Source organism: Xenorhabdus stockiae (assembly GCF_002632825.1).
In the GTDB taxonomy this organism is placed as follows: domain Bacteria; phylum Pseudomonadota; class Gammaproteobacteria; order Enterobacterales; family Enterobacteriaceae; genus Xenorhabdus; species Xenorhabdus stockiae.
Genome location: NZ_NJAJ01000007.1, coordinates 1 through 57671, shown reverse-complemented (window position 1 = coordinate 57671; position 57671 = coordinate 1). Strand labels below are relative to the sequence as shown.

The window sequence follows — 57671 nt, the reverse complement described above, 5'->3', positions numbered from 1 at the left end:
GGTCGTCATGGAATACAGGAATTTTCATCCGCTCACGAAGTTTTTGTTCAATATAGAAGCACTCAGGAGCTTTGATATCCTCAAGGTTGATACCACCAAAAGTCGGCTCCAATGCCGCAATGATGTCAATTAATTTATCCGGATTAGACTCATCTATTTCAATATCAAAAACATCAACGCCAGAGAATTTTTTGAATAGAACTCCCTTTCCTTCCATTACGGGTTTGCCAGCCAGTGCCCCGATATTTCCCAGCCCCAATACCGCACTACCATTGGAGATAACTGCCACCAGATTACCACGGGCAGTATATTTATATGCCATCAGTGGATCTTCTGCTATTTCAAGACAAGGAGCGGCAACACCCGGTGAATATGCCAAAGCTAAATCACGTTGTGTCGTCAACGGTTTAGTCGGAGTAATCGTGATTTTCCCCGGCTGCGGAAATTCATGAAAATCAAGGGCACTTTGTTTTAATTTTTCGTCCATCGTCTGATCCTTTGTGAGTCATGTCTAAGTAAAAATCCGCTCAGTATAATAGTTACGGAAGGTTAAATCATGGTGCTAACCGCATTTTTGTCAATGATCATTGAAACTTCAGATCATATCCCCTGTTGTTTTCAGAATTCAATGCAGCCAGCAAAGCAATCAACAAAGAAGCAACCTTAAATATAGAGAGTATAAAACGATCTGTTAATGGCTTCACATTAACCAATATTATATAGAAAGACTCTAATTATACTCATGTAGAGGTAGCTCCATTTTCTATCCATTAATAACTCACTGAATTAATAAAAGAGACATTTAAGAAACAACTTTAAAATGAGTTTACAAAAACAAAAATTAATCTATAAAATAATCATAAAAATTTGATTGAGAAAATTATTAGCAATTAAGGAAAATCATTTTCTTATGTCTGTGAAATTTATTTCATGTGAATTGATAATCTTATTTGCGATATTTCATTTTTTATATCAGGATATATTTTTGGAATCTCTATTATTGATGATTCAATATACTCTATAAAAATCACACAGCTATTTAACATAAAACAGAATTCTGTTTTTTATGTTTTATCAAAACATAAGATCGGCATTTCTATTATGGGAGAAGGAATATGCATAATCATACAGTCATGATAGTCGATGATCACCCTATCATTCGTCATGGTTTAAAAGGGCTGATTGAATCAGAAAGAGAACTCATTGTGACTGCGGAGACAGATAACGGCGAAGATGCCATTAATATCGCTTGTCAAATAAAGCCAGATATCATTTTAATCGATTTGAAGATTCATGGGCTTTCAGGGATTGATACGATTAAGTCACTACGCCGAAAAGGGCTTGATTCCTATGTTCTGGTTCTCTCAGACTCGGATAACAGAGGTGATATTTATGATGCTGTGGATGCAGGTGCAAATGGTTATTTGTTAAAAGATATTGAACTTAGCCCTCTATTGGTTAACATTAAAAAAGCAGTAAATGGACAAGCGGTATACAGTGAGAAAGTTTACCAATATTTATCTAACCGTCATCTTTATGTTGATCCTTTATCCAAATTAACCAAACGCGAATTAGATGTTTTAAAAGAAATCTCAGAAGGAATGACGAATAAAGAAATTGCTGACTTTCTTTTTATCTCAGAAGAAACCGTCAAAGTCCATACACGTAACCTGTTGAAAAAACTTAAAGCCCGTTCCCGCCTCGAAGCCACCATTACCTATCTGAAACATAGAAAAGCAGATTTAATATAATATTCGACGCTCAATTCCTACAATGAATAACACAATTTCCCTGATTTTAATTTACAGGGAAATTGTGAATTAAAACCCCTTAAAGTTAATGATAATTAATTCAACTAAATTTATAATAATTTAACTTATAATAAATAATATTATTATTTTGCAATGAAACTAAGTTTTAAAAGTTAATTTATTCACCAGATATATAGATGGTTGTATTTTGTAAATTTTAACTATCTATTGATATTAAATAAAGCAAACCAACTTGTGTATAGTTGACCTCTGATCAAACCTTGCGGACATTGCTAGCCGGATGAAAACGTAAACCCCGCTCAACCGAAGCAATAAGCAAGGTTTGTGTTATCTGGATAAAATGGCAAATTTCCCGCATTATACTCTTCGCCTTTCAGGATTCAGCCAACTGGCTGCAACTTGAAAGTAACAGCTATACCCCATCGGTTGCGCGTTGTATTGCGGTGACAAGGGAATGAATTTCCCCAGCCAGCAAGAGGCAGCTTGAAAAACAACGGGTATATATGTCAGATTAAATCAGGATTAAGGATCTCATAATGTCAGATACCACCTTTCAAAAAACTTTCACTCTGTACGGTATCAAAAATTGCGATACTGTGAAAAAAGCACGTCGTTGGTTGGAAGATCAAGAGATCCCATATCGATTCCATGACTATCGCGCTGACGGCTTATCACCTGATCTACTTCAGCTATTTATTGAACAGTTAGGCTGGGAATCTTTACTAAATACTCGCGGAACAACCTGGCGCAAACTAACCGATGAGCAAAAATCAGCCATCAATAATGCCGAAGCAGCCAAGGCTCTGATGCTGGAACAACCCGCTATCATTAAACGACCACTATTAGCGTCTCAAGAAGAAAACACATCGCAAAAAACAGGCAGTTACTTACTGGGCTTCAAAGCTGAACAGTACCAACAGTTTTTTTCACGTGATTCTATCCAATAGTTTCTAAAAGAAAGCTGACAAAACTACAGCTTGAAAACTGTAGGGAATTTCTCTTACAAATATACCCGGTAAATTTCAGGCTGCGTCAGCGCTGCAAAGAAACGCAGCCACAAAATGCAGCCTGAAAGATGACAGGCAGAAAGATCTTCCAACTTAATAGGGGCGTATATAATGACTTGTCCAGTGATTGAATTAACCCAGCAATTAATTAAAAGGCCTTCCGTCAGCCCCGATGATCAGGGCTGTCAGGAGATTATGATCCAACGCCTGCAAAACGCTGGCTTTACCATTGAACGGATGCCTTTTGGTGATACCCTGAATTTCTGGGCCTACCATGGAACAGGAGCTACGTTTGCTCTGGCAGGCCATACCGATGTTGTCCCTGCGGGTGATATTTCAGAATGGCAAAGCCCCCCATTTGAACCAACCATTCGTGATGGTATGTTATATGGTCGCGGTGCTGCGGATATGAAAGGATCTCTGGCTGCCATGGTGGTTGCAGCAGAACGCTTTGTTGCAGAAAACCCTAATCATCAGGGTCGCCTTGCTTTCTTAATTACTTCCGATGAGGAAGCCCACGCAATAAACGGTACTGTTAAGGTCGTTGAAGCTTTAATGGCTCGCCATGAGCGACTGGATTACTGTCTGGTGGGTGAGCCCTCCAGCCAAAAACGCCTTGGCGATATGATCAAGAATGGTCGTCGGGGCTCTCTGACTGCAACTGTGACCATTCATGGTATTCAGGGGCATGTTGCTTATCCTCAATTTGCTGATAACCCAATTCATAATTCTCTCCCCTTCCTACAGGAACTCGTCAATACTAAATGGGATAATGGCAATGAGTTTTTCCCTGCAACGAGTATGCAAATAGTCAATATTAATGCGGGTACGGGAAGTAATAACGTCATACCGGGTAAATTAAAGGTTCAGTTTAACTTCCGTTTCAGTACCGAACTGACAGATACCGAGATCCGCCAGCGAGTTGAAAGCATGTTGAAGAAATATAATCTGAAACATGATATTGAGTGGTGGTTATCCGGTCAGCCCTTCCTGACCTGCAAAGGGGAGCTGGTTGATGCGACAGTTGAAGCTATCAGCCATTATTGTGGATACAAGCCGGAACTATCAACCAGCGGCGGTACATCTGACGGACGATTTATTGCCAGAACCGGAGCTCAGGTTGTAGAGTTGGGGCCTATTAACGCAACCATTCATAAAACCAATGAGTGTGTCAGTGTCGCTGATCTACAGGAATTAAGCCTTATTTATCAGCGTATCATGGAGCAATTATCAAATGATGTCGCCTGAAATATTGACGGGTCTCTCGACAGAACACCTGGTGGCACTGTCAGGAGGCCACCATTTACAATTTGATGCAACTAAAGCCTTCCTTGCGATGCAACGGGATGCGGCCAATGCTGGCTTTAAGTTACAACCAGCCAGCTCGTTTCGTGATTTTACCCGCCAACAGACTATCTGGAATGAGAAATGTCGTGGGCAACGCCCGGTACTGGATGCCGACAGTCAGCCTCTTGATATCAGCAAAATGACCGAAGGAGAAATCTGTGAAGCCATTCTCCGATGGTCTGCCCTGCCGGGAGCAAGCCGCCACCATTGGGGAACAGAATTGGATATCTATGATCCTTTTCTGTTGCCTCAGGATAAAAAGCTACTGTTGGAGCCATGGGAATATGAAGCGGGTGGTTATTTTGAGCCACTAACTGACTGGTTAACCGAAAATATGTCCCGCTATGACTTCTATCGTCCATTTACCCGTAACTGTGCATTGGGTGTAGCCTATGAACCGTGGCATATCAGCTATTGGCCTCTTTCTCATGAAGCAGAATGTCTATTCAATGAGCATACTCTGTTAAATGCATGGCAGGGTCGTGATATTGCCGGTATCGATTGGCTGACTGCTAACCTCTCCTATGTTTTTAAAAAATATGTTAAAACAGAAAAAGAGGTTTAAGGATACTCATGCACTGGTTAACAGATTATTGGTGGATAGTCCTGCTGTTACTCGCTGGGGTTATTATTAACGCGATAAAAGAACTTAGCCGCCTCAACCCCAAAAAGTTTTTGGATAATAAACCGGAACTTCCTCCTCATCGGGATCTTAATGCTTCATGGGATGATGAGGACGACTGGCCTCAGGCGAATGGTAAAAAGAGTGATCATCAAGAGGATGATCAGAAGAAATAACCCAATCGTTCCATTGTCTGGCAAGTATTTCATCAATATTTGCCAGAGCATGGGCCGTTTCTTTCCGCCAGCATTTCAATAATGCCTTACGCCCATTCAGTGATAACTCATGCGCACATTGCTCAATCTCAATTTTCTGTTGCAAATGTTTTCTCAATGCCGGCAAAGCCAGATCACTTACCAACAACAAACGTTGCAACGCAAAGTAAGAAGACGACAAGGAACGATGAGCAAATGCAAAACCAGCCAACTCCCGCCAATCACTTTCATTAAGCTGATTATCATCATTATGCTCAACAGGCAGCGCAAACCCAGTCAACGACTTTAGCCAACTTGCATCACGGGATAACTGCTGCTGTGCAGCTCGGGCCAACCATTCCCCCTGTTCACTCAAGGGCAGGATCGCCATGGCAGCATAACAACCACTACTCGCTTCAAGGTGTGTTCCCATCCTCACTAACTGAAAACCACATTTTTGCCAAAGTGACCAGAGTTCAGCGGTATAACCAAAACTAACGGAAATGAAGTCCAGCTTTTGGATTCGGGCGGCCTGACACTGCTGAGCAATCAGACGTTGTGCAATCCCCATACGTCGGTATTGTGCCTGAACAGCAATGCGGCTGACTCTCTGTGAACGCATCACTGCTGCCTGCGGAAATCCTGCATGAGCAGCCAGAGACTGGGCTACCAGATTACCTCTCGGGCGACGACGACCAGCCCATATTTCATGTGCCAGTACCGGAGATAACCCGCCTTCATTCACCATCCATAGAGCACCAACCAATCGTGGATTAGCATGATCGGAACTAGACATGGCAGCAAGGAATGTCATTCCATTGCCATCCAGTAACCGGCGTAAATCGAGGGGAGATGTACGATAATGGGCGCTTGCCAGTAATCCGTAAAACTGCCGCAATAGTTGAGGTTGTTGTAACCACGCAGCCTGATTAATAGACTGAAAAAACAAACTATTTTCAATATTAGGGTCAGGTAATGACGATGAAAACAAATTGCTGTCATCAAATAGTAGAGCGTTATCCAGCCACTTTTCCAGCGGATCATTTTCAGACCAGCGCATTGGCGTTTTCAACTCCCTGATCTGACAATCAGGCAAAGCAGCACAGAATTTCAATAAAAATCCCCGTCCGGTACCTTCGTAACCCTGTACCGTTGTGGCCATTAGTACACGCGGAAAATATCGAATCAACTCAGATAACTGCGGTGTCGGAATTGCTGCCGCTTCATCAATCAAAAGCCAGTCAGCATTGCTCTGCTGTGTGTCTGTATTTCCCTGTTCCCGACACGCATTCTCCCGGATAAATTTCAGTAAATTATCAACTGACCAGAATGGTATTTGCTGCGAGCCAGAAACTGTATCGCTATTCTGAAGACCACCTTCAAAACTATTATTGAAAGATTCAGCATAGTGCCGAATGACTTCAGTTGTTATTTTTGCCGGAGCACATAACCAGCAGCTTCCCTGCCACTGACGAGCCAGCATTCCTGCCAGTGCAGACTTGCCTCGCCCGCGTGGCGCAGTAACTACCCAAATCCCTTGTGAAACCTGTAACATTTGCTCAAGAATGAGTTGCTGGCCTGCTGTCGGATTCCCATCCGGTTTCTTCCACGACAATGTCTGAGGCAATAACGATGCCTGAAAAGGCTTGTTTTGACGCCATAATAAACAATCAGAAGAATTAAGGAGCTGTTGTTGGATATGCTGAATAAAATAGCGGGTTGGGATCACACCAGCAGATTCATTCCAGCGAGAACTGTCTTCATCCGGTAAATCAACCCATTGTGACCAGGCAGGAACACGCATCACCAACCAGCTTCCTGCTTTCAGAGTCCCTGCCAGTATTGCTAATGCTTCGGCATTAAAGCCACGGGTGGCATCAAAGACCCCGTGCAAAAATTCACGCCCCAGTAAACCGATTGCTTTTATTGGCTCAACAGAACCGGAAGTACCAGATGCTACTGTTATCCAGTCCCCCTGTAGCTGGTTTTTCAGAGAGGCAACAATCTGTTCACTCCACTGAGTTTCTCCGCTGAGCACCAGTAAACGACGCTGTCCTTGTCGTTGCATCTGCTCCTGCAACGTTTTCCATTCAAAATTCATTCCTGTCATGATTTTCCAATCACAATGGATAATATGCCTGCCGCAATTAATGGGCCAACCGGAACACCTTTAAATAAAGCAACACCGAGCACCGTGCCGACCAATAACCCGGCTACGGTCGATGGCTGATTTGACATCAGGGATACTCCCCTGCTTCCCAGCCATGACACAAGAACGCCGACAGCAATAGCAAGCAATGATTTCCAGTTTAGGAATGAACTGAATATATCCTGTGCAGATATTTTGCCACTTGCGATAGGAGCCATAACACCGATGGTGAGTATTAAGATCCCCAGTGTTAAACCATATTTTTCGACCCAGGGAAAAAATTGATTCAAGGGAGTTATTCGGACAACAAGCAAAAACAACATTGCCAATGTTACAGTCATGTTATGACTGATAATACCGAGCCCTGCCAGTACTAATAAAATGAGTAAGGTAGGATCAATGTGACTCATCATTTTTCTGTTCCATATATACATCCTGATATAGAGCAGAATGATAACTTAATTATTAGACATGTAAGTAGAAATATTAATATCAGTGGAAATATAGTCAATGAATCACTATATTTTATAAAAAATAGTTGCGAATACGTAATTAATCTTTCAAATTATCTTTCTGACAGATATTGATGCTTTTATAAGGTGAATGCGGAAAGGTCACGAGGCACTTCCTCGGCAACAGGAAGCGTTCATACAGGAAATATGAAAAAATCAGCACTTTTAATCACAATCAGTATGTTATTAACAGGTTGTACTACTCAATGGATACCAGCAAGGAGCAATCCAACACCTTTTCATGAAGCAGATTTGGAGTGTCAATCAAACGCTCTACAGCAATTCCCGGTGAAAAATGAAGTAGCCCAGACTTCTCACCTCAAAACCGTCAGAAATTCCTGTGGTAAAGATTGCACATATATGCAAAGCGTTCCTATGACTGAAAGTTATATCATTGACGTTAACGAAAGTTCCAGAAATCAGGTCTATAGTTTTTGTATGCAGCAAAAAGGCTGGAAGCAAAAAACAAATTACTGGCTGTAACTTACCATAGCTGGGTATCCCCCTAAAATTATCTTTTTATGAAATCAAAGGTGCTCTAGTGTACAGAGCACCTTTGTTTTTTATATCCGCATGTTTGATACAAAATCAGCCATCATTCAAGCAAGGTAATCGTTTGCGTTATTAATCCAAAATAACACCAATCCGCTGAGCTACCTCTTCGTACGCTTCAATTAAGCCACCAAGACTCTGGCGAAAACGATCTTTATCCATTTTATCCATTGTCTGCTTGTCCCACAGCCGGCTGCCATCTGGTGAAAATTCGTCACCTAGCACAACTTTCCCTTTAAACAGGCCGAATTCCAGCTTAAAGTCCACCAAAATTAAACCGGCATCATCAAATAACTTACCCAAGACTTCATTAGCTTTATAGCTCAGGCGCTTCATCTCAGCTAAATGCTCTTTGCTGACCCATCCGAACGTTTCGCAATAAGATTCATTCACCATCGGATCATGCTTAGCATCATCTTTCAGAAACAGATCAAACAAAGGAGGATTCAGCACCATTCCTTCTTCCACGCCAAGACGCTTCACCAGCGAACCAGCCGCGCGATTGCGGATAACACATTCAACCGGCACCATATCAAGCTTCTTAACCAGAGATTCATTATCTGACAGCAACTGTTCCAGTTGGGTTGGAATACCCGCCTCTTCCAGCTTACTCATAATGAAGTGGTTAAATTTATTGTTTACCATTCCCTTACGATCAAACTGTTCAATGCGTTCACCATCCAATGCTGATGTATCATTACGGAATTCCAGCACAAGCAAGTCAGGATTATCAGTGGCATACACTGTTTTTGCTTTTCCACGATACAACTCAGCTTTTTTCTGCATATTACACTCCAGAGATATGACATCTTTAAACGGACTATTAAACAAAAAATTTACTTAACTATATACACAATGGATTTCAAGATGCGTCGCGGCGGCAAGATAGTGAACCCCCGGGAGCATAGATAACTATGTGACCGGGGTGAACAAACGCAGCCAACAAAGAGGCAACTTGAAAGACAAAGTGTATAAAGGGGCCGAAGCCCCTTTATATATTATTTATTTGTAGCTTTGCTAAATGCTGCTTGTAGCACCTCTACCATTTGATCATTTTCAGACTGAGTCAGCGGCTTACCTTTTTCGCTGATAAATTGCAGGCTGCTCCGGTTATCCAAATCGCCTACCTGTAACTTATAGTTGCCTTCGCTAATAGTTGGTGCTTCCACACCTAATGCTTTCCAGCCGGAAGAAGATAAACCTTTATAAGTAACCTCTATCGCACCAGTCGAACGGGTACGATCATTCACCTGCATACCTATGCTTTCCAACGCGTAAGGCAGCCTGTTCCAGATCACGTTATATGGTGCACGGACGATAATTTGTGGCAAACCTGTATTATCACCGCCACTTTGTACCGATAAAGCACCATCATTCTGCGTATTATGCTGCGCTGAAGCTTCTTTTTGGTCGTTCAGATAACCAGTCAGCGCATTTAGCATCAAGGTGTTGTAACGCTGGATTTCCGACGGGGTGTTAACCGCTTTATCACCCTGTTCCAGACCTGCACCTGAAACTGTTAAAACAATTTGGTAGCCCTGCTGAACCACAGAAATGTGGTAACGAACCTTATAAGGAACATTTTCATCTGATCGAGGCCACAAAATCCAGTCAGTTGTCAATGTCTGGGCTGCGTCATCTTTCTGGCTAATCGGATAGCCTTTTTCCGCCAGAAAACTATTTACTTGTGACCACAATTTGCTGTACTCAGGGGTATTTTCAAGCAACAGCTTACTGCTTTGTGCGCTACTTTCAACACGGGAACCCGCTAATAGCGCCACGGTCTGCAACGGTGGACGTATATCAACCGATTTTCCGACATTCCCTTGTGGAACCACAGATGGAATATCATATTCACCATTTTGCAGAGGTAAGTTCATCCCAGCAGGAATATTCAATAACTTCAGAGGGGGGGTATCAAGATAAGATTCATCACCACTCACTTGATGTTTATAGCTCTGATCGCTGGAACAGGCTGCCAGCAAGACGACCAATGACAGGCCAGCAACCTTCATGACCTTCGATTTTTGCAATAATGTTGCCATTAAAATTCCCTAAATTTTACAGTAATTCAGCCATTTTCAAGGCGTTCTCAACTGAAATTTGCCCTTCTTGCGTCAGCGGAACCATTGGCAGACGCAATGTATCGCTGGCAATCAGTCCCAGTTTATGACATGCCCATTTAGCTGGTGCCGGGCTAGGTTCAACAAATAGTTTATGATGCAATTCCTGCAGGCTACTGTTCAGGCTACGCGCTTTCGCAAATTCACCACGAGAAGCCAACTGACAAATTTGTGCCATTTCTGCTGCCGCTACATTCGCTGTTACAGAAATCGTTCCTTTTCCGCCAAGATACATAAAGTCGAGAAAACTTGCATCATCACCACTTAACAGAATAAAACTTTCATCATTAACCAGTTCTTGGATCTGGCTGACACGACTTAAGTTCCCCGTTGCTTCCTTGATTGCGACAATATTTTTCAGTTTCGCCAAACGTGCAACAGTCGGTGGCAGCAAATCACATCCGGTACGCGATGGTACATTATACAGAATTTGTGGTAAGTCGGTATTCTCAGCTATTGCTTTATAGTGCTGATACAAACCTTCCTGCGAAGGCTTATTATAATAAGGTGTCACAGACAGGCAACCAACAACACCTGTATTTTCAAAGCATCGGGTCAGCGATATTGCTTCCGCAGTAGCATTCGCACCTGTTCCGGCAATAATAGGAATACGACCATCAGCTAATTCGAGTGTTGTCAGTACAACATCGACATGTTCATCATGGTTAAGCGTGGCACATTCCCCGGTTGTTCCGACAGAAACAATTGATGCCGTACCACTGGCAACATGGTAATCAATCAATTTTTTCAAACTGCTCTTATCAACCCGGCCAGTTGAATCCATCGGTGTGATTATCGCAACCATACTGCCTGTAAAATCGAAGTGACCACTCTCCATTACCATTTCCTCTAAAATGAGTCTTACACTACAAATAAGAAAATCATGGTACTTTCTTGTCATAAGGAAGGAAACTCTTTGACCCTATGATTTCGATGATTTTTGTTAATATCAAGTGTAGACAATTAAACAGAGATTATAATCGTGCTCCATCTCTTATAAATGCCATTGACCTTCTCTTGATCATTTTTTATGTTTAGTAGCGACATGTACCCGCAGCCATCGACCATAGATAAGGAAAATCGCTTTGCCGAAATCAAAACAACATTTTTTAGTGCTCACAGCTCTTGGTGTAGACCGCCCCGGAATCGTCAACACCATCACCCGCCTTGTTAATACATGCGGCGGTAATATTGAGGACAGCCGTCTGGCAATGTTTGGCGAAGAATTTACCTTTATTATGCTGCTGTCCGGTAGCTGGAACGCGATTACCCTGATTGAATCGACCCTGCCACAAAGAGCCGCTGAACTCGAATTACTTGTTGTAATGAAGCGCACCCGCAGTGGCGCGGCAAAAAAATTTCCTTCTACTATTTCAGTTCGGGTAGATGTGGATGATTCTCCCGGCATTGTCGAGCGTTTTACCAATCTGTTCACAACCCAGAATTTCAATATTGCTGAATTGGTTTCAAAAACGCATCCCACGACTGAAAATATGCCTGCACGGCTGCAAATACAAATCACAGGCCATAATCCATTAGATGATAAAGGTGTTGTATTTAAAGAAACCTTCCAGCATCTATGTACAGAGTTAAATGCTCAAGGCAGTATCAGTGTACAGGAAGTGTTAGGCGACGATTCAGTAAACTGGATAAAAAACAAACAATGATAAAAAAGTGAAATAGATATTTTTGATTAACTGTGTCTATAAAAAATAGAGAGATAAAGCAATGTCTTATTCAATCGGTGTGCTTGCTGGAATGGGACCAAGATCAACGGCACCTTTTATCGATATGCTCGTTAATGCATCCCAGTCTCTTTATGGTGCAAAAAACGATATAGATTTTCCCAAAATGCATATCATCTCTTTACCGACTCCTTTTTATCCGGGGCAAGCTATTGATAATAGGAAAATGGTTCAAGCATTACAAACGGGTATTGCAGATTTAGTTAAAGCAGAAGTAAATCTGATTGTGATTCCCTGCAATATTGCGCACATATATTACAGTGAAATAGAAAAGGTCAGTATCGGTATACCTGTCTTACATATCGCTGATTGTGCACTCCAAAAAATAACACCTGATGACACAAAAATAGCAATCATTGGTACAGAGCCCACAATTGAAGCTGGATTTTATCAGGCCCGCATTCAGGCTGTAGGGAAAGAACCTGTTTCATCAGCAGAATTGCGTAATAACACAACAAAACTGATTACGTTAATTAAAGAGAAAGGGTTTGAGCATGAGGAGGTTGTCGCTATATGGGATACAATATTATCCTGTGCACAGGCATTAAAGGTTCATGTATTACTGATTGCCTGTACTGATATCAGCCCCCTTATAAAAAACAAGAGAAACCAGTCACTGAAGATAGTGGACACAGCCTCCAGTCTGGCGGAAGCTACTATTCATTCATTTTATGAATTAAGGGGCAACCCGAAAGATTAAAAATATACATGTAGTGAACATATAAGAATATTAGTGTATAAAACCAGTTAGATAAAAACGACTAAACGGAGAATACGTGATGAGTCCATTGAAAGCCGGAGATAAGGCACCACAATTCAGCCTACCTGACCAAGATGGTGAAAACATTAACTTATCTGACTTCAAAGGTCAGCGTGTTTTAGTTTATTTCTACCCCAAAGCAATGACCCCAGGCTGTACTGTTCAGGCATGTGGTTTGCGCGATACGATGGATGAACTGGAAAAAATTAATGTTGCCGTGTTAGGCATCAGTACAGATGCTCCCGAGAAATTATCCCGATTTGTTGAGAAAGAAATGCTGAATTTTACTCTGCTTTCCGATGTTAATCATCAAGTTGCCGAACAGTTTGGTGTTTGGGGTAGAAAACAGTTTATGGGCAAAGTCTATGATGGCATTCATCGCATCAGTTTTCTGATTGATCCTGCGGGTAATGTTGAACACGTTTTTGATAAATTCAAAACAAGCGATCATCATCAAGTTGTTCTGAATTATCTGCAACAACATTCATCCTGAAATTTATTGGATGTAGCTGATAGCAAGTCAAGTAACACAGTCCTCCGTCTGCCTGACGGAGGATGCCACAGACTCCTATAGAATGAATTAGCTGTTTTTGTGCCTTCCCTGCACGATCAGTGCAATCGCAGAAACTATGTGAAGTAACGACATACGTATAATGTGGCTTGCCATCACAATACCTACATTAACCTTCATCGCCATAGCAGCAAATAACATTGCTTCCATACTGCCGGGAGCCCACGAAAGGATCAGCAAGTGCATTGGGTAATCCATCACTTGTGCCGTCACTGCTGCAACTAAAACTGTGATGGTCAGTGCGATAAACACAGATTGTATGGAAGACCAAATATTACTAATCAATGCTGAAAATGGAAACGCACTAAAATACAAACCGATCCTCATGCCCATTAACCCCATTGATAATAAACTGAGCAATTCAGGCAGCTTCAGTGTTACATCAGACAGATAGTGAACAACAATAGCAACAACCAATGAAGTCAGCATATAGGGCGCCGGAATATGTAAACGCTCCAACAGAACGCCGAGGATATAACCTCCGGTGGCAATCAGGATCAACCAGCCAATAATGCCGGGTGTATAAGAAAAAGGTGCTGTTTTAATCACTGGAGGAGGATTTAATCCGGTAATAATCCCGGCAATAATAATCAAGACGACCAAACGAATAGCATGGGAAATAACAATTTTTTGTGGTGGTGTTTTGGAATGTTCAGTCAGTACTAGGATCGCGGCTAGTGCACCGGGAACAGCACCCAATACTGACTCTGTGCGTGTCCATCCCATTTTCCGGTGAAACCAAAAATAGCCGACATTAAATTGCAGGATCAAGCAGATTAATAATGCGGGGAGCAACATCAGGATATCCCGCCCTTCTTCCATCGGTAATCCTTTGACCATCAACCCTATAGAGCTTCCTAATACAATTTGAACCACCGTCAGGCTATGTTTTGGTGCTGTAAGTGATACTCTCAGCCGGGATGCAATAATAACAGCCGCCATTGCCCCAAACATATATGCCAGAGGTAGCCCCAGCAGTGACAAAACCCATCCTAAAAGCATGCAAGGTATAACACTTAACAGTGATTTCACCGCCACTCCTTAGTTCAGTCTGTTTATTTGAATTTTTATCGAAATTACTGCAACAATTTCAAATTACGAAGATAACTCTTCTGATTTATCTTCCGGCCAGACATTAATAACAGCTTTAATCAACGTCGCCAATGGAATCGCGAAAAAAACGCCCCAAAAACCCCACAATCCGCCAAAAATAATGACGGAAATAATGATAATAAGCGGATGAAGATTAACTGCCTCTGAAAATAAAATAGGAACAAGCAGATTACCGTCTAACCCTTGAACAACCAGATAAGCAATAAATAGTGTCCAAAAATCTGTGCCCAATCCCCACTGAAATAGCGCTACCACAATGACAGGAATAGTCACTATTACCGTGCCGACATAGGGAATCAAAACAGATAAACCAACCAGAACAGCAAGTAACATGGAATAATGCAACTCAAAGAAAGCAAATACAGCATAAGTACAAATGGTTAAAATAACCATCTCCACAACTTTTCCCCGAATATAATTCGTAATCTGCTGATTCATCTCATGCCATAATTGCCCGGCTAAACCGTGATTACGCGGTAATATACGCTGGAATGCCGCTACCATTTTATTTTTATCTTTCAACAGGAAAAATACCATTAAAGGAACAATAATCAGGTAAATAGAGAGCGTCATCAGTCCAATCAAAGAAGCTACTGAAAATTTAAATACAGATTCTCCCGCTAAAGAAAATTTATTACGCAGATTTTCGGCAAACATATCAATGATACCGACATCAACTAAAACAGGGTAACGAGAGGGAAAAGTCCGGGCGTATTCCTTAAAGCGATTAAGCATATTCGGCAAATCGGAAAACAGATTAAGCCCCTGTTGCCAGACTGTTGGGGCAACAATCAGGATAATCAATGCACTGATCCCCATAAAAATGGCTAATACGATTGTCACTGAAAGAGTACGACTACAACCCAGCTTTTCTAATTTCACCGTCGGCCATTCCAATAAATAAGCCAACACAATTGCAGCAAGAACAGGAGCTAAGATACCATTGAAAAAATAAATTATGCCAAAGCCAGCCAGCAAAATGAATGATAGTGCAGCAACTTGCGGATCAGCAAAACGGCGGCGATACCATTGCATGATCATATCCAACATAAACCAAACTCCTTAATAACAATACTTAATGACTATTTTACTAAAAGTGCTTACGGCTGATCGATTTTAAGTTAACCTTAGCTATCATACACGTATCCTGAAATTGATAGCTAACTGGGCACAGCATTTTATAAAAATCGTTTTATGAGAATCGCTCTATGAAAAAAACATCTACTAAATCCCTGATAGCGATACTGGTCAGTCTGACACTATTTGGCAATAGCCCTGCATACTCGGTACCTACTGACGAGACATTACCAGATATTGGTACAACCGCTGCATCCACACTCAGTACCAATCAGGAAATAGAGATGGGTGATTTCTATATCCGTGAAATACGTGCTGGAACTCCCTTGATTTATGACCCTCTATTAACACAATACATCAATAAATTAGGCCAGAGGCTCGTCAACCATGCTGATGCAGTGAAAACACCTTTTCACTTTTATATCGTCAATAACCCTAACATTAATGCGTATGCCTTTTTTGGTGGCAACGTTGTACTCCACTCTGCTCTGTTTCGTTATAGCCGAAATGAAAGCGAACTGGCTTCAGTTATGGCCCATGAAATATCTCATGTAACACAGCGCCATTTGGCTCGTATGATGGAAGACACACAGCGAAAAGCGCCACTGGCATGGGCCGGCACACTCGGATCTATCTTACTACTAATGGCTAACCCTCAGGCAGGAATGGCAGCCCTGAGTGGTACGCTGGCTGGTTTTTCACAGGGTATGATCAGCTTTACTCGTGAAAATGAGCAAGAGGCAGACCGTATCGGTATGCGGATATTAAGTCGGGCTGGGTATGATCCTTATGGAATGCCTAATTTTATGCAAATTTTGAGTGAGCGAACTTTACACAACTCAGAAATTCCAGAAATTCTATATACCCATCCACTGCCTGATAGCCGCTTAGCCGATGCCCGTAACAGAGCCAATCAATACCCGAAAAAATCTATTCCGGAATCACAGGAATATCTACTGGCCCGGGTACGAATTCTGACTCTAGAATCCACACTAAGCTCAGCCTATATTGAAGATCTGCTCACTAAATACAGTCGTGGAACGCCAAAAGAACAAATTGCGGCCTCTTATGGGCGGGCTCTTCTACTGACTAAACAGAAAAAATATGTCGAAGCCAGAAAAGTGCTCACCCCGTTATTGAATAACCAGCCAGATAATATCTGGTTTATTGATGCAATGACGGATATCGATATTGAACAAACACGATATGAGCAGGCGATTACCCGCTTACAGCAAGCCTTACAGAAACACAAAAATAACCCTGTGCTGCAAATCAATCTTGCTAACGTCTATATCGAAGCCAAACAGTATCCGAAAGCATCACAGCTGCTATTCCAATACACCTTCAGTCATCCGGATAATTTAGCTGGTTGGTCACTAATGGCCGAAGCAGCAAGCAAACAGGGGAAACGCAGTGAAGAACTGTCAGCTTACGCCGAAACAATGGCATTACAGGGTAAATTTGATATGGCAATCAGTTATCTCAGTCAGGCCAGTGCATTAGCAAAACTGAACAGCTATGATCAGGCCCGTTACGATGCTCGTATCGACCAGTTACGCAAGCTGCAACAGCGCTATAGCCAATATAAGAAATGAGGTTCTTTTATATGCAACATGTTATTTTTTATCATAACCCCCGCTGTTCAAAAAGCCGGGAAACGCTTAAGTTAGTTCAGGAACTCGGTATTACACCAGAAGTTATTCATTATCTCGATACTCCCCCAACGGCAGAACAGCTGGCTATTTTACTGAAACAACTGGGGTTCAGTGATGCCCGCCAATTAATGCGAACAAAAGAAGAATTGTATAAAGAGCTAGAGCTTGATAATAGTGAACTCACACAAGAAGCCTTACTTCAGGCAATGGCTGATAATCCTAAGCTCATAGAGCGCCCGATTGTTGTTGCAGGAGATAAAGCACGTTTAGGGCGACCACCAGAGCAGGTTAAAGAGATTTTGGGCAATTAATCATTAAAAAAGTGATAGGGAAGTCTACTTTGTACCTCTATCACTTTTTTCTGATCTGGTGTATTAAAGATCAAGAATATCTTTTACGAATGGGATAGTCAGTTTACGTTGTGCCACAATAGAAGCGCGGTCAAGCTCATCCAACGTTCTGAACAGCGTTTGCATTTCTCTGTCAAGACGCTTTAACACAAAACGCCCCACATCTTCAGGTAATTCAAATCCCCGCAACTTAGCTCGTAATTGCAATGCCTGAATTTTTTCATCATCAGACAAAGGCTGCAATTTATAGATCTGCCCCCAATCAAGCCTGGATGCCAAATCTGGCAATGTTAAATTAATTTGCCGGGGTGGACGATCTCCTGTGATCAACAGACAGGTTTTGCCAATCTCTACAATCCGGTTATAAAGATTAAAAATAGCCATTTCCCATACCTGATCACCTGCGATACATTCAACATTGTCGATACACACCAATGATAAATGTTCCATACCATCAAGAACTTCCGGAACAAAATATGCACGTTTATCGAGTGGCACGTATCCGACAGCCTCTCCTTGCTGGGATAGTTCGGCACAGGCTGCATGGAGCAAATGACTCTTGCCCCCGCCATCGCGGGACCAAAAATAGATATAACTGCCATGTGACTGACTAATAGCCAATTTTATTGCGGCTAATAAAGAAGAATTCTCACCTGCAAAAAAACTGGCGAATGTTTCATCATCTGGCAAATATAAGGGCAATGAAAGCTGCGCCGGTGTATTCAGAAGCACCTCAAACAGAATGGATAACGAACAGCATTAAGTTTACCATAGAAACCAAGTTTACCACAAAAAACGATAACAAATGAAATGAATACTTAGTTCAAGATGGTAGCTGTCATTGACACTCGCTTTTTCATGAAAAAAAGAAAAATAAAGCAAAGAAATAGTAAAAATTTATTTTTAATAAAAATTATCATTGACATATATCCAATATTATTCCTTCCTTTTGTTTCAGAACATTATTTATACTGGACACCCCAAAATACTCTTTGTCGAAACTGTGTTTAAAATCACCATTGATTATGAAATATCTGAAATGAATAATATGATCTATACTGAACTCCATGCGCATTACAAATAACAATCAATATAGAAAATAGCAAAACTTAAAAATATCAGATAACAAACTGAGAATTATCTGTTAATTAATAATAATTATCTTTCTTTATCAGATTGAGAAATGATCAGAGCACTCGCTTCTTTCAAGACCTCAATAATTTCTCCTTTATCTAAATCACCCTCAATAGATATAGAACTACCATCATTTTTAGTGATAGATATTTTTAGATTACGCTCACCACCTAAAAGAGCAATTAATGATTTTCTTAAACCATCAAGATACCTTAAATTATCTTTAATAAACGTGAGCGTTCGCTTAGCTATATTGAGTGTTTTCAAATCCGAGCCTATTGAATTAACTTCTATATTAAATTTTTTAAGCTCTGTATAAAATTCTTTTTCCAATGATTTATCTATATATAGAGTAATATTATTTATGCTTTCCATTTTATCCCTCAATATTTTTCATCTTTGAGTGTTTATACTTACAAGTATAGTAAAAAATTATGGCAAAAAGATAGAAAATCGGTAAGCAGGAATGAGGTGAAATTAGGCAACTATAGGGATATCAAGAAAAATTAGTCAATATTTTTCTAATAAAAAAATAAGAGAAAGAGTTCGTTAAAAAACCCTTTCTCTTAAAGAAAAACCAATACAAATTATTTTATGATTTCACTCGCTTTTTTATCATCGCTGAGTGATTCGACAGAAGAACTAATATACGGTTCATCCGGGCGAATGATACTAATCAATTTGAAAATCAGGCTCATACCAATACCCACTACCGTTGCCAGCGCCATACCTTTCAGCTCTGCTGCACCAATTTGGATTTTCGCACCACTTACGCCGATAATCAGAATGACAGAAGTCAGGATCAGGTTCTGAGCTTTGCTGTAATCTACTTTGGAATCAATCAATACCCGTATACCAGATGCACCAATCACACCATACAGTAATAAAGATACGCCTCCCATCACCGGAACCGGAATTATCTGGATCGCCGCCGCCAGTTTACCGACACAAGAAAGTAAAATCGCCAGAATTGCTGCTCCGCCAATGACCCATGTGCTGTATACGCGAGTCAGAGCCATTACACCAATGTTTTCGCCATAAGTGGTATTAGGTGTTGAGCCAAAGAACCCTGAAATAATCGTTGAAAAACCGTTGGCAAACATCGAACGATGCAATCCCGGATTTTTCAGCAAATCTTTTTGCACTATATTGGCTGTTACGACCAAATGACCAACATGCTCCGCAATGACAACCAGTGCCGCAGGCAAAATCGTCATAATAGCAAACCACTCAAAACGCGGAGTGTAAAAAGTCGGCAATGCAAACCATGGCGCTTCACGCACTGGTGTAAAATCTACGACTCCCATAAAAAAGGATAACGCATAACCCACCAGCACCCCGATCAGGATTGGAATGATCGCCATAAAACCGCGGAACATAACTGAACCCAATATTGTCACAGCCAGTGTAACCATTGAGATGATCAGATTCGTCGTATTAACATCTGTTCCCGCAGCAGGACGTAGCCCGGCCATATCAGCAGCAACCCCTGCCAGTTCCAGACCAATCACTGCAACAATAGCTCCCATTGCAGCAGGAGGAAACATCACATTAAGCCAGCCTCTTCCCGCGATTTTAACAATCAGGGAAACCAGACAGAACAGCAATCCACAGACAATAAATCCGCCCAATGCCAGTTCATACCCTAAAGGCAACAACAATAATACAGGAGATATAAAGGCAAAACTGGAACCTAAATAAGCCGGGATCCTTCCTTTACAAATAAACAGATAAAACAGTGTTCCAATACCATTAAATAATAAAATTGTGGCGGGATTAATTTTAAACAGAATGGGAACCAGAACTGTCGCCCCAAACATCGCAAATAAATGTTGCAAACTTAACGGAATGGTCTGTCTTAACGGTGGTCTTTCATCTACCCCAATAGTCCGACGGGTCACTATTTATGTCCTCTTATGTTTTACTAGGAACCAAAAAAAAGCCGACTTTTCAGCCGGCTAAAAATATTATTTTGTACCAAATATCTTATCGCCTGCATCCCCCAGGCCAGGAACAATATATCCATGCTCATTAAGGCACTCATCAATTGATGCAGTATATAGTTCAACATCAGGATGTGCTTTTTCCAAAGCGGCAACTCCTTCTGGAGCAGCAACAAGAACCAAAACCTTAATAACAGGACATCCTGCTTTTTTCAGCAAATCAATGGTGGCAATCATAGAGCCACCTGTTGCCAGCATCGGATCAACAATCAATGCCATACGCTCATTGATATCAGAAACCAGTTTCTGAAAATAAGGTACAGGTTCAAAGGTTTTTTCATCACGATAAACACCAACAACACTGATGCGGGCACTCGGAATATTTTCCAGAACACCATCCATCATTCCCAGACCTGCACGCAGGATAGGTACTACAGTAATTTTCTTCCCTTTAATCTGGTCTATTTCTACCGGACCACACCATCCCTCGATGGTCACTTTCTCAGTTTCTAAATCAGCAGTTGCTTCATATGTCAGAAGACTTCCCACCTCTGAAGCCAGTTCACGAAAGCGCTTAGTGCTTATATCATGATCACGCATCAGGCCCAGTTTATGTTTAACGAGTGGGTGTTTAACCTCAACGATCTTCATGGGTTTCTCCTACTGTATATAGCCGGCAGATAAAAAAATCGCGGGATTATACCTCCTTTTTGGGATCAGGCAACTATCAATATATTGATTTTTAGCAACAACAAGTCATTTTTTCCTATTTTTTATCCGCAATAAACCTGCATAAAGCTATCGCAAACGTTTGCCTTGGCTGTTAGAATTATTCCGTTCTGTTTTATTCATTCAAATGCAACCGCCTGGGAGCTACGCAGTGACCAACAAAACCTCTCTTAGCTATAAAGATGCTGGTGTCGATATTGATGCTGGTAATGCCTTAGTCAATCGTATCAAAAGTGTAGTGAAACAGACCCGACGCCCGGAAGTAATGGGGGGATTGGGTGGCTTTGGTGCATTATGTTCTCTGCCACAAAAATATCGTGAACCTGTTTTAGTTTCTGGCACAGATGGTGTGGGGACTAAACTGCGTCTGGCCATGGATCTGAAGCGCCACGATACAATCGGCATTGATTTGGTCGCCATGTGCGTCAACGATCTGGTAGTTCAGGGAGCTGAACCTCTGTTCTTCCTTGATTACTATGCAACAGGGAAATTAGATGTTGATACCGCATCGAGCGTTATAACCGGCATCGCGGAAGGCTGTAAACAGGCAGGCTGTGCTCTGGTCGGCGGGGAAACAGCTGAAATGCCGGGCATGTACCACGGTGAAGATTATGATGTTGCGGGCTTTTGTGTCGGTGTGGTTGAGAAATCAGACATCATTGATGGCAGTAAGGTTCAGGCTGGAGATGCACTCATAGCACTGTCATCCAGCGGGCCACACTCTAATGGTTATTCATTGATCCGTAAAATTCTTGAAGTGAGCCAGACCAATCCCGAGACAACTGAGCTGGATGGTAAAACACTGTCTGATCATCTTCTCGCTCCAACCCGTATTTACGTTAAACCACTGCTTGAACTGATCGAACAAATTGAAATCCATGCGATTTGCCATCTGACAGGTGGTGGTTTCTGGGAAAATATTCCCCGCGTTCTGCCTGAAAGTATGCAGGCAAAAATCGATGGCACAAGTTGGCAATGGCCTGCCATTTTTAAATGGCTGCAACAGGCTGGCAATGTCAGCGACCATGAAATGTACCGCACGTTTAATTGCGGCGTCGGCATGATAATTGCGCTACCTCAGTCTCAGGCAACACAGGCAATTGAATGGCTGAATAAAGCGGGTGAAAACGCATGGCAAATCGGCAATATCACTGAATCTGATCATAGCGGGCAGCAAGTTACGATCAATTAATAAAAAGCCAGTTAATAGAAAGTAATTCAATGAAGACTATGAAAAAAATTGCGGTCTTAATTTCTGGTAATGGCAGTAATCTGCAATCTATCATTGATGCCTGCCAGCAAAACCGGATTAATGGCCAGATCTGTGCTGTGTTCAGCAATAAAGCCGACGCTTATGGTCTGCAACGCGCTGAAGAATCAGCTATTCCAACCCATTTTCTTAATCCGAAGGAATATTCTGATCGCACAGATTATGACTCTGCCCTGCTTACAGCCATTGATCAATATCAGCCCGATTTAATCGTTTTAGCGGGTTATATGAGGATCTTGTCATCTGGCTTTGTGCAGCATTACCATGGACGACTACTCAATATTCATCCCTCCCTGCTACCGAAATATCCCGGCTTACATACTCACCGTAAGGCGATAGAAAACGGCGATCAGGAACATGGTACTTCTGTCCACTTTGTCACCGAAGAACTTGATGGTGGGCCTGTTATCTTACAGGCGAAAGTGCCCATTTTTGCAGAGGATCAAGAAGAGGACGTTATTCGACGCGTGCAAACTCAGGAGCATAATATTTACCCGCTGGTCATTGGCTGGTTTCTGGAAGGCCGTTTGAGCATGGGCAATAATACCGCCATTTTGGATGGGAAAGTACTTTCTCAACAAGGATATGCTTCAGACTAATCGATATAATTAATTCCAAAATTTATTATTAGTTCCAAAACTACAGCATTGTGTTAAGGTTAGTTAGTTAAACTAAACTTAATCATACTAAGGTAAAAATAATTAGCCGGACACCTTGCTGTACTTTATTACTTCATAATATTCTCTTTTATAAAAATCAAAACCAAGTCATCCTTACGTTAAAAGCACTGAGGTATCTAATGTCCAGTGGTTCCGAAAATCCACCCGTAAATCTACGCCCACTTGAGCGGGAAGATCTCCCTTTCGTCCACCAGCTTGATAATAATGCCAGTGTCATGCGCTACTGGTTTGAAGAGCCTTATGAGGCTTTCGTTGAATTATGCGATCTCTATGACAAACATATCCATGATCAAAGTGAACGCCGTTTTATTATTGAGAGTATGAATTCCAAAGTTGGTCTGGTGGAATTGGTGGAAATTGATTATGTCCATCGTCGGGCTGAATTTCAGCTCATTATTGCACCGGCTTATCAGGGGCAAGGCTATGCAACAGAAGCAGTTAAACTTGCGATGGAGTACGCATTTTCAGTCCTAAACCTCTATAAACTCTATTTAATTGTTGATAAAGAAAACGAAAAAGCAATTCATATATACAATAAACTGGGATTTTATACAGAAGGAGAGCTTATTGATGAGTTCTTTGTAAACGGCTCTTATCATACTGCTATCCGGATGTGTACGTTCCAGCATCACTATTTTGCTAACAAAATTAGGCATTCCCAGAGTAGAAAGCAGCACTGTTAACCAATGGACCAAATGGAGTAGTAATGTCCCAAGACCGCCTCTATACAGAAAAAGAACTCAGCTGGCTCTCTTTCAATGAACGTGTGCTTCAGGAAGCGGCTGACAAAAGTAATCCACTTATTGAAAGGATGAGGTTTTTAGGGATCTACTCCAATAATCTGGATGAGTTTTATAAAGTCCGTTTCGCCGATGTCAAACGTCGCATTCTGATTAGCGAAGCGCGGGGTTCTGCAACCGGTGCCCGGCAATTATTAAAAAAAATTCAGTCAAAAGTTGCCAAAATCGATCAGGAGTTTGATGAACTCTATAACGATTTATTGTTGGAAATGGCGCGTAATCAGATTTTCCTAATCAATGAACGGCAGATATCCCCTAATCAGCAAATCTGGCTCCGGCAGTATTTTCGCCAGCATTTACGTCCACACATTACGCCTATCGTTATCAATCCAGAAACTAATCTGGTTGAATTTTTAAAAGATGATTACACCTATTTAGCGGTGGAAATTATTCGCGGGCAGGAAACCAAATATGCTTTGTTGGAAATCCCTTCCGATAAAGTTCCCCGTTTCGTTAATTTGCCGCCGGAAATGCCCAAAAGACGCAAATCAATGATCCTGATTGATAACATTCTGCGCTACACATTGGATGAAATTTTTAAGGGATTTTTTGATTACGACACACTAAGTGTTTATTCCATGAAAATGACCCGTGATGCTGAGTACGATTTGGCAACGGAAATGGAGTCCAGCTTGCTGGAGTTAATGTCTTCAACACTGAAACAAAGGCTGACAGCCGAGCCTGTCCGTTTTGTTTACCAGCGCGATATGCCTGATGAAATGGTCGAATTATTGCGTAGCAAACTGGGGCTTTCCAATGATGACTCAGTCATTGCCGGCAGCCGTTATCACAATTTCAGAGATTTCATTAAATTCCCCAATGAAGGAAACCGGACTCTGCTGAATAAACCCATGCCCCGGCTGCGCCATACCTGGTTTGACCATTTCCGCAATGGTTTTGATGCTATCCGTGAACAGGATGTATTGCTTTATTATCCTTACCACACTTTCGAGCATGTACTGGAATTGCTGCGACAGGCATCATTCGATCCAAGCGTATTATCGATAAAAATTAACATTTATCGGGTAGCGAAAGACTCACGCATAGTTGAATCCATGATCCATGCAGCCCACAATGGCAAAAAAGTGACAGTGGTCGTGGAATTACAGGCACGCTTTGATGAAGAAGCCAACATTCACTGGGCAAAACGCCTGACTGAAGCGGGTGTGCATGTCATTTTCTCGGCTCCCGGCCTGAAAATTCACGCCAAACTGTTTATCATTTCACGTCTTGAAGGGAATGATATTATCCGTTATGCCCACATCGGCACAGGGAATTTCAATGAAAAAACAGCCCGCTTATATACCGACTACTCCCTACTGACAGCCAAACCCGAAGTCACCAACGAAGTACGCCGGGTATTTAACTTTATTGAAAACCCTTATCGTCCGGTGACATTTGAGAACTTGATGGTTTCTCCCCAAAACTCACGGGCTATGCTCAATAAATTAATTGATCAGGAAATTGAAAATGCCAGAGCAGGAGAAATTGCGGGCATCACGCTGAAAATAAATAATCTGGTAGACAGAGAATTAGTAGATCGCCTATACGATGCCTCTGAAGCGGGTGTCAAAGTACGGCTTCTGATCCGGGGAATGTGTTCTCTAGTTCCCGGCCAGCCCGGTTTTAGTGAAAATATTCAGGTCACCAGTATTGTTGATCGTTTTCTTGAACATGATCGGGTTTATGTTTTCACTAATAAAGGAGATGAGAAAATTTTTCTTTCTTCCGCAGACTGGATGACACGGAACATTGATTATCGTATTGAAGTTGCCGTTTGTCTGCTTGACCCACTGTTAAAACAGCGTGTTCTCGATATTCTGGAATTACAGTTTAGTGATACGGTCAAGGCTCGTTATATTGATAAAGAATTGAGCAATAGGTATGTCCCACGAGGAAATAAACGTAAAATTCGCGCACAAACTGCCATTTACGATTATCTGAAAAATCTGGAACAGCCTGAATCAAGAGTTTAATTTATGCCGTTGAAACACGATACACCAACGCCTAAGCCGCTGGAAATTGCAACCATCGATCTGGGCTCCAATAGCTTTCATATGGTTATCGCCCGAATTGTAAATGGAGCATTACAAGTTATCGGTCGCCTGAAAAAACGGGTTTACCTTGCTGATGGATTCAACGATAAAAATGAACTGAGTGAAGAAGCCATCAAACGTGGTCTTGAGAGTCTTTCATTATTTGCCGAACGATTACAAGGTTTCTCCGCAGAAAATGTCTGCCTTGTAGGGACTCACAGCTTACGGGAAGCAAGTAACGCCGAAGAATTCCTGCAACGGGCCAAAGAAGTCATCCCCTATCCTATTGAGATTATTTCCGGTCATGAAGAAGCCCGTTTAATCTTTATGGGAGTAGAGCATACTCAGCCAGAAAAAGGTCGTAAGCTGGTGATTGATATTGGTGGCGGTTCAACCGAGCTGGTTATTGGTGAAGGCTTCGAACCTCTTCTCATTGAAAGCCGTCGTATGGGATGCGTCAGTTTTGCCCGGCAGTTTTTCCCTGATGGGGTGATAAATGAACATAATTTCCGTAAGGCACAACTTCAAGCGGAACAAAAGCTGGAAAATCTCATCTGGCAATTCCGCACAAAGGGCTGGGATTTTGCTCTGGGGGCGTCGGGTACAATTAAGGCAGTGCATGAATTACTGGTTGAATTGGGCGAAAAAGATGGCCTGATTACACCTGAGCGGCTTCAGATGCTGGTCAAAAGAGTGCTGAAATACAAAAATTTTAAATCGCTGGATCTGCCCGGTTTATCGGACGATCGCAAACAGACTCTGGTTCCTGGTCTGGCAATCCTGTGCGGTATATTTGATGCCCTGAATATTCAGGAATTATGCTTGTCTGACGGAGCACTACGTGAAGGCGTTCTTTACGAAATGGAAGACCGTTTCCGCCATCTGGATATCCGCCAAAGAACCGCCAAAAGTCTTGCTGATCACTATAATATCGATCGCGAACAGGCCAGTCGTGTCTGGGATACAGCTAAAACACTGTATGACCAGTGGGCTGCGCAAAACCCGAAACGGGTACAGCCACAATTGGAGTCTATCCTGCTCTGGGCTGCCATGCTGCATGAAGTTGGTTTAAGTATTAATCTGAGTGGCCTGCAACGGCATTCTGCCTATATTCTGCAACATACTGATCTGCCGGGATTCAACCAAGAACAGCAGTCATTACTGGCAACATTAGTTCGTTATCACCGCAAAGCGGTCAAAATTCATGAGCATCCGCGTTTCTATTTGTTTAAGAAAAAGCAATATCTTCCTATGCTCCAGATATTAAGATTAGCAACACTGCTGAATAATCAGCGTCAGTCCACAACAACACCTGAGTCACTGACACTGGAAACGGATCATGGGCACTGGATACTTTCCTTTCCGAAAAACTATTTAACTCAAAATACACTCATGCAACTGGATTTAGAAAAAGAGCAAGCTTACTGGAGTGATGTGGCAGGCTGGCATCTACATATCCAAGAGGAATCAACTTAACGATATCGTATTATGAAAAAGAAAAAGAAAACCGCTCAGATTACAAAATTAATTCTGCTTATCAGCTTTCTGATTTTATTTGGGCGTTTTATCTATTCATCAATTGCAGCGTTAGAACATCATCAGCAAAAAAAGCAAAATATGATGGAACAAAGCAGCGATCTTAAGACAAAATAACATCATTCCTGATAGTGTAATTTTGGCAAAAACTAAAGGTCATATAATGTTACAGCCAGCCTTTAAACCCGATAATACGAACGTTGCCAACCAACATTCGCAAAAGCTGGCTCTTGCTCGCCAGCATCTGTTTTCTCTGTTAATTAACGATAAGCTATTCGTTGATACATTATTAGGACAGGCTGATGCACATGCAAAGATTAGCAATGATCTGCTACTCGAAAAAATTGAAGAAGTCCGCTCTTTACTGACCAGCCTGCATGCAGCAGATATCGCAGATATTCTGGAGGCACTGCCTTATGATGAGCGTCTTGCTTTGTGGCGGCTCATTGACAACAACCAGCGTGGTGAAGTTTTGGTGGAGGCTTCAATCCCTGTCTGGGATAACTTAATTAAAGATATGTCCGATCTGGCGCTACTTAGAGCAATCGGTACACTGCATGTCGATGAACAGGCTTATATTGTCGAACACCTTCCCAGAGATACCACACACCGTCTGCTGACCTATCTGGAACCCAGCCAGCGCAACCGTATCCGGGAAGTATTACAATACCACAAAGACAGCATCGGCCAGATGATGGACTTTGAATTTGTAACTGTACGAGGCAATGTCACGCTCAGCACCGTTCAGCGTTTTCTGCGTTCCCGTGGGTCTATTCCCGCAACAACAGATAAAATCTTTGTTATTGACCGTAAAAACCGGCTTCAGGGGGAACTTCCGCTCACTACCCTGCTAACCAACGCCCCCGATAAATTAGTTGCTGAAGTGATGAACATAGATACCGTGACTTTTTTACCGGAGCAAAAAGGTGAAGATGCAGCCAGCGCGTTCGAACGTTATGACCTGATTTCCGCGGCGGTTGTGGATAATAATGGCCGTCTTATGGGGCGTCTGACTGTTGAGGATATCGTCGATACCTTAAGCGAAGAGACAGATACCAATATCCGGCGTATGGGTGGCCTGAGCCGTGAAGAAGATGTTTTCGCTCCGGTTGGGCAGGCAGTGAAAACCCGCTGGGCATGGCTAGCCATTAATTTATGTACTGCATTCGTTGCTTCACGGGTTATCGGTCTGTTTGAGCATACCATTTCCCAGCTTGTTGCGCTTGCCACGCTGATGCCTATCGTGGCAGGTATCGGAGGGAATACCGGCAATCAGACTATCACGATGATCGTACGGGCACTGGCACTCCATCAAATCCGGACAGGAAGTTTTCCTTATATTTTATTAAGGGAACTGGGTGTTGCTCTGATAAACGGTATTATTTGGGGGGGAATTATGGGGCTTGTCACTTATCTGCTCTATGATGACCCAGCAATGGGCGGAGTGATGACCATGGCAATGATACTCAACCTGCTGATGGCTGCCCTGATGGGCGTGCTGATCCCTTTTATTATGATGAGACTAGGCAGAGATCCTGCTATTGGCTCCAGTGTGATGATAACTGCGATTACTGATACCGGTGGTTTTTTTATCTTTTTAGGACTGGCAACCCTATTTTTGGTTTAATGCGCAACAGGTTACCAAAAGCGCATTAAAGTCAGGCCTCTGGCAAGAGATTACTTTAAAAAAACACCGACTGGCTTAACCCGCATTTAACGCGGGTTAATATTTACCATTTAAAAATACTTTGATGATTATGAAAAATCATTTGATTGGCTTCTCATAATTTTATAATTGATAAAAACCAATAAACTACTCAATAGGCTTTTCAGTATAGTATCTTATTAGCTCACTATGCTTATTAATTATTTCCATTTTCCTGAGATCGTCTTTGTATTTTTCCTTCAGTTCATAAAATAATTCATTGGCTTTTTTACAATATATATTAATCTCATCTTCCATTAATCGCTTTCTTTCATCAGATAAATCACTATCCCATTCACCTGCAATATATTCACAATATTCAGTTTTTTTCATGTATTCTTGCAAATCTTTTGGCATATTATCTCTTTATGCCCATGAAACCCCATGTAGGCAGAAAAAAATCACACTCGATATGATTATCTTTTCCATTTTATTGCTAATTTTCCATGCCCAATGCATTAGGAAAGCTCTCCCTAGGTATCTCACAGTGAGGATATTATTATCTCTGGTACCTGATTTGTTTCATTGTCACTCTTAAATCTCCTATACAGTTGGGAAAATGAAACGCCGATTGAATTTATCGGCGTTTTGGCAGTGATTGCGTTAACTCAGCATCAATAGACTCTTTCGTCCCAGACACTATATCCGGATGTTCCTGCCATATGATGACGACTGATGATATCTTTATATTTAACAGAAACAATTTCTTCCGGCTGTGCTTCCGCATGGTTAATACTGTGCGGATAATTCGGTGATAACTCAATAATCGTCGCATCACGACACTCAATTGAGTAATAGAGTTCCTGAGATCCTAATTGTGAAGTACGATAAAAATCAAATTTCAGGTTCAAACTTTCATTATCTGAAATTGCCATCATTAATAACGGTGATGATTTATCCTGCGGTTTTACAAATACAATTGGACTATGGTTAACATTTTGTTCTCTGTGAATGGAATGATGAAGATTTAATACAAAAATTTCATCTTCATGACCTGCCTGATACTTATTGCCAATGGATTCAACTGAAGAGCAACCTTGTGAAATCAACCCTTGTTTGTTTCCTTGCAAGGTTAAATAGATCATATTCGCCATGATAACTTCCTGTTTTGTTAAGGTTTTAAAGAACTATCAATCGCTTCTAATATAGTCTGAAGTACTACATTTTTTCAGGGACAATGTGATTAAAATCACGATTCCCTAAACCAAACTATATTTTCATTGTTGCTAATTCTAGCGACTCATTTTATCAGCGATCATGCGATATTATACCAACGAAAAACAAGATAGGATATGTGCATTATTTGATAATTCACTCAGTATTACTTCCGTTTTTATAAGTATAAACTGTGCTATGAAAACTGATAACAAAATAAAATCTAACAGATTGTTATTTTTTATAGACCTATCTGAACAGACATATCGTACTCATCAAGTATTTTTATTTTATGAATATCATCTTTGTATTTATTTTTTAGTTTATTATGTAAAATTTTTGCTTTTTTGCAATATTCCGCTGAACCTTCCTCTATTTCTTTTTTACGATCTTCAGGAAGAGAATTATCCCATTCATTCGAGAAGTGTTGACAAGTTTCTATACTATCTATGTATTCCTGAATATCTAGTGGAATCTCTCTTTCTGATGTAAATGAATAAGCAGAAAAAAGTGAAATTATAATACCTAATATTATTGATTTTTTCATATTTCCCATCTCATTATGCTATGTTTACTGTTTTTAAATTTAACAATCATTCCTGATAAAAGATACTTTATCAGATATCACGTATGCTAATGGATGTTTTACATGCTCTCTCGCCCTCCATAGCTCCGATTTCCTCATAAAACGTTCTGCATTATCTCATTGACACAATTTCCATATTTTCTCCATGATTGGCAATTTCTCTCCAAGTACACTAATTAAATATATATTTACACTAATTTAGCATAAGATGCATGCGTGGCTGATTACCGATGCAATATTAAGAGAATGTCGAATATATGAGCAATAAACGTCGTACCTACTTTTTTTGTTTTGCTGCGTTAGTCGTTGTCATCGCAGCAATTTTCTTTGCATGGAACCATTTCAAAACATCACAAAAGTCCGGCCCACAACAGAATTTAGCAACAGTACCACCCCGCCCTGTTCAGGCAGCTACCGCTAAAATGGAATCCGTTCCCCACTATCTGGTCGGGTTAGGAACAGTTCAGGCGGCAGATACTGTCAATGTCACCAGTCTGGTGAGCGGGCAATTAATTGCCCTGCATTTTATAGAAGGCCAACAGGTGAAAAAAGGGGATTTACTGGCAGAAATTGATCCCCGCCCTTATCAGGTCAGGCTGGCAAAAGCACAAGGCCAATATGTTAAAGATCAGGCAATGCTGGCCAATGCTGAGCAGGATTTATCCCGCTATCAACAATTGGCAAAAAGTAAATTAATTTCTCAACAGGATCTAGATAAACAACACGCTTTAGTTCGTCAATATAAGGCCGCCCTCAAAAGTGATCAGGCAGAGATTGATGAACAAAAACTCCAATTAGCTTACAGCCGTATCACGGCCCCCATTTCAGGTCGCGTCGGTCTGAAACGGATAGATGTCGGTAACTACATCTCTTCTGGGGGAGAAAAACCGATTGTCGTCATTACGCGCGTTGATCCAATCGACGTGCTGTTTTCTCTGCCTGAAAACGATCTCAGTGCCATACTGAAGGCACAGAAAAATAATACGATACCTGCCGTCATTGCCCGGGATCGCAATAACCAACTGCAATTAGCACAAGGCAAACTACTCAGCATCGATAACCAAATTGACGTTGCAACCGGCACCATAAAAATGAAAGCCAGATTTGATAATCAGGATAACACCCTGTTTCCAAATCAATTTGTTAATATCCAAATCAAAGTAAATACGCTGGATAACGCCATAGTCATCCCTGATGCTGCATTACAGATGAGTGGCAGCGGTCACTTTGTCTGGCTGGTAGGTAAAGATAATAAGGTTAAAAAGCATAACATAACCATCGGGCTGCAAAATGATAATCTGGTTATTATCAACAGCGGTCTGTCCGTTGGTGATCGGGTAATAACAGACGGTATTGATCAGTTGACAGAAGGAGCGGCTGTTGAAATTGTTAAGTCTCTGCAACCAAAATCAGATAACAGCAACGATAAATCAGCTAAGTCAAACGGTAAGGTGGAGAATAGTTAATGCTTTCTGATTCTCCGGTGACAGGGGGCGGTCCATCCCGCTTGTTTATACTGCGTCCAGTAGCAACGACGCTGTTTATGATTGCAATTTTGCTTGCTGGTATTCTCGGCTACCGGATGCTGCCGGTTTCTGCATTACCACAGGTGGATTATCCGACTATTCAGGTTGTTACACTCTATCCTGGTGCCAATCCTGACGTGATGACCTCTGCCATAACAGCCCCACTGGAACGCAGATTCGGGCAAATATCCGGCCTGAAACAGATGTCATCACAAAGTTCTGGTGGAGCTTCTGTTATTACGCTGGTCTTCCAGCTTTCCCTGCCATTGGATGTTGCAGAGCAGGATGTGCAGGCTGCAATTAATTCAAGTATCAATTTGTTACCGAATGACCTGCCCTACCCTCCTATCTACAGTAAGGTGAATCCGGCTGATCCACCGATTTTAACTCTGGCCGTGACTTCTGATGCCTTACCAATGACAGAAGTGCAGGATATGGTGGAAACCCGTGTTGCTCAGCGTATTTCTCAGGTTGGTGGTGTTGGTCTAGTGACACTGGCTGGCGGGCAACGCCCTGCTGTCCGCGTGAAGTTAAATGCACAGGCCATAGCCGCGCAGGGGCTGGATAGCCATGCCATTAGTAATGCGATTGTCAGTGCGAATGTGAATTCACCAAAAGGCAGTTTTGATGGTCCAACGCGGTCAATTACCTTATCTGCTAACGATCAGATGAAATCCATTGATGATTACCGCAACTTAATTGTGACCTATAAAAATGGTGCTCCGGTTCGTCTGCGTGATGTTGCTACCATTGAGCGGGAAGCAGAAAATACGAAACTCGGTGCATGGGCAAATGAAAAACCCGCCATTGTTATTAATGTTCAGCGTCAGCCGGGCGCTAATGTTATTGAAACCACGGATAATATTCGTAGCGTATTGCCAGAGCTGATAAGCAGCCTGCCTAAATCGGTTAAAGTTGACGTTCTGACGGATCGTACTGTCACGATCCGCGCTTCCGTTAAAGACGTGCAATTTGAATTATTGTTAGCGGTTGCTCTGGTTGTCATGGTGATTTACCTGTTTTTGCGTAATGCCACCGCGACCTTAATCCCAAGTATTGCCGTTCCGCTTTCACTTATCGGCACATTCGCAGTAATGTATTTCTGTGGTTTCTCCATTAATAACCTGACATTGATGGCATTGACCATTGCAACTGGCTTTGTTGTCGATGATGCCATCGTTGTTATCGAAAATATTTCCCGTTATATCGAGCGAGGAGAAAAACCGCTTGCCGCTGCGCTCAAAGGAGCGGGCGAAATCGGCTTCACTATTATTTCACTGACTTTTTCTCTGATTGCCGTTTTGATCCCGCTGTTATTTATGGGGGATATTGTAGGGCGTCTATTCCGGGAGTTTGCGATCACACTCGCGGTAGCAATTTTAATTTCAGCCGTTGTCTCACTCACCCTGACACCAATGATGTGCGCACGAATGCTGAAAGCAGAATCAGACATTAAACATAATCGTTTTGAACAAGCCTGTGAGCACTTTTTTGAATGGATAATTGCGATATATAGCGTATGGCTGAAACGAGTCCTGAACCATCCTTGGCTGACACTCGGTGTCACACTCGGCACTCTGGCTCTGACCGTTCTGCTCTATATTGTTATACCTAAAGGATTTTTCCCGTCACAGGATAATGGATTAATTCAGGGAACACTGGAAGCACCACAGTCCATTTCTTTCAGTGCCATGGCAGATAAACAGAGTCAGGTAAGCGCATTACTGCTACAGGATCCGGCGGTGGAAAATGTGACTACATTCATCGGCGTTGATGGCAGTAACCCTACGCTGAACAACGGACGTCTGCAAATTACGTTAAGACCTTTCGACCAACGTCATGACAGAATTGAGGATATTATCCCGCGCCTACAGGCCCGGATAGCCAAAGTGCCTGATATCACCTTATATCTGCAACCGATTCAGGATCTGACTATTGATACCCAGCTTTCCCGTACGCAATATCAATTTACGCTACAGGCCACTTCTCTTGATGAATTAAACATCTGGGTACCTAAGTTACAGGAAGCCCTGAAAAAGCGTCCTGAACTGGTCGATATCAGCAGCGACTTGCAAAACAAGGGATTAGTCGCTCATATCAATGTAAATCGTGATATGGCCAGCAGGCTAGGTATTACGATTGCTGCGATTGATAACACGCTATATAACGCCTTTGGTCAGAGGATGATCTCAACCATTTATACGCAGTCAAATCAATATCGGGTTGTACTCGCGCAGGATACAACACACTCTCCCGGCATTGATGCTCTCAATGATGTCCGGCTTTTAAGTGCAGATGGTAATATCGTACCTCTGACTGCTATCGCCACGATTGAACAGCGGCTGGGATATTTATCCATTAATCACCTGCAACAATTTCCTGCAACCACATTTTCATTCAATGTGGCACAGGATACCTCTCTGGAAGCAGCCGTTAATGCCGTGAAGGAAACAGAACATGCCATTAACATGCCTAAAGATATCAATACACAATTTCAGGGAGCAACTCTGGCATTCCAGAATGCGCTGAGTAATACCTTATTGCTGATATTGGCTGCTGTTGTTGCCATGTACATTGTGCTCGGAATATTGTACGAAAGTTTTATTCATCCAGTAACTATCCTGTCAACACTGCCCACTGCGGGAGTCGGCGCATTGCTGGCATTAATGCTGGGAGGCTATGAACTGGATATCATTGCCATCATCGGGATTATTTTGCTGATCGGTATTGTGAAGAAAAACGCCATTATGATGATTGACTTTGCGCTGGCAGCAGAACGCGAGAAAGGTATGTCGCCTTACGATGCTATTTTTCAGGCCTGTCTCCTGCGTTTCAGACCGATTCTGATGACAACAATGGCGGCACTGTTAGGCGCATTACCATTGATGCTTAGTACCGGTATCGGTGCTGAATTGCGCCGTCCATTAGGTGTCAGCATGGTAGGCGGTTTGATTATGAGCCAAATTCTGACTCTGTTTACGACTCCGGTCATTTATCTGCTATTTGACAGACTGGCGCACTATTACAGAAATAGGCAAGGCAGAAATAAACAAAACAGACATCAGGATGATAATCAAACAGCATTAGCGCGTTCTTCTACTGATCATCAGGAGCCGTTGTGAAATTTTTCGCCTTATTTATCAAGCGGCCTGTTGCAACCACATTATTGAGTGTAGCTATCACACTATGTGGGGCATTCAGTTTTATTCTATTGCCAGTATCCCCTCTGCCACAAATCGACGTTCCGGTGATTGGTGTTTCAGCTTATATGCCCGGCGCATCACCGGAAACAATGGCCTCCTCTGTCGCAACCCCACTAGAGCGATCACTTGGCAGAATTGCGGGTGTTAAAGAAATGAGCTCCTCCAGCTCATTAGGCTATACCTTCATTTATCTGCAATTTGAACTGAACCGGGATATCAATGGAGCTGCCCGGGATGTACAGGCTGCGATTAATGCTGCGGAAAGCCTTTTGCCTTCAGGGATGCCAAGCCGCCCAACCTACCGCAAGGCAAACCCCTCCTCTGCTCCCATTATGATCCTAACGCTTACATCAGACAGTTATGGTGGTGGGCAGTTATATGATATCGCCTCGACACGTCTTGCCCAGAAAATCTCACAGATAGAAGGTGTCGGTCAGGTCAGCGTTTCTGGCAGTTCATTGCCTGCAATAAGGGTTGAACTCAATCCCAATGCCCTGTTCAGTAAGGGGATCTCACTGGATGACGTCCGCACTGCAGTCAATAATGCTAATGTCAGAAATCCGACTGGACATGTTGAGACAAGTGAGTACAACTGGCAAATACAAACTAACGATGAAATTAAAAAAGCGGATGACTACGCTTCTATTATTGTCGATTATCGTGACGGCTCACCTGTTCGCTTAAAAGATCTCGCAACAGTCAAAGAGTCTGTAGAAGATATCCGCGCCTCAGGTATGTCCGGTAATAAACCGGCTATTGCCCTGATTATCCGGGGGGAACAAAATGCGAATATCATTGAAACCATCAATAAAATTCGTGCAGAACTCCCTACTTTACGAACCTCAATACCCGCCAATATTAAACTTACTGTTGTACAGGATCGCTCTCCCACTATCAGAGCTTCCCTGTATGAAGTGGAACGAGCGCTTTCCCTTGCCGTTGCACTCGTTATTCTGGTTGTTTTTCTGTTCCTGCGTTCAGGGCGTGCCACTCTTATTCCAGCAATTGCCGTTCCGGTTTCACTGATTGGCACATTTACTGCGATGTATTTATGTGGTTTCAGCCTGAATAATCTCTCACTCATGGCTCTGACCATCGCAACGGGTTTTGTTGTGGATGATGCCATTGTTGTGCTGGAAAATATCTCCCGTCATCTGGAAGCCGGGATGAAACCTGCACAAGCCGCGCTTAAGGGTGTAAGAGAAGTGGGTTTTACCGTTCTTGCCATGAGCCTGTCTCTCGTGGCGGTTTTTATTCCCCTTCAATTGATCGATGAAATGCTCGGCAGGCTGTTCCTTGATTTTTCCATCACACTCGCAACGGCGATAGGCATTTCTTTATTTGTGTCACTCACCTTAACTCCTATGATGTGTGCATACCTGCTAAAATCTTCGCCTGAAAAATCACTGAAGAAAACCCGCGGTTTCGGTAAAGTTTTTCTCAGGTTCCAGCAATATTATGGCCGTTCATTAAAATGGGTTCTTAACCACACACGCTGGGTTTTATTGATGCTGATCGGTATTATCGTCCTGAATGGCTGGCTCTATATTAATATTCCGAAAACCTTTTTTCCCAGACAGGATACGGGTCAATTACTGGGTTTTGTCGTTGCTGATCAAAGTATTTCTTTTCAGGCTATGCAAAAGAAGATGGAACATTTTATGCAAGTCATTAATGCTGACCCGACTGTTGAAAATGTGACAGGCTTTACCGGTGGCGACAGCATGAATGTCGGTTTTATGTTTATGTCATTAAAGCCTGTGAGTGAACGTACAGAAAGTATCGATAAAATCATACTTCGTTTACGGGAGAAATTATCTCACGAACCGGGAGCTGAGCTGTATCTGATCCCTGTGCAGGATCTCAGATCCGGCGGTGGCGGCGGAGGTAATGCCAAATCTATTTATCAATTTAATTTACTGTCAGACGATTCTGATGCGCTTCGTAAATGGGCACCTATTATCCGCAAGGCATTGAAAACGTTACCCCAGTTGACGGGCGTTAATTCTGATGACGACGATAAAGGTTCTGAACTGGCGATTACCTATGATCGTGATCTTATGGCCCGTCTTGGTATCAGCGTTGCTCAGGCGAATAGCCTGCTTGGAAACTCTTTCGGGCAACAACCGATTTCAACGATTTATCAGCCTCTCAATCAATATAAAGTGGTGATGGAAGTGGCTCCTGAATATAACCAGGATATCAGTGCACTGGAGAAAATCTTTGTCATTAATAAGGAAGGAAAACGTATTCCGTTCTCTTATTTTGCCAGCTGGCGGCCAGCTAATGCGCCATTAGACATTTATCATCAGGGGCTTTCGGCAGCTTCTACGATCTCATTCGATATTGCGGAAGGCTATACGATGTCTGATGCAGTGAGTGCGATAGAAAGAACAATGACTGAACTCAGCGTTCCATCCGCTGTGCGTGGCTCTTTTGGCGGTACTGTGCAAGATTTTCAGGAAAGTCAGCGTTCACAGTTATTGGTGATCCTTGCGGCTATCATTACTGTTTATCTGGTTCTCGGGGTATTGTATGAAAGTTATATTCACCCACTGACAATCCTTTCTACCCTTCCGTCTGCCGGAATTGGCGCTTTACTGGCACTGGAACTCTTCAATACGCCATTTAGCCTGATTGCCATGATTGGCATTATGCTGCTGATTGGTATCGTGAAGAAAAATGCCATTATTATGGTGGATTTTGCTCTTGAAGCTCAGCGTAACGGGCAACTCAGTGCGCGGGAAGCAATATTTCAGGCCAGCTTATTAAGGTTCAGGCCAATCATGATGACGACTCTTTCTGCTTTATTCGGTGCCTTACCTTTGGTACTGAGCGATGGTGCTGGCGCTGAGTTACGTCATCCTCTGGGTATCACGATTGTTGGTGGGCTGGTGATGAGCCAAATTCTTACGTTATATACCACCCCTGTCGTTTATCTGTCTTTTGACAGACTGCGTGAGAAGTGGCAACAACGCCGTTTAGCAAAATTTCAGAGAATAAAATCGTTGTGAAATTGCGGATAAAAGCCGGGATCAGCGGCAAACTGTTTTTGGCTATTTTTGCTACCTGTATGCTGGTATTAGTGACAATGCACTGGGGCATTCGCCTGAGTTTCCAGTATGGATTCATCGGTTATATTCAGCAGAACAGCCAGCTACGTGCCAGAATGCTGGCCGAAGCATTAACAGAACAATATCAGCAATATGGTAACTGGGATTTCCTGACTCAAAATGATCGGGCCATCTTTAAAATTATCCAAAATATCGAACAAAACAGTGATAATCGGCAAGAACTGTCTCCCCGTGCTTGGCGCTCCCAGTTCTGGGTAGTTGACAGCCATATGCACCGGTTAGTGGGTCATTCTGACAATATGTCGGAAGAAACTTACCGCGTTCCGGTAAATTACCAGAATAAAGTGGTCGGTTGGGTTATTGTCAGTACTTCGGACAAAATTACCCGTCAGGCTGATATTCGTTTTGCTCAGCAGCAACAGCTGACCAGTTGGATTATCGCTGGTTTCTCTACTATGCTGGCTCTGATTGCAACTTTCGTTTTATCCCGCATTTTCTTGAAACCGGTCAAGCGGCTGGTGGAAGGCACTCATAAACTGGCTTCCGGTGATTTCAGCGTGCGTGTTGCATCATCCGATCAGGATGAAATCGGGCAATTAGCATCAGATTTTAATCACCTTGCCTGCACGCTGGAAAAGAATGAACAAATGCGCCGGGATTATATGGCAGATATCTCCCATGAATTACGCACTCCACTCTCTATTCTGCGTGGTGAGCTGGAAGCCTTACAGGATGGGGTCCGTCAGCCGACAGCAGAAACTATCCAGTCGTTACTGACAGAAGTTACCATTCTGACAAAATTAGTGGATGATTTACATTTGCTATCCCTGACGGATCGCGGTTCTCTGACTTATCGAAAAGAAAGGGTTAATGTCAATAAGCTCCTGCAAATCGCTGCCGCTGCCTATCGTGGACGTTTTGCCGATAAACAAATTGCGCTGGAGTTATATTTACCGCAAAACACAATAGTATTTGCAGACCCTAAGCGATTAACTCAGCTATTTCATAATTTGCTGGAAAATAGCCTTCGCTATACTTCTGATCACGGAACAGTGCTTATCCACGGATATGTGAGCCAGCAAAAATGGGTTTTAAACTGGCAAGATAGTGCTCCCGGTCTTACTTCTGAACAATGTCAGCGTATTTTTGAACGTTTCTACCGTTGCGAATCTTCCCGCAATCGAGCCAGTGGAGGCTCTGGTTTAGGTCTGGCAATCTGCTACAACATTATTGAAGCGCACAATGGTCTTATTTATGCTGAAATATCACCTTTAGGTGGTATTCAGATTCACGTAGAATTACCCTTGTTCAAATTTTCTGAACAGAAAACACCAAATAAGATATTGAAATAATGAGTGCACAATATACCGTTCTGATCGTTGAAGATGAACCTAAGCTGGGGCAGTTACTGGTTGATTATCTACAAACTGCAAATTATCAAACACAATGGTTGGTGCGCGGTGATGAGGTGGTTGCTCATGTCCAGCAACACCAGCCTGATATTATTCTGCTCGACCTGATGTTACCCGGCCTTGATGGGTTATCTGTCTGTCGGGAAATTCGTAAATTTTCAGATATCCCCATTGTGATGATGACGGCTAAAACTGAAGAAATTGATCGGCTGCTGGGGCTGGAAATTGGTGCGGATGATTACGTCTGTAAGCCTTATAGCCCACGCGAAGTCATTGCCAGAGTGAAAACTATTTTACGCCGCTGCTATCGTCCGCAGGATATCGTCAGCGAACAGGGAGCACTGACGATTGATGAAAACCATTTTCAGGCTCGCTACCTTGAACGGGTGCTGGATCTGACTCCAGTTGAATTCCGGTTACTTAAAATCATATCCAGTCAGCCCGGACGTGTTTTTTCCCGTGATCAACTGTTGAATAATCTCTATAACGATCATCGTATTGTGAATGATCGAACAATTGATAGCCATATAAAAAATCTACGCAGAAAATTAGAACAGCTGGATGAAGATAAATCTTTCATTCGCTCAATTTACGGGTTGGGATATCGCTGGGAAGCAGAAATTTGCCGCCTGATGTAAGTTACCTACTATTATTAAAAAAATTCACCTGCATAAATTTCAGGCTAAACTTAATCTGATAATTACCCAATCAGGAGAATTTCTTATGGCTATTGGTCACTATGATCTTAAGAAAGCGAAGAACGGGCAATTTTACTTCAATCTGGTAGCAGCAAATGGTGACATTATTCTCAGCAGTGAGATGTACACCACTAAGGCTGCCGCCAATAAAGGTATCCACTCGGTGCAAGTCAACTCTCCGGATAAAACCCGTCATGAAGTGAGGAAAAATAAATCTGGCAAAACATATTTTGTCCTGAAAGCCAGAAATCACCAGATTATTGGTATTAGTGAATCTTATGGTGATGAAACAACAATGAAAAAAGGAATGCAGTCTGTGATGAAAACCGGGGTAACAGATAAAATACGGGACTTGACCAAAGGAAGTTAGTTGTAGCTCGTTAATAGCGCCGCATCCGCGGCGCGTTTTTGTCAGAATATCCATTCCCCATATCTATTTCCTCTGTATCTATGATATGTACCTTGTAAGACGATCTTGAAAGATAAAAGGTATAAGAGCTAAAATCCCCTCTTTAACCTTACCTTTAGTAATGATATAGGGTAAGGTCTGATTTGAACTCAGACTGAGAACGCTAATAATATGTTTACTCCAGAATTACTTTCACCCGCCGGCTCCCTGAAAAACATGCGTTATGCCTTTGCTTATGGCGCAGATGCTATCTATGCCGGGCAGCCCCGTTACAGCCTGCGTGTTCGTAACAACGAATTTAACCATGAAACACTGGCTCAGGGGATTAAAGAAGCCCATGAATTAGGCAAACGTTTTTATGTCGTTGTCAATATTGCCCCACACAATGCAAAACTGAAAACCTTTATCCGCGACTTGAAGCCTGTGGTTGAAATGGGGCCAGATGCACTAATTATGTCCGATCCCGGTTTAATTATGATGGTGAGAGAAGCCTTTCCTGAAATGGATATCCACCTTTCCGTACAGGCAAATGCAGTTAACTGGGCAACGGTGAAATTCTGGAAACAAATGGGCTTAACGCGGGTGATTCTCTCACGTGAGCTTTCACTGGAAGAAATTGCAGAAATCCGCCAGCAGGTGCCTGAAATGGAGCTGGAAGTTTTCGTACATGGCGCACTTTGTATGGCTTATTCAGGCCGCTGTTTACTATCGGGCTATATCAATAAACGCGATCCTAATCAGGGAACCTGCACGAATGCCTGCCGCTGGGAATACAATGTGCAGGAAGGCAAAGAAGATGATACAGGCAATATCGTTCATACCCATGACCCTATTCCGGTTAAAAATATTGAGCCGACACTAGGACAGGGAAATCCGACGGATAAGGTATTCATGATAGAAGAAGCCAAACGTCCGGGGGAATATATGAGCGCATTTGAAGATGAACATGGCACTTATATCATGAACTCCAAAGATTTGCGGGCAGTGGAGCATGTAGATCGTCTGACTGGCATGGGCGTACATTCGCTGAAAATAGAAGGCCGCACTAAATCTTTCTACTATTGTGCCCGTACAGCTCAGGTATACCGCCGTGCCATCGATGATGCCGTTGCCGGTAAACCGTTTGATCCAACCTTAATGAGCACGCTGGAAGGATTAGCTCATCGTGGTTATACCGAAGGCTTTTTGCGTCGCCATACTCATGATGCCTATCAAACCTATGAATATGGTTATTCAGTATCAGAGACGCAACAATTTGTCGGAGAATTTACCGGCAATCGGATCAACGGGCTGGCTGAAGTAGCAGTAAAAAATAAGTTCCTCGTTGGTGACAATCTTGAAATTATGACGCCAGCAGGCAATATCAACTTTGTACTGGCATCAATGACAAACAAAAAAAATCAGGTTGTCGAAGTTGCTCCGGGTGACGGTCATATTGTTTACTTGCCTGTTCCTGAAGAAATTGAACTGAATTACGCGCTGCTTATCCGTAATCTGAAATCGGGTAATACCCGAGCACCTCATACAAATACAGTTCCTAAAAAATAATTCAGTATGAATTTTACAGAAATAGTTCCATTTTTTTAGAAACAGATCACATCAATACTATTTTATTTCTCGTATCATCCATTCTGAAAAATGAAGAACTAAAAAAGTTTCACTGTAAGACTAGGAACCACCTCCTTGGCTAGCTCAATCTCCCTTGGGCTAGCCTTTTCTTTTCCTGAAAATTTTAAAATTCAAAAAATCATCAGTAATATCAGCAAGAAAAAATCATTAACTGAATTACTAGTTATTGAGTTTATCCAGTCAATAATAATTATCTCACTACCCATTACAAAATTAATTGTAAATAAAAAAATCGGTTTGAATAAATATCACTCATATTTATTCAACATACTGAAGGAATTTTTAGAAAAACACCTTGAGATAGTTATTTCCAACAGAGTCGATTGATATTATCTCACTATACACATGCATGACAGGAGGGAAATAATTAAATTTTAATAAACATAACATTAACTATGAAAAATATACCCAATGGTTCCAAGTTACATCGCAGCGACAAGGGAATGAATCCAGGCCATTGGATGACTGGAAATGAGTACAACCAACAAAGAGGCAACTTGAAAGACGACGGGTATAATCTCAACTGAAGCGATCCACTACATCTTCCCTTCCTGCTCACCTTGTACTCCATGCAAATATAAACAACAATCAGTAGCGCCTTTTGCAAACTGGAGTTAAACATGACTGATATCGTGAAGTTGTTAGGAAAAGACGCAGAAAGTTTATTGCAGCATCAATGTTCCACTATTCCACGTGAAAATCTCTACATTCCGGGTGCAGATTTTGTTGATCGTGTAATGATCGAAAACAATCGGCCAAACGCGGTATTGCGCTCAATGCAAACTTTATTTAATCATGGGCGTCTGGCAGGAACTGGTTATCTTTCGATTCTGCCGGTTGATCAGGGAGTTGAACATTCAGCCAGTGCCTCTTTTGCAGCAAATCCGCTCTATTTTGACCCCAAAAATATTGTTGAATTAGCAATTGAAGCAGGATGTAACTGCGTTGCTTCGACTTATGGTGTTCTGGCATCTGTTTCCCGCCGCTATGCCCATAAAATTCCATTTCTGGTGAAACTGAATCACAATGAAACTCTGACCTACCCCGCTGAATATGATCAGACTTTATATGCCAGCGTTGAACAGGCATTTAACATGGGTGCAGTTGCAGTTGGTGCAACGATTTATTATGGTTCTCATGAGTCACGCCGCCAGATAGAAGAAATTTCTGCTGCTTTCGAACGTGCTCATGAATTAGGAATGGTCACAGTACTGTGGGCATATTTACGTAATTCTGCCTTCAAAAAAGATGGCGTTGATTACCATACAAGTGCCGATTTAACCGGTCAGGCAAACCATCTGGCAGCCACTATCGGTGCTGATATTGTTAAGCAAAAAATGGCGGAAACTAATGGCGGTTATACTGCTATTGGTTTCGGGCACACAGATAAACGTGTCTATACTGAATTAACAACAGAACACCCTATCGATTTAGTTCGCTATCAGTTGGCTAACTGTTACATGGGGCGTGCCGGCCTAATCAATTCCGGCGGAGCTTCTGGTGCCAATGATTTGAGTGATTCAGTCCGTACTGCGGTCATCAACAAACGCGCTGGAGGCATGGGGTTAATTCTTGGGCGCAAGGCATTTAAGAAGTCAATGAAAGAAGGCGTTGCCCTGATCCACTCAGTACAGGATGTCTACCTCGACAAAAGCGTCACTATAGCCTGATAAAATCAGGATAATTAATTGAATAATAAAGAAATTAGATATGGGGATAGCTATATCCCCATTTTCACGGTCAGTAACTACCACCATTGATGGAAATGATGTACCGGCCCTATCCCTTTTCCCACGTCTAATTTATCTGCCTGCACTAAGGCATTTTGTAAATAAGCTTTTGCAACTGGCACTGTACTCTGCCAATCTTCATAACGTGGTCGTAATGCAGCAAGAGCCGCCGACAAAGTACAACCCGTGCCATGTGTATTGTGGGTATTAACTCTGGAAGCAGTAAAACGCCATTCTCCTTCAGGCGTAAACAACCAGTCAGGACTTTCTCCGTCAGCCAGATGCCCCCCTTTCAACAGAATTGCCTGACAACCCATTGATAATAATTTTCGCCCTTGTTGCAACATTTCATCTTCTGTTTCCGCAGAAGAACATTTCAACAGTGCTGCCGCTTCAGGTAAATTGGGAGTAATTAAAGAAACAACAGGTAGTAGTAACTCTGTCATAACTGTGGCAGCTTCTTCCGACAGTAACGGATCTCCACTCTTCGCCAGCATCACTGTATCCAGTACAGTATAAGGAACTGGGTAACGTTGCAGCATTTCCGCGACAACTTTTACATTAGCAACATTCGATAACATACCAATTTTAATACTGTCTATCCTGACATCTGAAAGCACAGACTCAAGTTGAGTAGCAAGGAAACTGGGGTCAATATCGTAAACTGCTTGCACTCCAGTGGTATTTTGCGCAACGAGGGCGGTAATCACAGTTGTGCCATAAACGCCAAGTGCAGAAAAGGTTTTCAAATCGGCTTGAATGCCGGCACCACCGCTAGGATCAGTTCCTGCAATGGTCAATGAATGAATTGACATGATGATGATTCCTGCGACCAGCTCAGGAAAAGCGGCAATCAAAATACCCACTCTCTTTCAAGTTGCCTTTCAAGATCTGTCGGATATGGGATATACCGAGACTTCCCTACGCTGGCATTATCCAGATCAGGTAATACGGGTACTTCTCAGTTCAATTAAGAACGCCCCGAGCCAAAATAAAAATCACTCTATTAGTATCCCAATAGAGTGATATTTGCAATATGTTATCGTTAAATAATGAAACAGATTAACGATATATATTCAGCTGGCAATGAAAATACCAGCAAAAATAAATTTATTACTTTTAATTACTTTTTATTACTATAAAGTTGTCACGTTTGCAGCAGCTGGACCTTTAGGACCATCCTGAATTTCAAACTCAACTTGTTGGCCTTCAGACAATGTTTTAAATCCATCTTTCATAATTGCAGAAAAATGTACAAATACATCTTTGCTGCCATCAGCTGGAGTAATAAAACCAAAACCTTTAGACTCGTTGAACCACTTCACAGTACCAGTGATTTTTGCCATTTCAAAAATTTCCTTTGAATCACTTTATTAGCCGATTGGCATTAAAAAGAAACGAACCCGTATTCATTGCTGCTATTCATTAACAGAAATAGTACTTCGTTTACCCATGTGTTTTATCACATACTCTTTATATAATCGCAAGCCATTTTTTTCAGCGGCACGAGCTAAAGCACATATTTCAAATTATTAATATCTGCTTTTTATTTAACGTCAACCAGAAGTATTTATATTACATAACACCATGAATTAAAAAAGAAATAGAATTTTAACCCTTGGAAAGTATTTTGATTTTTTTGATATATAATTCTGTTTATCACGCTTATTAAGAGATACAGCAGAGAGTTATAACTTTTAAACTTTATTGAAGAAGCGATAAAAGAATGGAGTATATTTGTTAACACCTGAGAGTGTAATATGACTGCTCCAAATTCAGCTGTTTTATATTTTGTATATCCTTTATTAAAGATTGTTCAGTTGAATTCCCTTTTATTCAATTTATAGACGTCCTTTATTATTTAAATATGTCAGAAGCTGACTTCATGTTTATAGCCCAAGAAGAACTGAGCTTTAAGCAGCCTATTACACGGATATTAGTTCAGTGCAAACATGTTATGGAGAAAAATGGATAACATTCATTTTATATGCAATTTTTGTAGTTTAAATTTTCACATAGTTTTCTCATGTAATAAAATTTTGTTATCAGGGATTAATAAAATTAGATTCATTATAAAAAAATCAGCCGGGCATATGCCCGGCTGATAAAGTATACTCATTTTAAAACTATCAAGTTATGTCTTTGCTTTATTGGATCTGGAAAATAAATAACCAACCCACAATGCTCCAATCCAGAATGGCATGAGGATAACAGATATACGTATATCAGGTATCGTCAGGATAATAATAAGAATACAAGCCAGAAATATCAGACACAGGAAATTACCAAATGGATACCAGAATGCTCTGAAACTTGTTTTAACCCCTTCGGCATCCTTTGCAGCCCGAAATTTCAGGTGTGACACACAAATCATAATCCAATTAATAACTAAGGTTGTCACTACCAATGCCATCAAAAGCTCAAATGCCTTACCCGGCATAATATAGTTAATTAATACACCTATCGATGTCGCCAAAGCTGACAATGCAATTGATAAAACCGGAACACCGCGCTTATTCACTTTGGTCAGAATACGTGGTGCATTCCCCTGCTTAGCCAAGCCGTATAACATTCGGCTGTTACAATAAACGCCGCTATTATAAACCGACAGCGCTGCAGTCAGCACGACAACATTCAAGGCATTAGCAACCCAAAAGCTATCCAAATTATGGAAAATCAGAACGAATGGGCTTCCACCCTCAACAACTTTTACCCACGGGTAAAGAGACAACAGAATGAACAACGAACCGATATAAAACAGTAAAATACGATACACAACCTGATTAGTTGCCTTCGGGATATTTTTTTCTGGATTTTCAGCTTCTGCCGCCGTAATTCCTACGGTTTCCAATCCACCGAATGAAAACATAATTACGGCCATTGCTGTGATCAGACCCGCAGCACCATTAGGCATGAAACCGCCATACTGCCATAAATTGCTTACGCTGGCCTGCGGCCCTCCTGTTCCACTAATGAGTAAGTAAGAACCGAAGAGGATCATGCCGATAATAGCTCCGACTTTAATCATAGAGAACCAGAATTCTGCCTCCCCATAGAGCCGGACATTAATTAAATTGACAGAATTAATCACCACAAAGAATATTGCTGCTGAAGCCCACGTTGGGATTTCAGGCCACCAGTATTGAATATACATACCGACAGCTGTGAGCTCCGCCATTCCAACCAGTATAAACATAACCCAGTAATTCCAACCGGATAGAAAACCAGCAAAATTACCCCAATATTTATAAGCAAAGTGGCTAAAAGAACCTGCTACTGGCTCTGCAACAACCATTTCCCCCAACTGGCGCATTATCAGGAATGCAATAAAACCACTAATAGCATACCCAAGAAGCACTGAAGGCCCGGCCATTTTTATCGTTTGGGCAATTCCCAAAAATAACCCTGTCCCTACTGAGCCACCGAGTGCAATAAGCTGAATATGCCTGTTCTTTAAACCACGCTTAAGCGTCGACTGTTGTATATGCCCCGTCATCTAGTCCTCTTATTTCGATAATTATATCCGTCGTCTTTCAGGCCATTTCTGTGTTGGCTTAGTTTACTCACCGCTGCAATGCAGCCCGAAATCCATTGGGTATAGAACCTGTTTAAACTATTTTATTTGTCGTTTTGGACCTGAACTGGCTGAAGAAACCTTAGATTCCTTCAATTTTTGCGCGATCTATCATACCCAAACTACTCTGACACTAATTGCTATCGTGTCAGACTCTGATTTTGACTCAATATTTAGTCTACTCATTCAAATCAGATGAATATTAAAACATCATTCACAAAGAATAAATACCGGAAACGCATACTAATTCACTCTTCATCCCTTTGTGATTGTAATGCATATTCAGGCCCGATAAGAGCAAAATTAACTCTCGATTGTCGATTATGTATAAAACTAAAATCTTGAAAAGAAGTTGTGTATACTTCCCATCACCTTTAACCAATTTATAATTGTAATGCCACAGGATAATCACTTAGCACTTGTATGCGCACTGAGTAAATGGATAGAAAACCACCTTGGTCGTGTCATCCATCTTGAAGAACTTGCTGCTTACTCTGGCTATTCGCTTTGGCACATGCAGAAAATATTCAAGGAAGTCACCGGGATCTCACTGGGTAAATACATACGTCAACGTCGGCTGGCTGGTGCTGTACATCTTCTGAAGAACAGTTCCCAACCCATTTTTGATATTGCGCTGGATTTCGGCTTCGGCTCTCAATCCCACTTTACTTATATGTTCCGTAAAGAATATGGCATTACACCTTACGATTTTCGTCAAAGTACAGATATAGAGCTTGAAGTTAAACTTCCATTACACCTGTCTTACAATTGCTAATCATAAGATAAATTATGCGGCCTGACGTCAATATCAGGCCGCTACTTTACTAACTTCTCAACCATCTTCCTTAGTACCGTAACGAGATTAGTTTTCATTTAATTTATACTTTTCAACTAAGGCTAATGCTATCGCTTCCGTTTCTGCATCGGGATAACCCTGAATATCTGATGGACGAAAATGCATCTGAAATGCCCGGATCGTTTTATGCGTATGCACATCCAGATAGCCTGTCTGAGGAATAGAATACCCATAAACAGCCAGTGCTTTTTGTATTCTGATAACGGGAACAGGCGTATCTGGCGCTCTGTCAGCTAAATATTTACTTACCGTATCAACATCAGGCCAGGCCCCGATCCCTTCTTCATAAAGAGTATGCCATGGAAAAACAGGCCCGGGATCTTCTTTCCGAAGTGGGGCGATATCACTATGACCAACCACATTTACAGCTTCAATTTTATGCCTACGGATAATATCTTTTGTCAGTCGGATCAAGGCATCTATTTGTGTTGGATGATATTCACACCACTCTTTTTTAAGAAAGTATTTTTTAAATCCACAATTAACTATTTCTATGCCGATAGAATAATTATTTAAATTTTTATATCCCCTCCACTCACTTCTGCCAGCGTGCCAGGCTTTTTCTCCCTCAGAAGATAATTGAAAAATAATCGGTTCATTATTTTTATATTTGGGATGAGCGGGAATCAAATACTGGACACTGACATTACCGCCAGTCAGAGCCCGTAAAGAACGCTTCTCATTCAAGGCCGTATAATGTATAACCAAAAACTTAACTGATTCAATATTCTTTTTTGTCGAATACGAATAAAAATGATCAATAAGATAATCATTCCTTTCTTCCAATGGGGATTGCCGACTACAACCAATCAATAGCGTAATAAACACACCTACTAAGATTTTTCTCATCATATTTATACAATAACAGAAGAAAAATTGAATAATGTCACTATATAGTAGATGAAACTAGAATAGATGCTGTCTTTTTATCGGCTGGAATGCTATGCGTTATACCATTTTTACAATAACATAAAAGCCGGACTTCCATTTGAATCTGGAATATCCGGCTAATATGTTTATCCATTTTATTTTACTAATAATGAATATTGGTCTTAATTTCAGCTATTACGTTTTTGATTCTTCTGAGCCGGCTCATTATCCCAAATGCCTTCTTCAATCTGCTTTTGGAGTTCCGGATACATATTAATATCAAATGTTGGTAACTGCCCTGCTTTTCTCTGCTGGTTATAGTCTTTAGCCAATTTCAGCGCAATGCCTGATAACAAGAAAATAGCTATCAGGTTCACAATAGCCATACAGGCCATGGATACGTTTGCCATATTCCAGACTAAAGGCACTTCCGCCATTGTACCGAACATCACCATGGCTAATGCTGCAATACGTAAAATGAATAAACCAGCAGTATGGTTACGTTCGAGGAATATCATATTACTTTCAGCATAAGCATAGTTAGCAATAATTGATGTAAAGGCAAAGAAGAAAATTGCAATGGCAACGAAAGTTGTTCCCCAATGACCAACCGCGGAGGATAGCGCACGTTGCGTCAATTCAATTCCGCTGATAGCAGTAACATTCTCATTAAGGATGCCTGAAGAAAGAATAATGACTGCTGTAGCACTACAGATAACGATCGTATCCATAAATACCCCCAACATCTGCACATACCCCTGAGAGGCCGGATGTGGCGGATATGGAGAAGCAGAAGCCGCTGCGTTTGGTGCAGACCCCATTCCCGCTTCATTCGAGAACAAACCACGCTGGACGCCCTGAAGCATCGCCTGGGAAATACCATAACCCAATGCTCCTGCCACAGCTTCCTGAAGACCAAAAGCACTCTTAAAGATTAATGCAAATACTTCCGGAATACGTTCAATGTTGTGACCTACAACCCAGAATGCCAGAATTAAATATGCACCCGCCATAAATGGAACAACTAATTCAGCAACCCGCGCGATTGAGCGCAAACCGCCAAAAATAATCACACCACTAATAATGACTAATACAATACCCACATATAATGGATTGATATCGAAGGCAAAAGAAGCTGCTTGTGCAATTGAGTTTGCCTGAACGGCATTAAATACAAGACCAAACGCGATAATAAGGAAGAATGAAAACAATACACCCATCCACCGCTTCTTCAACCCTTTCTCCATGTAGTAGGCTGGGCCACCACGATAATTTCCCTGATCGTCTTTCGTCTTGTACAACTGAGCAAGCGTGCTTTCCACGAAGGAAGTTGCCATACCAATAAATGCAACAACCCACATCCAGAAAATAGCCCCAGGACCGCCAGCAGTCAGTGCAATCGCAACTCCGGCAAGATTCCCGGTCCCTACGCGCGCCGCAAGGCTAGTACATAAAGCCTGAAAAGATGAGATGCCGGATTTATCTGATTTCTTGCTGTGTTTCAGGACTGAAAACATGTGGCCAAAATGGCGAAGTTGTATAAAACCAAATCGTATAGTGAAGTAAAGGCCAACCCCAAGAAGCAAGTATATTAATACGTAGTCCCAAAGAATGTTGTTAATGAAGTTAATCAGATCCGTCAAGATATTTTCCCCTTACTATTAGCAAACATTAGCTGACCATAATCAGTATCCGTCTAAAATTTATTGTGCTTAATATCCTTTATTATTAACAAGTAACACAATTCTGCGAATGAGACACAGAGATACTAGCCAGTAAAACGAAAAGAATGTAACACAATATCTATTTCAATGGGTAACTTTTAATGAAATTTTTACATTTACTTTAGCGTTTATGAACATTTGCACTAAGTTACATTCATGCGAACGGCCCTATTTTAGCCCTGTCAATCATACTTAATGACGAATAAATGGTCTGTTTTGTTTATATCATCTGTATTTAAGATGAACATCTTACGAAACAATCAGGATACAAAAAAGAAACAAATAGCAAACAAAAATCAACTTTTCCAAAAGGAATTAAATATAAAACGCTTATAAAAGCTTCTTTTAATCACTGCCCGCATGTCTAATCGATAGAAAATTAATTGTTTATTTTACAACCTATTAATGTAGTTAATCTCTCAACACAACAATAATTACATTCATTAAAAACACTAAAATAACGACAAAATTTAATGTTGAAATCTCTTAAATTTAAGAAAACATATAGCAATATCTTTCTTCAAATGAGATTATTAAATTTTAATGCTGTGATAATTGGAAAAAGCCACCATTTCATATTAAGATTTTCACTTGTTATTTTTTACATAAGAAATAAAAACAATAGGTTAGCAAGATATTAATATTCCACTATCTGGCCATCAGATAATCTGCTAGTGAGGTTATGATTGATGTTAGAAAGAAAAAGAAAAAATCCAGCGGATAACATACTGCCAAAACGGGTATATAGGGGAAAATCTAAATACGAGTACCATCCAGCAACAGGCGGTTCTATCTCAATTTGCTGTTTAAATTCGCCGCTGTCTGTTATCTGGAAAGAGTACAACAAGATTGTAGAAAAAATTGAAAAAAATAGTACTTAGCCCCCTGTTTATATCAAAATTAATAAAACGGGAGTCTTCACTCCCGTTATTTTCAAACTATAAATAATCAATGGATGATATAAATGTGGTTATTTATATAATCACAGGCTATTCTTGCCGAAGAAATTTTATTAACTCTATCAAAATCCATCTTACATCATGGAATGTTTTCGGTTAATTTATATCTATAATCATATTTTTCAAACAACCAATTAAACATAAAAAATAATAATGATTATAGTTAAGTCTGCATGCACTTGGCGCCTGTTTATCCGACATAATCTGCTTGATTTTTACTTTTCTACCCAACACTATCGTCTTTAAAAATCCATGCTACGATATAAATTCGCCTATCAGCTTCTGCTATTTTTACTTTGAAGCAACACATTAACCAATGGAGTATTGTCGATGCTTATAGTTAAAAAAATAAAATTTTCCGTACTCGCAACACTGCTTACCTTATTATTATCATCTCCAGCCTTTGCCAAAGATGGTGTATTGATTAATTTACCTGATAAAAAATTTGCAGTTATTTCAGTCGGTGATCTGGAAAGTGCATCCATAGGTAGTTATTCCATTGCTGTTTTCCAGGATAAAGAGCTAACAGAATTCACCACTGGTGCCGTTTTTTCCCGCAATGGCTCAATATTTGAAGATGACGGAAAACCAAGAACAACATTTGCTGATATTGATGGTGACGGGAATAAAGAACTCATTATCTCTAAACTCACCGCAGGCTCAGGGAATTACCTTGAAGTAGATGCTCTCAAGATTACCGATAAGGATGTCAAATTACTGACCCGCATCAATACTAATAGTACGAATAATATTATTAGATTACTTCGTAATCATTGTAAGAAAGAGCAATGCTTAAAGCAGGAACAGTGATAACACCTGAATCAGTTATTCAATGCCCATAAAATGTAAGGCAAACGATAGATAATGTACTATTGTTAATGTTATCACCACCATACCCAATGGATTTCGAGTTGCATCGCGGAGGAAAGCAAGTTATTCCCTCCGAAAACATGGCTTACTATATAATCGGGGTGAGCATAGCCAATAAAAAGCAACCTGAAAGGCGATGGGTATACCACGGTATAGCTTGATAAAGGGGAATCTATGAAACGTCTTTTATTATCATTTTTTTTGCTACCGCTCTCGTTCTTCTCTTATGCCGCACATACAAATCAGGACAAAATTGCTGAAACCTATTGTGATGTGTTTGGCAAAGCTTCCGTAGAGGCATTTAAAACTCATGACTCGCCAGATGTGATAGCGCAAAATGCATTAAATGCTTTACATAAGAAAGGGTTAACCCTGAAAGAAATCCAGTCTAATAAAAATGAATTTATTGCAACAATTAAACAAACTGTTGCTGAAGTCAGAGAACATAAGCCAAAATTTCCGAGCAACCACCATTTTGATGAAACGCTGGCTAAATCAGTTAAAGATTGTAAGGTTCAGATAAAGCATGTTTTATCCCAACATGCTCGCTAATTAAATGCGGAGCGACGAAGATTCGCCGCTCCGCATATACTAGTACTCTTGCAAATTACCACTTTATTCGCAGCGGTATCGTCAGTTATGCTTCTGGAGTGCACTTTTATTGCGGCAACTTATTCTGGAATTCATTGAGTATATTTAGTTCAAGGCTCCAGGGCAAAACAGTACAAAAGGATTTATGGAATTACTCTTGGTTTTTTCTGGTCTTGTAAGTCAATACAGGCTTAAGCCGTGCTACCAATTTTACCAAACCTGTTTGTACCATAGCATCCATTACGCCACTAATAGGCTTATAGGCTTCTGGCGCTTCCTGAAAAATCAGCTGATTATCCAGACAAACCACACGACTGCCCAATGCGGTACGCGAAAGTTGTTGTGCATTATAACGCCCGGCTAAACGTGATTTACACTCATTACGTCCCCATTTACGACCAGCACCATGAGCAAGAGAAAAAAGACTTTGTTCAGTTGCTACCGGTTTCACTAAATAGCTATAGTCCCCTCGAGAACCCGGAATAACGACCAATCCCTGATCAGAAGGTGTTGCACCTTTGCGATGTAGCCAGCCATCAATTCCGTCAATAACACTGGAGGTGAGCAAATTGTGTGAAACATCCAGTAAACAGCGCCCTTCAGCTCGCCAGCGCCCCAGCATCCGTTCAGCAATTAACTGACGGTTAAGGTGAGCATAATCGAGAGCTTGTTGGTGTTGCTGAAGATAATGCTGCGCCTGTACACTGGACGCCTCCAACCCTTTATGCCCATACTGGCGAACATGCTGTTCAAGGATCATTTGCCCCATCCCGCGTGAACCGCTGTGTACCAACAATAAAAGCTCTTGTTTATTAAGTTGCCATGTTTCAAGAAGTTCAGGCTGATAAATTTCATCTATTTGCTGCAATTCAGCAAAGTGATTACCACCACCAATCGTCCCCGGTAAATAGCAAAAATATTCGGCCATATCCTCTGGCAGTTCATCTTCTTCCAAAGGATTATCGATAGAACCGAGTTTTTTCTCCAGTTTATCTAACGACCATTTATTCAGCACTAAATCTGTTTTCCACAACGCCATACCACACCCAATATCATTGCCGATGAGTGCAGGATAAAAACGTGACTGTGAGAAAAATGCCGCGCCAACCGGATAACCTCTACCCGGATGCAGGTCAGGCAAACCGACCACACGTACCATATCAGGAAGTTGTGCTGTTGTTTCGAGTTGCTGGATGGCCTTACCTTCCAGCCAGGTATTTTCTGCTGCAATAATCTGGATATGCGATTGTGGTGCAGCCGAATATAATGTATTGCCCATAGATCAATCCTATGATCGATAAAAATAATAAGAGTTATGGTTCAGGCTGTCCTAGCCAAAGCAATACCAGATGTAAAAATCTTAGTAATTAGCTACAGACTGGCCCGAAAAGAGTCATTGTTACTGTCGTCATTATATTTTCTCCTTTCAGTCGTTAATGTAGATTAGTCAATATATAAAATTGAAGTTAGGCATCATACTCTAAATATGGATCAGATTACCAGTGATTTATTTAATTCACACTCAATAATTTAAAACCAATATCAAATAATAATTCCAACATGTGATCAAAAACATAACTTTATGCTTTTAACCACATATTGAAATTAATAAATCCCTTAAGCAGTCCATTCTCTATTTTGTAGAACTACTCTATAACCATCTATATCTTCAAAGGTTTTTCCCACCACATCCCAATAGTCATTATATGATTGAACCACCTTAAAACCTGCATTTATCATACGCTCACAGCATTGTTCCCAAACACTATTTTCACTAAAGTAAAAAACTAGCAGATTATCTTTTGTTGGTACTCTTCCAACAACAGTTCCTTGATGATGCGTAAATTCCAAATGATAGCTGTGTTTTTCATGCCCAATGATTGAACCATCAAAGTTATTATGCCCCTGAAACGCACCTAATAGCTTAAACCCCAATCCATTAACATACATATCTGTAATTTCTTTAAGATTATCAGTTGGCCTGGCTACTCTTAATATTGATGACCTTGGGATCATTATATTCTCCATAATTTATTTTAAAGTTTTTATATTTTTTACTAAAAAGCACGTACACTCTAAAACCTTAACCTAACTTTAGGTCAAGCCACATTTATCAGAATATTTTTTGGATATATAGAAAATAAAATTGATAGAATATTTATTCTTTGAGCATCAATTTATTTTATAAAAAAATACTAACTCGGGATCATCTTCATCAAGGTTTTCTATATAACCACTTTTCCTAAAGCCCGCCTTGTTTAATAATGATTGCATCGATTTATTAGATTGGTTCGTAGATGTGAATAATTTTGGACAAGAACAAATTGATTTTAGGTAGTTGATAAGTTGTAAGCCAACGCCTTCCCTTCTGTTTCTTTCTCCAACCACCAGCATCTCAATAAAAGCATAATCAAAAAAATTATAATGCAGTACACCATAAGCAACTACTTCACTATCTAACTTTACCAAATAGCAAAATTGACTCTTGACCCAATTTTTAATTTGATCTAACCGGCGATTATCATACAGAGCAACTGGATCGATTCTGGTAAGAATATCGATATCAGGCATATCAGCACGCCGGATGTAGAGTATTTTGTCTTTTTGGTCATCGTCCAGATTCATCATAATGTCCCACCTTTAGAGCCTTCACCTTTAAAACGACATAATAGTAATTGTTTAATTACCGACTCTCGTACATCTTCCCAATACAGCATTCACCGGACTAAAAGGATCATTACTACTCAAAGTAGCTACCACTCCTGACTGTTTAGTGCCTACCAGATAGGAAAAATTTATGTTGTCCTTAACGGAATCATAAATAACCTCTTTATTGTCTCTTGAACCAAGCTCCACCTTAGCACCAAAATAACCCCATGCTCCTTCAGGTTTTACTCTCGGTGGCATATTAGGATAGAGACTAACACCTATGTATTTTCCGTTTGCTTCCGCCCTCACCTTCATCATGACTTTAGGAAAATACCCGGGAGGAAATTTTTTGTGGTTTTTGGGCTCCCTGAATATGTATGCCGGGTACAAATAACAGGAATAATTACCATTACGGATATCGAGCTTACCATCAGCAATGGTATAAACTCCGGTATCTGCCAGTAAGTAACCCGGAAACAACAGTAATGCAACGGCCATTTTCTTTAACATCTGTCACCACCTGTCATGACTCAAATGATTCAAGTATAGCTTTGACGTTAAATAACATATAACTCGATACCTGGGCTTTATGCTCTCAACTAGTCACAAATTTCTATCATAGACTGCACTCAAACAGTATTACGAGAAAATGTAGGATTTTATTTTTTAGGTAATTAACCTCAGCTTCGCTTAAAAATAGCGATCTCATTATCCCGTAGATTCAAGCTCGGTTTTTTAGGTTGGAATGTATAAGCAATAAGGCCAGCAGCAACT

54 protein-coding genes, 1 pseudogene and 1 riboswitch (1 of these 56 running past the window's edge) are annotated in these 57671 nt (G+C 41.3%); of the genes and pseudogenes, 30 read left to right on the top strand and 25 right to left on the bottom strand.

Annotation, left to right across the window (positions count from 1 at the left end; translation table 11 throughout):
- A protein-coding gene (gene maeB, locus Xsto_RS04800; RefSeq protein ID WP_099110900.1) for an NADP-dependent oxaloacetate-decarboxylating malate dehydrogenase crosses the window boundary here: on the bottom strand, positions 1-487 show its 5' end (the start). It extends 1793 nt beyond the left edge of the window; 487 of the gene's 2280 nt are visible here — the first part of the coding sequence; it begins with the start codon at positions 485-487; its stop codon lies off the left edge, out of view.
- Between the two features lie 628 nt (positions 488-1115).
- Between maeB and Xsto_RS04795 the strand changes: the two genes are divergently transcribed.
- From Xsto_RS04795 to Xsto_RS04775, 5 genes are all read left to right on the top strand, one after another.
- Positions 1116-1751: a response regulator gene (locus Xsto_RS04795; RefSeq protein ID WP_099110899.1), complete on the top strand. Its 636-nt coding sequence runs from the start codon at positions 1116-1118 to the stop codon at positions 1749-1751.
- 557 nt (positions 1752-2308) lie between these two features.
- Entirely contained in the window at positions 2309-2719 is a 411-nt protein-coding gene (locus tag Xsto_RS04790; RefSeq protein WP_099124235.1) for an ArsC family reductase, read from the top strand.
- Positions 2720-2890: 171 nt separating this feature from the next.
- The gene (gene dapE, locus Xsto_RS04785) at positions 2891-4027 is read left to right on the top strand and encodes a succinyl-diaminopimelate desuccinylase (protein WP_099110897.1); all 1137 of its coding nucleotides are present in this window, start codon (positions 2891-2893) and stop codon (positions 4025-4027) included.
- Positions 4014-4691: a M15 family metallopeptidase gene (locus tag Xsto_RS04780; RefSeq protein WP_099124234.1), complete on the top strand. Its 678-nt coding sequence runs from the start codon at positions 4014-4016 to the stop codon at positions 4689-4691. Before dapE ends, Xsto_RS04780 begins: the two co-directional genes overlap by 14 nt.
- 8 nt (positions 4692-4699) lie before the next feature.
- A complete protein-coding gene (locus Xsto_RS04775; RefSeq protein ID WP_099124233.1) occupies positions 4700-4924 on the top strand; it encodes a YpfN family protein in 225 nt (74 codons plus the stop codon).
- Here Xsto_RS04775 and Xsto_RS04770 read toward each other — a convergent pair.
- Both Xsto_RS04770 and Xsto_RS04765 read right to left on the bottom strand, forming a co-directional pair.
- Positions 4839-7052 (bottom strand): tRNA(Met) cytidine acetyltransferase TmcA, encoded by a 2214-nt coding sequence (locus Xsto_RS04770; protein ID WP_099124232.1) that lies wholly within the window; start codon positions 7050-7052, stop codon positions 4839-4841. The genes Xsto_RS04775 and Xsto_RS04770 overlap by 86 nt on opposite strands.
- Positions 7049-7501, bottom strand: a complete 453-nt coding sequence (locus Xsto_RS04765; RefSeq protein ID WP_099110919.1) for a DUF441 domain-containing protein — start codon at positions 7499-7501, stop codon at positions 7049-7051. The genes Xsto_RS04770 and Xsto_RS04765 overlap by 4 nt, the downstream gene beginning before the upstream one ends.
- A gap of 249 nt (positions 7502-7750) precedes the next feature.
- On the opposite strand from Xsto_RS04765, the gene Xsto_RS04760 reads away from it, so the two are divergent.
- The gene (locus Xsto_RS04760) at positions 7751-8086 is read left to right on the top strand and encodes a hypothetical protein (RefSeq protein ID WP_099110893.1); all 336 of its coding nucleotides are present in this window, start codon (positions 7751-7753) and stop codon (positions 8084-8086) included.
- 141 nt (positions 8087-8227) lie between these two features.
- Here the strand turns inward: Xsto_RS04760 and purC are convergent, their stop codons facing one another.
- The 3 genes from purC to dapA form a co-directional block, all read right to left on the bottom strand.
- Positions 8228-8941, bottom strand: coding sequence for a phosphoribosylaminoimidazolesuccinocarboxamide synthase (purC, locus tag Xsto_RS04755; RefSeq protein ID WP_099110892.1), 714 nt, complete (start codon positions 8939-8941; stop codon positions 8228-8230).
- 212 nt (positions 8942-9153) lie between these two features.
- Positions 9154-10200, bottom strand: coding sequence for an outer membrane protein assembly factor BamC (gene bamC, locus Xsto_RS04750; protein WP_099124231.1), 1047 nt, complete (start codon positions 10198-10200; stop codon positions 9154-9156).
- Between the two features lie 16 nt (positions 10201-10216).
- Entirely contained in the window at positions 10217-11116 is a 900-nt protein-coding gene (dapA, locus tag Xsto_RS04745) for a 4-hydroxy-tetrahydrodipicolinate synthase (RefSeq protein ID WP_099124230.1), read from the bottom strand.
- Positions 11117-11363: 247 nt separating this feature from the next.
- Between dapA and Xsto_RS04740 the strand changes: the two genes are divergently transcribed.
- From Xsto_RS04740 to bcp, 3 genes are all read left to right on the top strand, one after another.
- Complete coding sequence (locus Xsto_RS04740) at positions 11364-11945, top strand: glycine cleavage system transcriptional repressor (RefSeq protein WP_099124229.1); 582 nt, start codon at positions 11364-11366, stop codon at positions 11943-11945.
- A 61-nt stretch (positions 11946-12006) separates the two neighbouring features.
- A complete protein-coding gene (locus tag Xsto_RS04735) occupies positions 12007-12723 on the top strand; it encodes an aspartate/glutamate racemase family protein (protein WP_099124228.1) in 717 nt (238 codons plus the stop codon).
- A 79-nt stretch (positions 12724-12802) separates the two neighbouring features.
- A complete protein-coding gene (bcp, locus tag Xsto_RS04730) occupies positions 12803-13276 on the top strand; it encodes a thioredoxin-dependent thiol peroxidase (RefSeq protein WP_099110888.1) in 474 nt (157 codons plus the stop codon).
- Between the two features lie 87 nt (positions 13277-13363).
- Here bcp and Xsto_RS04725 read toward each other — a convergent pair whose 3' ends face one another.
- Complete coding sequence (locus Xsto_RS04725; protein WP_244590337.1) at positions 13364-14386, bottom strand: AbrB family transcriptional regulator; 1023 nt, start codon at positions 14384-14386, stop codon at positions 13364-13366.
- A 63-nt stretch (positions 14387-14449) separates the two neighbouring features.
- On the bottom strand, positions 14450-15517 hold the full coding sequence (locus tag Xsto_RS04720; protein ID WP_099110887.1) for an AI-2E family transporter: 1068 nt from the start codon (positions 15515-15517) through the stop codon (positions 14450-14452).
- A gap of 158 nt (positions 15518-15675) precedes the next feature.
- Here Xsto_RS04720 and bepA point away from each other — a divergent pair, with 158 nt between their 5' ends.
- Together bepA and arsC are read left to right on the top strand one after the other, a co-directional pair.
- Positions 15676-17139, top strand: a complete 1464-nt coding sequence (gene bepA, locus Xsto_RS04715; protein ID WP_099110886.1) for a beta-barrel assembly-enhancing protease — start codon at positions 15676-15678, stop codon at positions 17137-17139.
- An 11-nt stretch (positions 17140-17150) separates the two neighbouring features.
- Complete coding sequence (arsC, locus tag Xsto_RS04710; RefSeq protein WP_099110885.1) at positions 17151-17510, top strand: arsenate reductase (glutaredoxin); 360 nt, start codon at positions 17151-17153, stop codon at positions 17508-17510.
- Between the two features lie 63 nt (positions 17511-17573).
- On the opposite strand, the gene hda is transcribed toward arsC, so the two are convergent.
- The 4 genes from hda to upp form a co-directional block, all read right to left on the bottom strand.
- Positions 17574-18281 (bottom strand): DnaA inactivator Hda, encoded by a 708-nt coding sequence (hda, locus tag Xsto_RS04705; protein WP_169926588.1) that lies wholly within the window; start codon positions 18279-18281, stop codon positions 17574-17576.
- A 426-nt stretch (positions 18282-18707) separates the two neighbouring features.
- On the bottom strand, positions 18708-19058 hold the full coding sequence (locus Xsto_RS04700; RefSeq protein ID WP_099123031.1) for a hypothetical protein: 351 nt from the start codon (positions 19056-19058) through the stop codon (positions 18708-18710).
- A gap of 212 nt (positions 19059-19270) precedes the next feature.
- Complete coding sequence (gene uraA / locus Xsto_RS04695; protein ID WP_099110882.1) at positions 19271-20584, bottom strand: uracil permease; 1314 nt, start codon at positions 20582-20584, stop codon at positions 19271-19273.
- Between the two features lie 66 nt (positions 20585-20650).
- The gene (upp, locus tag Xsto_RS04690) at positions 20651-21277 is read right to left on the bottom strand and encodes a uracil phosphoribosyltransferase (RefSeq protein WP_099110881.1); all 627 of its coding nucleotides are present in this window, start codon (positions 21275-21277) and stop codon (positions 20651-20653) included.
- Between the two features lie 229 nt (positions 21278-21506).
- Between upp and purM the strand changes: the two genes are divergently transcribed.
- The 7 genes from purM to mgtE all read left to right on the top strand — a co-directional run bounded on the left by purM (position 21507) and on the right by mgtE (position 29304).
- On the top strand, positions 21507-22547 hold the full coding sequence (gene purM, locus Xsto_RS04685) for a phosphoribosylformylglycinamidine cyclo-ligase (RefSeq protein WP_099124227.1): 1041 nt from the start codon (positions 21507-21509) through the stop codon (positions 22545-22547).
- A gap of 38 nt (positions 22548-22585) precedes the next feature.
- Positions 22586-23224 (top strand): phosphoribosylglycinamide formyltransferase, encoded by a 639-nt coding sequence (purN, locus tag Xsto_RS04680; protein ID WP_099124226.1) that lies wholly within the window; start codon positions 22586-22588, stop codon positions 23222-23224.
- Between the two features lie 200 nt (positions 23225-23424).
- Entirely contained in the window at positions 23425-23988 is a 564-nt protein-coding gene (speG, locus tag Xsto_RS04675; protein ID WP_099124225.1) for a spermidine N1-acetyltransferase, read from the top strand.
- A gap of 23 nt (positions 23989-24011) precedes the next feature.
- A complete protein-coding gene (gene ppk1 / locus Xsto_RS04670) occupies positions 24012-26081 on the top strand; it encodes a polyphosphate kinase 1 (protein WP_099124224.1) in 2070 nt (689 codons plus the stop codon).
- Positions 26082-26084: 3 nt separating this feature from the next.
- Positions 26085-27617: an exopolyphosphatase gene (gene ppx, locus Xsto_RS04665; RefSeq protein ID WP_099124223.1), complete on the top strand. Its 1533-nt coding sequence runs from the start codon at positions 26085-26087 to the stop codon at positions 27615-27617.
- Between the two features lie 12 nt (positions 27618-27629).
- Entirely contained in the window at positions 27630-27794 is a 165-nt protein-coding gene (locus Xsto_RS04660; RefSeq protein WP_099110876.1) for a YfgG family protein, read from the top strand.
- Positions 27795-27840: 46 nt separating this feature from the next.
- Positions 27841-29304, top strand: a complete 1464-nt coding sequence (gene mgtE / locus Xsto_RS04655; RefSeq protein ID WP_099110875.1) for a magnesium transporter — start codon at positions 27841-27843, stop codon at positions 29302-29304.
- Positions 29305-29490: 186 nt separating this feature from the next.
- Here mgtE and Xsto_RS04650 read toward each other — a convergent pair whose 3' ends face one another.
- The 3 genes from Xsto_RS04650 to Xsto_RS04640 form a co-directional block, all read right to left on the bottom strand.
- Positions 29491-29739: a hypothetical protein gene (locus Xsto_RS04650; RefSeq protein ID WP_099124222.1), complete on the bottom strand. Its 249-nt coding sequence runs from the start codon at positions 29737-29739 to the stop codon at positions 29491-29493.
- A gap of 257 nt (positions 29740-29996) precedes the next feature.
- Entirely contained in the window at positions 29997-30476 is a 480-nt protein-coding gene (locus Xsto_RS04645) for an Hcp family type VI secretion system effector (RefSeq protein ID WP_099110873.1), read from the bottom strand.
- A 302-nt stretch (positions 30477-30778) separates the two neighbouring features.
- Positions 30779-31084 carry a hypothetical protein gene (locus Xsto_RS04640; RefSeq protein WP_099110872.1) on the bottom strand — a complete coding sequence of 102 codons (306 nt, stop codon included), beginning with the start codon at positions 31082-31084 and terminating at the stop codon, positions 30779-30781.
- 296 nt (positions 31085-31380) lie between these two features.
- Here Xsto_RS04640 and Xsto_RS04635 point away from each other — a divergent pair, with 296 nt between their 5' ends.
- The 9 genes from Xsto_RS04635 to fbaB all read left to right on the top strand — a co-directional run bounded on the left by Xsto_RS04635 (position 31381) and on the right by fbaB (position 44744).
- Entirely contained in the window at positions 31381-32589 is a 1209-nt protein-coding gene (locus Xsto_RS04635; RefSeq protein WP_099124221.1) for an MdtA/MuxA family multidrug efflux RND transporter periplasmic adaptor subunit, read from the top strand.
- Positions 32589-35771 carry an MdtB/MuxB family multidrug efflux RND transporter permease subunit gene (locus tag Xsto_RS04630; protein ID WP_099124220.1) on the top strand — a complete coding sequence of 1061 codons (3183 nt, stop codon included), beginning with the start codon at positions 32589-32591 and terminating at the stop codon, positions 35769-35771. Before Xsto_RS04635 ends, Xsto_RS04630 begins: the two co-directional genes overlap by 1 nt.
- Entirely contained in the window at positions 35768-38866 is a 3099-nt protein-coding gene (mdtC, locus tag Xsto_RS04625; protein ID WP_099124219.1) for a multidrug efflux RND transporter permease subunit MdtC, read from the top strand. Before Xsto_RS04630 ends, mdtC begins: the two co-directional genes overlap by 4 nt.
- An 8-nt stretch (positions 38867-38874) precedes the next feature.
- The gene (gene baeS, locus Xsto_RS04620) at positions 38875-40278 is read left to right on the top strand and encodes an envelope stress sensor histidine kinase BaeS (protein WP_099124283.1); all 1404 of its coding nucleotides are present in this window, start codon (positions 38875-38877) and stop codon (positions 40276-40278) included.
- Complete coding sequence (gene baeR / locus Xsto_RS04615) at positions 40278-40976, top strand: envelope stress response regulator BaeR (protein ID WP_099110868.1); 699 nt, start codon at positions 40278-40280, stop codon at positions 40974-40976. The genes baeS and baeR overlap by 1 nt, the downstream gene beginning before the upstream one ends.
- 85 nt (positions 40977-41061) lie before the next feature.
- Entirely contained in the window at positions 41062-41406 is a 345-nt protein-coding gene (locus tag Xsto_RS04610; RefSeq protein WP_099110867.1) for a YegP family protein, read from the top strand.
- A gap of 210 nt (positions 41407-41616) precedes the next feature.
- Complete coding sequence (gene trhP, locus Xsto_RS04605; protein WP_099124218.1) at positions 41617-42993, top strand: prephenate-dependent tRNA uridine(34) hydroxylase TrhP; 1377 nt, start codon at positions 41617-41619, stop codon at positions 42991-42993.
- A 135-nt stretch (positions 42994-43128) separates the two neighbouring features.
- On the top strand, positions 43129-43401 hold the full coding sequence (locus Xsto_RS04600) for a hypothetical protein (RefSeq protein ID WP_099110865.1): 273 nt from the start codon (positions 43129-43131) through the stop codon (positions 43399-43401).
- A 293-nt stretch (positions 43402-43694) separates the two neighbouring features.
- Positions 43695-44744, top strand: coding sequence for a class I fructose-bisphosphate aldolase (gene fbaB / locus Xsto_RS04595; protein ID WP_099110864.1), 1050 nt, complete (start codon positions 43695-43697; stop codon positions 44742-44744).
- Between the two features lie 77 nt (positions 44745-44821).
- Here fbaB and thiD read toward each other — a convergent pair whose 3' ends face one another.
- The 3 genes from thiD to Xsto_RS04580 all read right to left on the bottom strand — a co-directional run bounded on the left by thiD (position 44822) and on the right by Xsto_RS04580 (position 48300).
- Positions 44822-45619 (bottom strand): bifunctional hydroxymethylpyrimidine kinase/phosphomethylpyrimidine kinase, encoded by a 798-nt coding sequence (gene thiD, locus Xsto_RS04590; RefSeq protein ID WP_099124282.1) that lies wholly within the window; start codon positions 45617-45619, stop codon positions 44822-44824.
- A gap of 86 nt (positions 45620-45705) precedes the next feature.
- Positions 45706-45798, bottom strand: a riboswitch (TPP riboswitch).
- Between the two features lie 142 nt (positions 45799-45940).
- Entirely contained in the window at positions 45941-46150 is a 210-nt protein-coding gene (gene cspE, locus Xsto_RS04585; protein ID WP_038269841.1) for a transcription antiterminator/RNA stability regulator CspE, read from the bottom strand.
- A 788-nt stretch (positions 46151-46938) separates the two neighbouring features.
- Positions 46939-48300: an amino acid permease gene (locus tag Xsto_RS04580; protein WP_099124217.1), complete on the bottom strand. Its 1362-nt coding sequence runs from the start codon at positions 48298-48300 to the stop codon at positions 46939-46941.
- A gap of 472 nt (positions 48301-48772) precedes the next feature.
- Here Xsto_RS04580 and Xsto_RS04575 point away from each other — a divergent pair, with 472 nt between their 5' ends.
- The gene (locus tag Xsto_RS04575; protein WP_099110862.1) at positions 48773-49153 is read left to right on the top strand and encodes a helix-turn-helix domain-containing protein; all 381 of its coding nucleotides are present in this window, start codon (positions 48773-48775) and stop codon (positions 49151-49153) included.
- An 87-nt stretch (positions 49154-49240) separates the two neighbouring features.
- On the opposite strand, the gene Xsto_RS04570 is transcribed toward Xsto_RS04575, so the two are convergent.
- The gene (locus tag Xsto_RS04570) at positions 49241-50083 is read right to left on the bottom strand and encodes an N-acetylmuramoyl-L-alanine amidase (protein WP_211284286.1); all 843 of its coding nucleotides are present in this window, start codon (positions 50081-50083) and stop codon (positions 49241-49243) included.
- 209 nt (positions 50084-50292) lie between these two features.
- Positions 50293-51747, bottom strand: coding sequence for an alanine/glycine:cation symporter family protein (locus Xsto_RS04565; protein WP_099124215.1), 1455 nt, complete (start codon positions 51745-51747; stop codon positions 50293-50295).
- Positions 51748-53117: 1370 nt separating this feature from the next.
- On the opposite strand from Xsto_RS04565, the gene Xsto_RS04555 reads away from it, so the two are divergent.
- Positions 53118-53597 (top strand): PliI family lysozyme inhibitor of I-type lysozyme, encoded by a 480-nt coding sequence (locus Xsto_RS04555; protein ID WP_099124214.1) that lies wholly within the window; start codon positions 53118-53120, stop codon positions 53595-53597.
- Between the two features lie 234 nt (positions 53598-53831).
- Entirely contained in the window at positions 53832-54209 is a 378-nt protein-coding gene (locus tag Xsto_RS04550; protein ID WP_099110857.1) for a hypothetical protein, read from the top strand.
- 190 nt (positions 54210-54399) lie between these two features.
- On the opposite strand, the gene Xsto_RS04545 is transcribed toward Xsto_RS04550, so the two are convergent.
- The 5 genes and pseudogenes from Xsto_RS04545 to Xsto_RS22815 all read right to left on the bottom strand — a co-directional run.
- Positions 54400-55527 carry an RNA ligase RtcB family protein gene (locus Xsto_RS04545; protein ID WP_099124213.1) on the bottom strand — a complete coding sequence of 376 codons (1128 nt, stop codon included), beginning with the start codon at positions 55525-55527 and terminating at the stop codon, positions 54400-54402.
- Positions 55528-55865: 338 nt separating this feature from the next.
- On the bottom strand, positions 55866-56264 hold the full coding sequence (locus Xsto_RS04540) for a VOC family protein (RefSeq protein WP_099124212.1): 399 nt from the start codon (positions 56262-56264) through the stop codon (positions 55866-55868).
- 156 nt (positions 56265-56420) lie between these two features.
- Positions 56421-56876 (bottom strand): GNAT family N-acetyltransferase, encoded by a 456-nt coding sequence (locus Xsto_RS04535; protein WP_244590336.1) that lies wholly within the window; start codon positions 56874-56876, stop codon positions 56421-56423.
- A gap of 51 nt (positions 56877-56927) precedes the next feature.
- Entirely contained in the window at positions 56928-57407 is a 480-nt protein-coding gene (locus Xsto_RS04530) for a hypothetical protein (protein ID WP_099124211.1), read from the bottom strand.
- Between the two features lie 170 nt (positions 57408-57577).
- Positions 57578-57671: pseudogene (locus Xsto_RS22815) on the bottom strand (IS982 family transposase); the annotation flags it as partial.

Coding starts and splice junctions, on each gene's coding strand:
- purN (WP_099124226.1), top strand. CDS start 22,586: ATGAAAAAAATTGCGGTCTTAATTTCTGGTAATGGCAGTAATCTGCAA.
- mgtE (WP_099110875.1), top strand. CDS start 27,841: ATGTTACAGCCAGCCTTTAAACCCGATAATACGAACGTTGCCAACCAA.
- Xsto_RS04770 (WP_099124232.1), bottom strand. CDS start 7,052: ATGACAGGAATGAATTTTGAATGGAAAACGTTGCAGGAGCAGATGCAA.
- ppk1 (WP_099124224.1), top strand. CDS start 24,012: ATGTCCCAAGACCGCCTCTATACAGAAAAAGAACTCAGCTGGCTCTCT.
- Xsto_RS04575 (WP_099110862.1), top strand. CDS start 48,773: ATGCCACAGGATAATCACTTAGCACTTGTATGCGCACTGAGTAAATGG.
- Xsto_RS04635 (WP_099124221.1), top strand. CDS start 31,381: ATGAGCAATAAACGTCGTACCTACTTTTTTTGTTTTGCTGCGTTAGTC.
- arsC (WP_099110885.1), top strand. CDS start 17,151: ATGCAACATGTTATTTTTTATCATAACCCCCGCTGTTCAAAAAGCCGG.
- ppx (WP_099124223.1), top strand. CDS start 26,085: ATGCCGTTGAAACACGATACACCAACGCCTAAGCCGCTGGAAATTGCA.
- Xsto_RS04555 (WP_099124214.1), top strand. CDS start 53,118: ATGCTTATAGTTAAAAAAATAAAATTTTCCGTACTCGCAACACTGCTT.
- speG (WP_099124225.1), top strand. CDS start 23,425: ATGTCCAGTGGTTCCGAAAATCCACCCGTAAATCTACGCCCACTTGAG.
- Xsto_RS04570 (WP_211284286.1), bottom strand. CDS start 50,083: ATGAGAAAAATCTTAGTAGGTGTGTTTATTACGCTATTGATTGGTTGT.
- Xsto_RS04535 (WP_244590336.1), bottom strand. CDS start 56,876: ATGATGAATCTGGACGATGACCAAAAAGACAAAATACTCTACATCCGG.
- Xsto_RS04530 (WP_099124211.1), bottom strand. CDS start 57,407: ATGTTAAAGAAAATGGCCGTTGCATTACTGTTGTTTCCGGGTTACTTA.
- Xsto_RS04795 (WP_099110899.1), top strand. CDS start 1,116: ATGCATAATCATACAGTCATGATAGTCGATGATCACCCTATCATTCGT.
- upp (WP_099110881.1), bottom strand. CDS start 21,277: ATGAAGATCGTTGAGGTTAAACACCCACTCGTTAAACATAAACTGGGC.
- bcp (WP_099110888.1), top strand. CDS start 12,803: ATGAGTCCATTGAAAGCCGGAGATAAGGCACCACAATTCAGCCTACCT.
- bepA (WP_099110886.1), top strand. CDS start 15,676: ATGAAAAAAACATCTACTAAATCCCTGATAGCGATACTGGTCAGTCTG.
- Xsto_RS04610 (WP_099110867.1), top strand. CDS start 41,062: ATGGCTATTGGTCACTATGATCTTAAGAAAGCGAAGAACGGGCAATTT.
- Xsto_RS04630 (WP_099124220.1), top strand. CDS start 32,589: ATGCTTTCTGATTCTCCGGTGACAGGGGGCGGTCCATCCCGCTTGTTT.
- Xsto_RS04735 (WP_099124228.1), top strand. CDS start 12,007: ATGTCTTATTCAATCGGTGTGCTTGCTGGAATGGGACCAAGATCAACG.
- Xsto_RS04700 (WP_099123031.1), bottom strand. CDS start 19,058: ATGGAAAGCATAAATAATATTACTCTATATATAGATAAATCATTGGAA.
- dapA (WP_099124230.1), bottom strand. CDS start 11,116: ATGGAGAGTGGTCACTTCGATTTTACAGGCAGTATGGTTGCGATAATC.
- Xsto_RS04580 (WP_099124217.1), bottom strand. CDS start 48,300: ATGACGGGGCATATACAACAGTCGACGCTTAAGCGTGGTTTAAAGAAC.
- thiD (WP_099124282.1), bottom strand. CDS start 45,619: ATGTCAATTCATTCATTGACCATTGCAGGAACTGATCCTAGCGGTGGT.
- Xsto_RS04550 (WP_099110857.1), top strand. CDS start 53,832: ATGAAACGTCTTTTATTATCATTTTTTTTGCTACCGCTCTCGTTCTTC.
- Xsto_RS04540 (WP_099124212.1), bottom strand. CDS start 56,264: ATGATCCCAAGGTCATCAATATTAAGAGTAGCCAGGCCAACTGATAAT.
- Xsto_RS04650 (WP_099124222.1), bottom strand. CDS start 29,739: ATGCCAAAAGATTTGCAAGAATACATGAAAAAAACTGAATATTGTGAA.
- trhP (WP_099124218.1), top strand. CDS start 41,617: ATGTTTACTCCAGAATTACTTTCACCCGCCGGCTCCCTGAAAAACATG.
- Xsto_RS04645 (WP_099110873.1), bottom strand. CDS start 30,476: ATGGCGAATATGATCTATTTAACCTTGCAAGGAAACAAACAAGGGTTG.
- cspE (WP_038269841.1), bottom strand. CDS start 46,150: ATGGCAAAAATCACTGGTACTGTGAAGTGGTTCAACGAGTCTAAAGGT.
- Xsto_RS04545 (WP_099124213.1), bottom strand. CDS start 55,527: ATGGGCAATACATTATATTCGGCTGCACCACAATCGCATATCCAGATT.
- Xsto_RS04775 (WP_099124233.1), top strand. CDS start 4,700: ATGCACTGGTTAACAGATTATTGGTGGATAGTCCTGCTGTTACTCGCT.
- Xsto_RS04660 (WP_099110876.1), top strand. CDS start 27,630: ATGAAAAAGAAAAAGAAAACCGCTCAGATTACAAAATTAATTCTGCTT.
- baeR (WP_099110868.1), top strand. CDS start 40,278: ATGAGTGCACAATATACCGTTCTGATCGTTGAAGATGAACCTAAGCTG.
- Xsto_RS04640 (WP_099110872.1), bottom strand. CDS start 31,084: ATGAAAAAATCAATAATATTAGGTATTATAATTTCACTTTTTTCTGCT.
- dapE (WP_099110897.1), top strand. CDS start 2,891: ATGACTTGTCCAGTGATTGAATTAACCCAGCAATTAATTAAAAGGCCT.
- Xsto_RS04720 (WP_099110887.1), bottom strand. CDS start 15,517: ATGTTGGATATGATCATGCAATGGTATCGCCGCCGTTTTGCTGATCCG.
- Xsto_RS04760 (WP_099110893.1), top strand. CDS start 7,751: ATGAAAAAATCAGCACTTTTAATCACAATCAGTATGTTATTAACAGGT.
- bamC (WP_099124231.1), bottom strand. CDS start 10,200: ATGGCAACATTATTGCAAAAATCGAAGGTCATGAAGGTTGCTGGCCTG.
- Xsto_RS04790 (WP_099124235.1), top strand. CDS start 2,309: ATGTCAGATACCACCTTTCAAAAAACTTTCACTCTGTACGGTATCAAA.
- fbaB (WP_099110864.1), top strand. CDS start 43,695: ATGACTGATATCGTGAAGTTGTTAGGAAAAGACGCAGAAAGTTTATTG.
- purC (WP_099110892.1), bottom strand. CDS start 8,941: ATGCAGAAAAAAGCTGAGTTGTATCGTGGAAAAGCAAAAACAGTGTAT.
- Xsto_RS04765 (WP_099110919.1), bottom strand. CDS start 7,501: ATGAGTCACATTGATCCTACCTTACTCATTTTATTAGTACTGGCAGGG.
- Xsto_RS04780 (WP_099124234.1), top strand. CDS start 4,014: ATGATGTCGCCTGAAATATTGACGGGTCTCTCGACAGAACACCTGGTG.